The sequence below is a fragment of the Pseudomonadales bacterium genome (genome assembly GCA_041395945.1).
In the GTDB taxonomy this organism is placed as follows: Bacteria; Pseudomonadota; Gammaproteobacteria; order Pseudomonadales; family Azotimanducaceae; genus SZUA-309.
In genome coordinates this window covers 230,687-288,357 of record JAWKZN010000001.1, presented here as the reverse complement: position 1 = coordinate 288,357, position 57,671 = coordinate 230,687, and the positions used below count along the sequence as shown (strand labels likewise).

Annotated in this window: 53 protein-coding genes and 1 pseudogene (2 of these 54 running past the window's edge); 28 read left to right on the top strand and 26 right to left on the bottom strand. The window is 61.8% G+C overall.

Going from position 1 to position 57,671, the window contains the following annotated elements; translation table 11 throughout:
• On the bottom strand, positions 1–307 hold the start of the coding sequence (locus R3E82_01370) for an amidohydrolase family protein (protein MEZ5549517.1). 1,385 nt of this gene lie to the left of the window's left edge; the window shows 307 of its 1,692 coding nt (coding positions 1–307); it begins with the start codon at positions 305–307; the stop codon falls past the left edge of the window.
• A gap of 27 nt (positions 308–334) precedes the next feature.
• A complete protein-coding gene (locus R3E82_01365) occupies positions 335–820 on the bottom strand; it encodes an asparaginase domain-containing protein (protein MEZ5549516.1) in 486 nt (161 codons plus the stop codon).
• A gap of 167 nt (positions 821–987) precedes the next feature.
• Between R3E82_01365 and R3E82_01360 the strand changes: the two genes are divergently transcribed.
• Genes R3E82_01360 through R3E82_01350 form a run of 3 tightly spaced genes read left to right on the top strand, consistent with a single transcriptional unit; the run spans position 988 to position 3,498 of the window.
• Positions 988–1,800 (top strand): dienelactone hydrolase family protein, encoded by an 813-nt coding sequence (locus R3E82_01360; GenBank protein MEZ5549515.1) that lies wholly within the window; start codon positions 988–990, stop codon positions 1,798–1,800.
• Between the two features lie 46 nt (positions 1,801–1,846).
• Positions 1,847–2,647, top strand: a complete 801-nt coding sequence (locus R3E82_01355; GenBank protein ID MEZ5549514.1) for an alpha/beta hydrolase — start codon at positions 1,847–1,849, stop codon at positions 2,645–2,647.
• Positions 2,623–3,498, top strand: coding sequence for a 1-acyl-sn-glycerol-3-phosphate acyltransferase (locus R3E82_01350; GenBank protein MEZ5549513.1), 876 nt, complete (start codon positions 2,623–2,625; stop codon positions 3,496–3,498). Before R3E82_01355 ends, R3E82_01350 begins: the two co-directional genes overlap by 25 nt.
• A gap of 28 nt (positions 3,499–3,526) precedes the next feature.
• Here the strand turns inward: R3E82_01350 and R3E82_01345 are convergent, their stop codons facing one another.
• Positions 3,527–4,435, bottom strand: coding sequence for a sucrase ferredoxin (locus R3E82_01345; GenBank protein MEZ5549512.1), 909 nt, complete (start codon positions 4,433–4,435; stop codon positions 3,527–3,529).
• 35 nt (positions 4,436–4,470) lie between these two features.
• On the opposite strand from R3E82_01345, the gene R3E82_01340 reads away from it, so the two are divergent.
• From R3E82_01340 to R3E82_01315, 6 genes are all read left to right on the top strand, one after another.
• On the top strand, positions 4,471–4,968 hold the full coding sequence (locus R3E82_01340; protein MEZ5549511.1) for a MaoC family dehydratase: 498 nt from the start codon (positions 4,471–4,473) through the stop codon (positions 4,966–4,968).
• 2 nt (positions 4,969–4,970) lie between these two features.
• A complete protein-coding gene (locus R3E82_01335) occupies positions 4,971–5,468 on the top strand; it encodes a MaoC family dehydratase (GenBank protein MEZ5549510.1) in 498 nt (165 codons plus the stop codon).
• An 11-nt stretch (positions 5,469–5,479) separates the two neighbouring features.
• Positions 5,480–6,391 (top strand): CoA ester lyase, encoded by a 912-nt coding sequence (locus R3E82_01330; protein MEZ5549509.1) that lies wholly within the window; start codon positions 5,480–5,482, stop codon positions 6,389–6,391.
• Positions 6,392–6,417: 26 nt separating this feature from the next.
• Positions 6,418–7,605, top strand: a complete 1,188-nt coding sequence (locus R3E82_01325; protein MEZ5549508.1) for an acyl-CoA dehydrogenase family protein — start codon at positions 6,418–6,420, stop codon at positions 7,603–7,605.
• A 122-nt stretch (positions 7,606–7,727) separates the two neighbouring features.
• The gene (locus tag R3E82_01320; GenBank protein MEZ5549507.1) at positions 7,728–9,122 is read left to right on the top strand and encodes a sigma 54-interacting transcriptional regulator; all 1,395 of its coding nucleotides are present in this window, start codon (positions 7,728–7,730) and stop codon (positions 9,120–9,122) included.
• 5 nt (positions 9,123–9,127) lie between these two features.
• On the top strand, positions 9,128–11,128 hold the full coding sequence (locus tag R3E82_01315; protein MEZ5549506.1) for a hypothetical protein: 2,001 nt from the start codon (positions 9,128–9,130) through the stop codon (positions 11,126–11,128).
• An 89-nt stretch (positions 11,129–11,217) separates the two neighbouring features.
• On the opposite strand, the gene R3E82_01310 is transcribed toward R3E82_01315, so the two are convergent.
• Entirely contained in the window at positions 11,218–12,807 is a 1,590-nt protein-coding gene (locus R3E82_01310; protein ID MEZ5549505.1) for a DUF3300 domain-containing protein, read from the bottom strand.
• A gap of 80 nt (positions 12,808–12,887) precedes the next feature.
• Positions 12,888–14,054: an acyl-CoA dehydrogenase family protein gene (locus tag R3E82_01305; GenBank protein MEZ5549504.1), complete on the bottom strand. Its 1,167-nt coding sequence runs from the start codon at positions 14,052–14,054 to the stop codon at positions 12,888–12,890.
• Between the two features lie 121 nt (positions 14,055–14,175).
• Between R3E82_01305 and R3E82_01300 the strand changes: the two genes are divergently transcribed.
• Complete coding sequence (locus R3E82_01300) at positions 14,176–14,985, top strand: enoyl-CoA hydratase (GenBank protein ID MEZ5549503.1); 810 nt, start codon at positions 14,176–14,178, stop codon at positions 14,983–14,985.
• 43 nt (positions 14,986–15,028) lie between these two features.
• On the opposite strand, the gene R3E82_01295 is transcribed toward R3E82_01300, so the two are convergent.
• The 3 genes from R3E82_01295 to R3E82_01285 form a co-directional block, all read right to left on the bottom strand.
• Complete coding sequence (locus R3E82_01295; protein MEZ5549502.1) at positions 15,029–15,340, bottom strand: DUF6316 family protein; 312 nt, start codon at positions 15,338–15,340, stop codon at positions 15,029–15,031.
• A gap of 204 nt (positions 15,341–15,544) precedes the next feature.
• On the bottom strand, positions 15,545–18,226 hold the full coding sequence (locus R3E82_01290; protein ID MEZ5549501.1) for a hypothetical protein: 2,682 nt from the start codon (positions 18,224–18,226) through the stop codon (positions 15,545–15,547).
• Between the two features lie 263 nt (positions 18,227–18,489).
• Positions 18,490–19,350 carry a hypothetical protein gene (locus R3E82_01285; GenBank protein ID MEZ5549500.1) on the bottom strand — a complete coding sequence of 287 codons (861 nt, stop codon included), beginning with the start codon at positions 19,348–19,350 and terminating at the stop codon, positions 18,490–18,492.
• A 362-nt stretch (positions 19,351–19,712) separates the two neighbouring features.
• Between R3E82_01285 and R3E82_01280 the strand changes: the two genes are divergently transcribed.
• From R3E82_01280 to R3E82_01260, 5 genes are read left to right on the top strand one after another with little or no spacing between them, the layout of a single operon-like run.
• Positions 19,713–20,477 (top strand): molybdopterin-binding protein, encoded by a 765-nt coding sequence (locus R3E82_01280; GenBank protein ID MEZ5549499.1) that lies wholly within the window; start codon positions 19,713–19,715, stop codon positions 20,475–20,477.
• A gap of 38 nt (positions 20,478–20,515) precedes the next feature.
• Positions 20,516–21,673: a TraB/GumN family protein gene (locus tag R3E82_01275; protein MEZ5549498.1), complete on the top strand. Its 1,158-nt coding sequence runs from the start codon at positions 20,516–20,518 to the stop codon at positions 21,671–21,673.
• Between the two features lie 29 nt (positions 21,674–21,702).
• Complete coding sequence (locus R3E82_01270; protein ID MEZ5549497.1) at positions 21,703–22,425, top strand: SDR family oxidoreductase; 723 nt, start codon at positions 21,703–21,705, stop codon at positions 22,423–22,425.
• Positions 22,422–23,393 carry an alpha/beta fold hydrolase gene (locus tag R3E82_01265; GenBank protein MEZ5549496.1) on the top strand — a complete coding sequence of 324 codons (972 nt, stop codon included), beginning with the start codon at positions 22,422–22,424 and terminating at the stop codon, positions 23,391–23,393. The genes R3E82_01270 and R3E82_01265 overlap by 4 nt, the downstream gene beginning before the upstream one ends.
• A 50-nt stretch (positions 23,394–23,443) precedes the next feature.
• A complete protein-coding gene (locus tag R3E82_01260; GenBank protein ID MEZ5549495.1) occupies positions 23,444–24,451 on the top strand; it encodes a glutathione S-transferase family protein in 1,008 nt (335 codons plus the stop codon).
• An 8-nt stretch (positions 24,452–24,459) separates the two neighbouring features.
• Here the strand turns inward: R3E82_01260 and R3E82_01255 are convergent, their stop codons facing one another.
• The 3 genes from R3E82_01255 to R3E82_01245 are packed head-to-tail and all read right to left on the bottom strand — an operon-like array spanning position 24,460 to position 27,980.
• The gene (locus R3E82_01255) at positions 24,460–25,413 is read right to left on the bottom strand and encodes a pyridoxal-phosphate dependent enzyme (GenBank protein MEZ5549494.1); all 954 of its coding nucleotides are present in this window, start codon (positions 25,411–25,413) and stop codon (positions 24,460–24,462) included.
• Positions 25,410–26,333 (bottom strand): hydroxymethylglutaryl-CoA lyase, encoded by a 924-nt coding sequence (locus tag R3E82_01250; protein MEZ5549493.1) that lies wholly within the window; start codon positions 26,331–26,333, stop codon positions 25,410–25,412. Before R3E82_01250 ends, R3E82_01255 begins: the two co-directional genes overlap by 4 nt.
• Positions 26,334–26,351: 18 nt before the next feature.
• A complete protein-coding gene (locus R3E82_01245; protein ID MEZ5549492.1) occupies positions 26,352–27,980 on the bottom strand; it encodes a glutamine--tRNA ligase/YqeY domain fusion protein in 1,629 nt (542 codons plus the stop codon).
• 177 nt (positions 27,981–28,157) lie between these two features.
• On the opposite strand from R3E82_01245, the gene R3E82_01240 reads away from it, so the two are divergent.
• The gene (locus R3E82_01240; GenBank protein ID MEZ5549491.1) at positions 28,158–28,721 is read left to right on the top strand and encodes a hypothetical protein; all 564 of its coding nucleotides are present in this window, start codon (positions 28,158–28,160) and stop codon (positions 28,719–28,721) included.
• A gap of 203 nt (positions 28,722–28,924) precedes the next feature.
• On the top strand, positions 28,925–30,316 hold the full coding sequence (locus R3E82_01235) for a transglutaminase-like domain-containing protein (GenBank protein MEZ5549490.1): 1,392 nt from the start codon (positions 28,925–28,927) through the stop codon (positions 30,314–30,316).
• On the opposite strand, the gene R3E82_01230 is transcribed toward R3E82_01235, so the two are convergent.
• Entirely contained in the window at positions 30,304–31,248 is a 945-nt protein-coding gene (locus R3E82_01230; protein MEZ5549489.1) for an acyl-CoA thioesterase II, read from the bottom strand. The two genes, R3E82_01235 and R3E82_01230, sit on opposite strands and share 13 nt — an antisense overlap.
• Before the next feature lie 36 nt (positions 31,249–31,284).
• Here R3E82_01230 and R3E82_01225 point away from each other — a divergent pair, with 36 nt between their 5' ends.
• Complete coding sequence (locus tag R3E82_01225) at positions 31,285–32,061, top strand: methyltransferase domain-containing protein (protein MEZ5549488.1); 777 nt, start codon at positions 31,285–31,287, stop codon at positions 32,059–32,061.
• Between the two features lie 108 nt (positions 32,062–32,169).
• On the opposite strand, the gene R3E82_01220 is transcribed toward R3E82_01225, so the two are convergent.
• Entirely contained in the window at positions 32,170–32,334 is a 165-nt protein-coding gene (locus tag R3E82_01220) for a hypothetical protein (GenBank protein ID MEZ5549487.1), read from the bottom strand.
• Positions 32,335–32,387: 53 nt separating this feature from the next.
• On the opposite strand from R3E82_01220, the gene R3E82_01215 reads away from it, so the two are divergent.
• Entirely contained in the window at positions 32,388–34,229 is a 1,842-nt protein-coding gene (locus R3E82_01215) for an ABC transporter ATP-binding protein (protein MEZ5549486.1), read from the top strand.
• A gap of 3 nt (positions 34,230–34,232) precedes the next feature.
• The gene (locus tag R3E82_01210; protein ID MEZ5549485.1) at positions 34,233–36,113 is read left to right on the top strand and encodes an ABC transporter ATP-binding protein; all 1,881 of its coding nucleotides are present in this window, start codon (positions 34,233–34,235) and stop codon (positions 36,111–36,113) included.
• A gap of 10 nt (positions 36,114–36,123) precedes the next feature.
• Here R3E82_01210 and R3E82_01205 read toward each other — a convergent pair whose 3' ends face one another.
• Genes R3E82_01205 through R3E82_01195 form a run of 3 tightly spaced genes read right to left on the bottom strand, consistent with a single transcriptional unit; the run spans position 36,124 to position 39,239 of the window.
• The gene (locus tag R3E82_01205; protein ID MEZ5549484.1) at positions 36,124–37,113 is read right to left on the bottom strand and encodes a DUF1722 domain-containing protein; all 990 of its coding nucleotides are present in this window, start codon (positions 37,111–37,113) and stop codon (positions 36,124–36,126) included.
• Positions 37,097–38,056, bottom strand: coding sequence for an acyl-CoA dehydrogenase family protein (locus R3E82_01200; protein ID MEZ5549483.1), 960 nt, complete (start codon positions 38,054–38,056; stop codon positions 37,097–37,099). The genes R3E82_01205 and R3E82_01200 overlap by 17 nt, the downstream gene beginning before the upstream one ends.
• A gap of 40 nt (positions 38,057–38,096) precedes the next feature.
• Positions 38,097–39,239 carry an acyl-CoA dehydrogenase family protein gene (locus tag R3E82_01195; protein ID MEZ5549482.1) on the bottom strand — a complete coding sequence of 381 codons (1,143 nt, stop codon included), beginning with the start codon at positions 39,237–39,239 and terminating at the stop codon, positions 38,097–38,099.
• Between the two features lie 161 nt (positions 39,240–39,400).
• On the opposite strand from R3E82_01195, the gene R3E82_01190 reads away from it, so the two are divergent.
• Positions 39,401–40,003, top strand: coding sequence for a hypothetical protein (locus R3E82_01190; protein ID MEZ5549481.1), 603 nt, complete (start codon positions 39,401–39,403; stop codon positions 40,001–40,003).
• A complete protein-coding gene (locus R3E82_01185) occupies positions 40,000–40,404 on the top strand; it encodes a hypothetical protein (protein MEZ5549480.1) in 405 nt (134 codons plus the stop codon). Before R3E82_01190 ends, R3E82_01185 begins: the two co-directional genes overlap by 4 nt.
• Positions 40,405–40,782: 378 nt before the next feature.
• Here the strand turns inward: R3E82_01185 and R3E82_01180 are convergent, their stop codons facing one another.
• Entirely contained in the window at positions 40,783–41,193 is a 411-nt protein-coding gene (locus R3E82_01180; GenBank protein MEZ5549479.1) for a secondary thiamine-phosphate synthase enzyme YjbQ, read from the bottom strand.
• Between the two features lie 63 nt (positions 41,194–41,256).
• Between R3E82_01180 and R3E82_01175 the strand changes: the two genes are divergently transcribed.
• Positions 41,257–44,685: an EAL domain-containing protein gene (locus R3E82_01175; GenBank protein ID MEZ5549478.1), complete on the top strand. Its 3,429-nt coding sequence runs from the start codon at positions 41,257–41,259 to the stop codon at positions 44,683–44,685.
• Between the two features lie 44 nt (positions 44,686–44,729).
• On the opposite strand, the gene R3E82_01170 is transcribed toward R3E82_01175, so the two are convergent.
• From R3E82_01170 to R3E82_01140, 7 genes and pseudogenes are all read right to left on the bottom strand, one after another.
• A complete protein-coding gene (locus R3E82_01170) occupies positions 44,730–46,013 on the bottom strand; it encodes a TRAP transporter large permease subunit (GenBank protein ID MEZ5549477.1) in 1,284 nt (427 codons plus the stop codon).
• Positions 46,010–46,471, bottom strand: a complete 462-nt coding sequence (locus tag R3E82_01165) for a TRAP transporter small permease (protein ID MEZ5549476.1) — start codon at positions 46,469–46,471, stop codon at positions 46,010–46,012. The genes R3E82_01170 and R3E82_01165 overlap by 4 nt, the downstream gene beginning before the upstream one ends.
• Positions 46,464–47,525: a TRAP transporter substrate-binding protein DctP gene (gene dctP, locus R3E82_01160; GenBank protein ID MEZ5549475.1), complete on the bottom strand. Its 1,062-nt coding sequence runs from the start codon at positions 47,523–47,525 to the stop codon at positions 46,464–46,466. Before dctP ends, R3E82_01165 begins: the two co-directional genes overlap by 8 nt.
• A complete protein-coding gene (locus R3E82_01155) occupies positions 47,512–48,336 on the bottom strand; it encodes a TRAP transporter TatT component family protein (GenBank protein ID MEZ5549474.1) in 825 nt (274 codons plus the stop codon). Before R3E82_01155 ends, dctP begins: the two co-directional genes overlap by 14 nt.
• A 109-nt stretch (positions 48,337–48,445) precedes the next feature.
• Positions 48,446–48,796: pseudogene (locus R3E82_01150) on the bottom strand (redoxin domain-containing protein).
• Positions 48,797–48,808: 12 nt separating this feature from the next.
• Positions 48,809–49,051: a hypothetical protein gene (locus tag R3E82_01145; GenBank protein MEZ5549473.1), complete on the bottom strand. Its 243-nt coding sequence runs from the start codon at positions 49,049–49,051 to the stop codon at positions 48,809–48,811.
• Positions 49,052–49,146: 95 nt separating this feature from the next.
• Positions 49,147–50,094: a hypothetical protein gene (locus tag R3E82_01140; GenBank protein ID MEZ5549472.1), complete on the bottom strand. Its 948-nt coding sequence runs from the start codon at positions 50,092–50,094 to the stop codon at positions 49,147–49,149.
• A 288-nt stretch (positions 50,095–50,382) separates the two neighbouring features.
• On the opposite strand from R3E82_01140, the gene R3E82_01135 reads away from it, so the two are divergent.
• Positions 50,383–51,159 (top strand): enoyl-CoA hydratase, encoded by a 777-nt coding sequence (locus tag R3E82_01135; protein MEZ5549471.1) that lies wholly within the window; start codon positions 50,383–50,385, stop codon positions 51,157–51,159.
• 57 nt (positions 51,160–51,216) lie between these two features.
• Here R3E82_01135 and R3E82_01130 read toward each other — a convergent pair whose 3' ends face one another.
• A complete protein-coding gene (locus R3E82_01130; protein MEZ5549470.1) occupies positions 51,217–52,263 on the bottom strand; it encodes an LLM class flavin-dependent oxidoreductase in 1,047 nt (348 codons plus the stop codon).
• Between the two features lie 114 nt (positions 52,264–52,377).
• Between R3E82_01130 and R3E82_01125 the strand changes: the two genes are divergently transcribed.
• Complete coding sequence (locus tag R3E82_01125; GenBank protein ID MEZ5549469.1) at positions 52,378–53,763, top strand: serine hydrolase; 1,386 nt, start codon at positions 52,378–52,380, stop codon at positions 53,761–53,763.
• Between the two features lie 5 nt (positions 53,764–53,768).
• Here R3E82_01125 and R3E82_01120 read toward each other — a convergent pair whose 3' ends face one another.
• The gene (locus R3E82_01120) at positions 53,769–54,764 is read right to left on the bottom strand and encodes a glucokinase (protein MEZ5549468.1); all 996 of its coding nucleotides are present in this window, start codon (positions 54,762–54,764) and stop codon (positions 53,769–53,771) included.
• A gap of 104 nt (positions 54,765–54,868) precedes the next feature.
• On the opposite strand from R3E82_01120, the gene R3E82_01115 reads away from it, so the two are divergent.
• The 3 genes in view from R3E82_01115 to R3E82_01105 are tightly spaced (each overlapping or abutting the next) and all read left to right on the top strand, a layout consistent with a single transcriptional unit that may run on beyond the window.
• Entirely contained in the window at positions 54,869–56,443 is a 1,575-nt protein-coding gene (locus R3E82_01115; GenBank protein ID MEZ5549467.1) for a peptide ABC transporter substrate-binding protein, read from the top strand.
• Entirely contained in the window at positions 56,440–57,360 is a 921-nt protein-coding gene (locus tag R3E82_01110; GenBank protein MEZ5549466.1) for an ABC transporter permease subunit, read from the top strand. Before R3E82_01115 ends, R3E82_01110 begins: the two co-directional genes overlap by 4 nt.
• A protein-coding gene (locus R3E82_01105) for an ABC transporter permease (protein ID MEZ5549465.1) crosses the window boundary here: on the top strand, positions 57,357–57,671 show its start. It continues 570 nt past the right edge of the window; the window shows 315 of its 885 coding nt (coding positions 1–315); its start codon is at positions 57,357–57,359; the stop codon falls past the right edge of the window. The genes R3E82_01110 and R3E82_01105 overlap by 4 nt, the downstream gene beginning before the upstream one ends.

The window sequence follows — 57,671 nt, the reverse complement described above, 5'->3', positions numbered from 1 at the left end:
CCGCCTGGGCTTCCGCGCAGGGCGCCAGGGTAAAGCCACAGTTACCCATCACTGCGGTGGTCACCCCATGGTAGCTCGAGCAGGAGCCGATTGGATCCCAGAACACCTGGGCATCCATGTGGGTGTGTCCGTCCACGAAACCGGGCGCCACCACCCGGCCGTCTGCGTCGATCACCTTGTCTGCCTGCTCCCGTATCCGGCCAATCGCCGCAATACGACCATCCTGTACAGCGACATCTGCCGAATAGCGGGCGCCGCCGGAACCATCCACCACAACGGCGTTTCGGATCAACAGCTCATAGGTCATGTCGGCTTCTCCTGATTTCTCCCGGACTCAGACAGGTACGAAGGCATTCTGATCCCGGTCTTTGCGCACCCGATCCGCCGGGAACACCTGGCCGTTCATCACCACATATACGCCTGCCGGCAACGTCTGGACAGCCCCGAAAGCCATGCCGACATTGAAGACAGCGTCACTCTCAGCAAATCGCGCCGGGGCGAGAGAACCCGTCAGCACGATGGTTTTACCGGTAATACCGGAAAGTGCAGCAGCCGTGGTGGTCATGGTGTCGGTGCCGTGGGTGATCACCACCCGGTCTTCGTCTCTTGCCAGCACGGTGGCCCGCACCAGCTGCCGGTCCGCGTCCGTCATCTCCAGACTGTCTTTGCGGAGCAGGTTGACCACGTCGAAAGGTTGCCGCACGTGGGCCTGGGCTAGCAGGCGGGCAATCACACTGTCGCCCACCTCGTAGTCACTTTTCGCATCGAAATACACCTTATCGATGGTGCCCCCGGTTGTGATGATGAGTATCGAATCCACTGGTGATGCATGCTCCGCAGAATTCCATCGACCGGGTGGATGATAACCGCAGTGCCGGGTGAGCGTCCGAATGCGCTGTTTATTCCGCAGCCGGAGGTTGTTTCCCGGCCAACCCAGTACGGTATGCTCAGCACACGCCGATCATCGACACACTCAAGGATTCCGCCATGAAAAACCTTCTGATCTGGCTGCTGAGCCTCACAGGCAGTCTGGCCCTGGCAGAAGTCCCTTTTGCACCCACCGCCGACGATGCGCTGCCGCCTGCCATCCTCGGCCAGGCACCTGCGCTGGCCGGAAGTGACGCGGTCTATCATGAGGCCGATCCCGCCGCAGTCGGCTACCTTGCCGTACCGGATGCGCCCGGTCCGCACGGGGCGGTCATCCTGATTCACGAATGGAATGGTCTGGTGCAACGGGTCAAGGAGACGGCGGACGCGCTGGCCGCGGAAGGCTATGTAGCCCTGGCCGCGGATCTGTACAGCGGTCGAACGGGCAGCAATCCTCAGGAAAATATGGCGCTGGTGCGGGAAACCCTCGCAAATCCCCAGGCCCTCATCGACAACCTGGAGTCTGCCGTGAAGTTTCTGCAGGCACGGGAAGACACGACCGGCAAGGTGGCCACGGTGGGCTGGTGTTATGGCGGTGGCGTGGCGCTGACCTTCGCACTGGGCAGCGACAGCCACGATGCAACTGCTATTTTTTACGGCCGGCTGCTGAATGATCCGGAGCAGATGCAGCACATCCATCACGAGATATACGGAACCTTTGCCCGCAATGACCAGGGCATACCGGTGGAGGATGTCGATGCCTTCGTAGCCGCCCTGCGCGCGGCCGGGGTCGAAAACGACGTGCACATCTACGATGGTGTGAACCACGGTTTCTGGCTGCACGTCGATCGGGATCCGGATACCAACAGGTCGGCGGCGCTGGATGCGTGGCAGCGCCTCAAAGCCTATTTCAAACGGACCCTGGGCAGCTGAGTAGCACAATCCACCGCTCGCACGAATAGACCCCGCGAATAAGACCATGGCGATGATACTTCCGCACTGGCAGGTACACGAAGGTCAGGGACCGCACCTTCTACTCGTGCACGGCTTCCTGAGCAGCCGCGCTCAGTGGATGCTCAACATCGAAGCGCTTGGCAAGGTGTGCACACCTGTGACGGTGGAACTCTTCGGGCACGCAAACTCGCCGAGCCCCGCAGACCCAGCCTGCTACGAACCCGGCTATTACGTCGCCTGCTTCGAAGCCATCCGCACCGCACTCGGCGTCGAGCGCTGGTTCCTCCTGGGGTACTCGCTGGGTGCCGGACTGACCCTGCGCTATGCCTTTGAACATCCCCAGCGGGTGACCGGTCATCTGTTCACCAATTCCACCTCGGGACTGGCAGATGCCGCTCAGCGGCAAGCCTGGCGCGCCGGATCGAAGGAGGCTGCGGCAGGAATCCGTTCGGGCGGACACAGCGCCATGGTGCGAATTCCCGTGCATCCCCGCCACGCCCGCAGTCTGCCGGAAGCGGTGCAGGGCGCTCTGCTCGCAGACGCGAAGCTGCACAATCCGCTCGGCATAGCGATGACCCTGGAAGTCACCAATCCTGCGGTCTCCATGCGGGAACGGCTGGCTGAGAACACCAGGCCCGCCTGTCTTATCTGGGGCACGAAAGAGCGACGTTTCACACCTCACGCCGAGCATGCGCGCAGCGCCATGGCCGACCTGCGCATCGTGGAGCTCGACGCGGGGCACGGCATGAACATGGAAGCACCGGCTGCTTTCAATCTGGCTGTCGCCGAATTTATCGACCAATGCCGCACATCGTCGACACACTGATCGAAGAGCGCGCCGGCCGGCTGATGCGCAATCGGCTCGTGTGGCGATTCGTGCAGTCTTCGCTGTACCCCCTGCTCGGTTATCAGCAGGCGGTGGATCTCGTGGAAACGGTGAAGTCGATGTCCGCTCTGGAAATCTTCCACCACCTCACCGCGATGCTCGAGATGCAGGTGGAGGTAGAGGGGTTGGCGAACCTTCCAGCTGCCGGGGCTGCGATTCTGATGCCCAACCATCCCGCCGGTATCGCCGATGGTGTCGCCGTATTCGATGCAATTCGTTCGGTGCGCGAAGACATCACCTTTTTTGCGAACAGAGACGCCATCCGCGCAGCGCCGGAGCTCGAACAGATGATTGTTCCCGTGGAATGGGTGAACGAGCGCCGCACACGGCAGCGCAGCAGGGAAACCGTTAAAGGTATGGCGCGCGCTTTCCGGGAAGAGCGCCTGATTGTGATATTTCCTTCCGGAAGGCTCGCACAACCGACACTCAAGGGTCTGATTGAAAGGCCATGGCAGGCCACCGCGATCAACCTCGCGAATCGCTATGACTGCCCGGTGATTCCCATGCACATCAGCGGCCGCAACTCATGGGTTTACTACCTGTTCTACCTGCTGCACGACGAACTGCGGGATATGACCCTGTTCCGGGAACTGCTCAATAAAAAACAGCAGCGCTACCAGCTCACCCTGGCACACCCCTTCAGCACCCGTGCTGCCATGGCCGCGGAAAATCTGGATGCAGAAACCCTCACCCGGCGGCTGCGGGACTTCGTGGCTGAAGGCATTCCAAAGGGCGAACGTCGATTCGGACCGGGAATCGATCCCGAGCAGGTCCAGAACAGCTGCAGCTGAGAGAATGACAGACCGGCTGGGCTTACGGTCAGCTTGAAATCGACTGAATCCTCGAAGTGACATAGGGATACACCGACCCGGCACCCTCGTCGCCACAGCTCATCAGCACCGGCAGTGCTTCGTCACTGCGCTTGACCCCGACTTTCACCAGTTCAACATCGTCTGCAAACGTTACCACCGCTTCCCGTTCATCGCCTTCGACCTGCAGGAGCCGCAGTCCGTTTCTGGCGACACTCGCCTCGGCAGCCTGGACCAGCGGCGGGTAGCGGGTTCTACCCCGCAGTCGCTGAAAGTCCACCGCGCCAGGCTCGGTATGGCTGAGGAAATCATCCAGTTTTTCCGGGGTCACCCGGCCGTAAAGACAGGCATTCGGAAGCGTGAGCACATTGGGTGCAAACCGATGTCCACCCAGATGATTAATCTGCCAGACCCGGTCAGCCACCCGCGCCCGCAGCGCAGCATAGAGAGGCAATCCGAATCGGGCACAACACAGATCCCGCTGTCCGTTGGTACAGACGAAGTACAGGGGCTGGGATTGCGTTGCCGCACCACCCGGCCTGCGGATCGCCGCAACGGCTTCAACATCCTCGAGGAATCCGTAGCCGACTCCGGAATATTCGACCAGCGCATCGTTGCCCGCAATCAGCAGACGGGTGCGATCGTCATCGATCTCAGGACGGCGAATGAACTGGGGTCGTGCACGATAGCCGGCGGAGGCCAGCGCTTCGAGCGTGGTGTCCAGCCAGTGCCGAACCGGAGCCGCGAGGTCGTTGTCCTGCAGTGCCCTGGCCTTCCACGCCGGCCGGTACTCGAGCAGCAGCCACACGTCCACGCAGTCTGCCGTACCCCACACCGGTTCCAGGACGCTCTGCTCCGAGCAGTACACCCGGGCGGTCTGGCCTTCGGTCCGGCTTTGGCCTTCGGTCTGATTGTGCAATGATCCTCCTCTCGCGCAGAGATACTCAGACAGCCATGAATGATAGCGAAGATTTCCGCCTCCGGGCCGTGGTGCGGCGCAAAGGCAATCGATTCGAAGACATGACCCCGGGCAGGGTATTCGAGCACCACTGGGGCAGAACCATCACAGACGGCGACAATGCCGCCTTCACCACCCAGACGCTGTCCTTCTGCCCCCTCTATTTCAACGAACCCTATGCCCGCTCCCTCGGACATCCGGGCACCGTGGTCAATCCGCTGCTGGTCTTCAATACGGTCTTCGGCCTCTCAGTGGAAGACCTCAGTGAAGGCGGCGGACCCTTTCTGGGGGTGGATGACTGTAATTTCCACCAGCCGGTCTATGCAGGCGACACCCTGACCGCCCGCAGCACGGTCACCGCGAGCCGTGACTCCAAAGGCCAGAAGAACTTCGGCATCGTCACCTGGCACACAGAGGGCTTCAACCAGTCCGGAGAACGGGTCGTCGATTTTCATCGCACCAACCTGGTACGCAGACACAGGCAGGCGGAATGACCATGGCGCTCACCGGTAATGACAACTATTTCGAAGATTTCCAGCCCGGCCAGCTCATGCGCCATGCGCGGGGCAAGACCATGTGCGAACAGGACAATGTCGGTATCACACTGATGGTGCTCAACACCGCTGAAGGTCACTTCAATGAACACGCCATGCAGCAGAACGCCATGGGCAGAGAGGGCTGGAACAGCCGACTGCAGTTCGGCGGGGTGACCATTTCCATGATCATCGGCCTGGCCATGCAGGATACCGGGGAGAACGCGCTTGCCGAACTGAAGCTCGACAGAATCCGACTGAAATCGCCGGTATTCCACGGTGACACGCTGTACGCCTACACCGAAGTTCTCGAGACCGCCGACGCAGACCGGGAAGACGGCGGTATGGTCCGCTTTCGTCACTACGGTGTGAACCAGCGGGACGAAGTGGTGTTTGAAGGCGAACGCACAACTCTGATCAAACGCCGCAGCCACTATGCACAGGACAACCAAACCGTCTGAGGGACTCTTTCATGGAAATGCAACCCAAGCGCGCCAGACGCTGTCAGCTGTCGGTGCCCGGCAGCTCCGAAAAAATGCTCGCCAAAGCAGCCGGTCTCGAACTCGATCATGTCTTTCTCGATCTGGAGGACGCCGTTGCTCCGAGCGCCAAGCCGGCAGCGCGAGGCAAGATCGTCAGTGCACTGAATGAACTCGACTGGAAACCACGGACTCTGTGTGTGCGCATCAACGACGTGGAAACCCAGTGGTGTCACGACGACATCATCGAGGTGGTGACAGGCGCCGGGGACAAGCTCGACACCATCATGCTCACCAAAGCCAAGTCAGCCGCAGACGTGCTCTTCGTGCACCTTCTGCTGGATCAGCTCGAAGCCAAACTCGGCCTGTCCAACCGCATCGGCATCGAGTGCCTCATCGAAGAGGTCGAAGGCATGATGAATGTGGAAGACATCGCCAGCTGCTCTGACCGGCTCGAGTGTCTCATCTTCGGCATGGGCGACTACTCCGCCAGCCAGCAGATGCAGCTGGGCCACGTCGGCGAAACCGGCGGTTACCCGCCCGACCTCTGGCACTACCCGCGCTATAAAATGACCATCGCCTGCCGGGCCAATGGGATCGATCCGGTAGATGGTCCCTACGCCAATTTCCGCAACCCCGAGGGCTACACCAGAGAGGCGGAACGATCCTATGTCCTCGGCATGGTCGGCAAGTGGGCCATCCATCCCAGCCAGGTGGAGGTTGCCCAGCGGGTGTTTTCCCCGCAGGAAGAGGCGATTGCGGACGCCCGCAAACAGAAAGCCGCCTACGAACAGGCGCTTAAGGAAGGACTCGGTGCGATCAATGTGGATGGCGTGATGGTGGACGCTGCCAGCATCCGCATCGTGCAGAATCTGCTGGATCGAGCCGACCTTTATGGCATGTAGCCGCCTGCGACAGGACAGAGATCGACATGACACAACACTATCTCACTGAAGAACGCCGCATGATTCAGGACGTGGCCAGGGAATTCACCCTGCGTGAAGTCCTCCCGGTTGCAAACGAACTGGACCCGATCAAAGGTGACATGCCCGAGTCCCTGCGCAGGAAGATGGGCGAGATGGGCTACTTCGGCATCCGCATGCCCGAGGAGTTCGGCGGCATGGGACTGGGGGTCTTCGAATACAGCATGATCGCCGAAGAACTCGCGCGCGGCTGGATGAGCGTGGCCAGCATCATCGCCCGGGCCAGCTCCCTGATGAACGTCGGCGGCTGGCCGCTGGAGAAGCGCGAAATGCTGACACGCAAAGCGGCCCAGGGTGAGTATCTGGCAGCGGTGGCGCTGTCCGAGCCGAACGTGGGCTCTGATCTCAAGGCAGTCAGCTGCAGAGCCGTGCTGCAGGGCGATGAATGGGTAATTTCAGGTAACAAGTACTGGTGCACTTTTGCCGATGGCGCCGACTACATTCAGCTCCTCGGTCGTTTCGATGGCGCTGAGGCAGAAACCGCCGGCTTCAAAGGCACCGGCAGTTTCATCATCGAAAAACCGCGAGGCGAGTTACCACAGGGCTGCCTGGGATCCGCCATACCGAAGATCGGCTACTACGGCTGGAAAACCTGGGAGCTCGCCTTCGATGGCTGTCGGATCCCGAAGGAGAACATCATCACCGGAGGCAGCGGCGGTGGCGAGGGATTCAAGAACGCAGTCAACTGGTTGAACTCGGCTCGTGTACACACCGCCGCACGCTCCATCGGTCTGGCCCGCGGCGCCCTCGAAGACGCCACAGCCTATGCGCACGAGCGGGTCCAGTTCGGCGTACCGATCGCCGACTTCCAGGAAACCCGATTCAAGCTCGCGCGCATGGCGAGCGAGGTCGAGGCTGCACGGCAGCTCATGTATCACGCAGCCACCCTCATGGACAACGGCGATAAGGCAGACAAGGAAGCCTCGATGTCCAAATGGTACGCAAGTGAAATGGCGGAACGGGTGACCTCGGATGCACTGCAGATTCTCGGCGGCGCCGGCTACACCACCCTGCATGCAGTGGAACGTCACTGGCGTGATGCACGCCTTACCAAAATCTTCGAAGGCACCAGTGAAATCCAGTTGCGCATCATCTCCGATCGCATGCTGGGGAAACCGACCACAAGGGCCTCCTGACGCCGCACCAGCGGGGTGTCCCCGGTCGGGTGCGGCTGAAATACGCTGAGGTGCTGGCAGGCGAGTTGCACCGGCAGGGGGTGCCTGAGAGACTAACCGGCAACCCAGCATGGAGTACCGGCATGGCAGACCCGCAGGCAAGGACTTTCGGCGAACTGAAGGCCAGCGGTTATCGGGTACTGCCGGTCAAGGCAGAGGTCCGCAAAAACCTCATTCAGCGTCTGCGTGACCGGCTGCCCCTGTTTCCCGGCATCATCGGCTACGACGACACCGTCATTCCCCAGCTCACCAACGCCATTCTGGGCAACCAGGACATCATCTTCTTAGGCGAACGCGGCCAGGCAAAGTCGCGGCTGGTGCGTGGTCTGACCGGGCTGCTGGACGAATACACGCCGGTGATCGAAGGCACGGAAATTCCTGAAGACCCGTTCGAGCCCATCTCCGCCGAAGGCCGGGCGGTGATGGCGGAACAGGGTGATCGGGCACCGATACGCTGGATGCACCGCGACGAGCGCTATGCGGAGAAACTTGCCACACCGGACATCACCATCGCGGATCTGATCGGTGAGATCGACCCCATCAAGGTCGCTGAGGGACGCTATCTGTCCGATGAACTCGCCCTGCACTACGGACTGGTACCCCGGGTGAATCGGGGTATTTTCGCGATCAACGAACTGCCCGACCTCGCCGAGCGCATCCAGGTGGGCCTGCTCAACCTGCTCGAAGAGCGGGACATCCAGATCCGCGGGCACAAGGTGCGCCTGCCTCTGGACGTTTTCCTCGTCGCCACCGCGAACCCGGAGGACTACACCAATCGCGGCCGCATCATCACTCCTCTGAAAGACCGCTACGGCGCCCAGATCCGCACCCACTACCCCACCGACGTTCAGCAGGAAATCGACATCGTGGATCAGGAAGCGGCCATACACGATCTGGGCGAGCACCCGATGCACGTGCCGGATTTCATGAAAGAGATCATCGTGGAGGTCACTCATCACGCACGACGTTCCCCTGATGTGAATCAGCGCTCGGGGGTCTCGGTCCGCACCTCCATCGCCTGCTTCGAGACCCTGGTGGCAAACGCATTCCGCCGCGCTTTGCGACTGGATGAGACCGAGGTGGTACCCCGCATTTCGGATCTCGAATTCATCACCCCGGCGCTGCAGGGCAAGATCGAGTTCGAAGCCATGGAAGACGGACAGGAAGACAAGATCACCCGCCGGATTCTCCAGGGCGCCATAAAATCAGTGTTCGACCGGCGCTACGATGTCAAGGATCTCGAGTCGGTGGCCGCAGCATTCAACGCCGGGGTGAGTGTCGAAACGGGCGAGGCAGCGCCTTCCGCCGACTACCGCCGAATCGTCGAGAAAGTGCCCGCACTCGGTGACGTATTCCCGGACCGGGATACGAGTGACGCAATGCGCGCCTCCACAATTGAATTCGTCCTCGAAGGTCTGCATCTGCACAAACTGCTGAACAAGTTCGACCACTCCGGGATCGCAACCTACACAGGCTGAAAAGCATGCCCAAGCCCTTCACCAGACATACCTTCACCCTCTGGGACGGCACTCAGCAACTGCCGCTGGATCCGGACAGGATCCTCGAAGCCCTTGCCGACGATCTCATGGAATACGGCGACCTGCGCTGGGCCATGCGCAATCTGATGTCCAAAGGTATGCAGATGCCCCAGGGCGGCGCCATGCAGGGTCTGCGCGACATGCTCAAGCAACTGCGGGACAAAAAGCGGGCGCGGCTCGAACAGTATGACCTCTCCAGCATTTTTGATGCCTTCCGCGAGCGTCTGGACGAGATCCTGGCGATGGAGCGTAACCGCATCGAAGAGTGGCTGAACAAGGACAGTGGCGATTTCTCCGGCGATGTGTTGAAAAACATCGCCGAGCGCAATCAGACCCAGCTCGACGAGCTGCCGAAAGACGTCGCAGGTCAGATCAGGACACTCGAAAAATACGAATTTCTCAACCCGGACGCCCAGCGAAAATTCCTCGAACTGCTGAACGAGCTGCGCAGATCCATGGCCAGCACCTTCTTCAAAGACATCGAAAACATGGTCAAAAACATGTCCGATGGCGACATAGATCGCATGAAGGACATGCTCAAGGCGCTCAATGACATGCTGGTGAAGAAGATCGCCGGCGAAGACACCGGATTCGACGACTTCATGAAGGAGTTCGGAGACATGTTCGGCGACAATCCGCCAGGCAGTCTCGACGAGCTGCTCGAACAGATGCGTCAGCAGATGGCCGCCGCCCAGTCTCTGCTCAACTCCCTGTCTCCGGGGCAGCAGCAGCAGCTGCAATCACTGTTGTCTGATCGATTCGGGGATCCGGAGCTGAACTCGGAACTGGCCAGGCTCGCCAAGGAGATGGCGTTCCTCAATCCAGACGGCGCTCAGTACCGGTTCGGTGGCGACGAACGCATCGATCTCGATGCCGCCATGCAGCTCATGAACGAGATGCAGCAGCTCGACGAGCTCATCAACCAGGTGCAGGGGGCCGAACGCGGTGGCGATCTCGATCGGATCGACAGGGACCTGCTGCGCGACATGATGGGTGAAGACGCGGCCGAAGACCTCGACAAACTCAACGAACTGCTGAAGGCGCTCGAAGAGGCCGGTTATATCCGCCCGACAGACGACAATCGCTGGGAGCTCACCCCGCGCGGCTCGCGCCTTATCGGCCAGAAGGCGCTCGGTGAGATATACGAGCGGCTGAAACGTCAGAGCATGGGCAATCACGCAGTACCCGAAGAGGGCCGCTTCGGCGAGCGGCTCGAACAGACCAAACCTTACGAGTTCGGCGACCCGTTCCACCTGCACCTGCCCCGTACGATCCGCAACGCTCTGGATCGCAATGGACCACAGACGCCGGTGCAGCTGCAGCCGGAAGATTTCGAGATCTACCGCAGTGAGATGATCACCTCCACGGCGACCGCCATGCTGGTGGATCTGTCCTGGTCAATGGCCTTACGGGGTTCTTTCCAGGCAGCGAAAAAAGTGGCACTGGCGCTGCACAACCTCATCACGTCCCAGTATCCGAAAGACAGCTTCTACATCATCGGCTTCGCGGCTTATGCCAAGGAGCTCAAGGCCCACGACCTGCCCTATCTGCAGTGGGACGAGTATGTGCTGGGTACCAACATGCAGCATGCACTGCTGCTCGCAGAGAAACTGCTGGCGAAACACACCGGTGGCACCAAGCAGATCATCATGATCTCCGATGGCGAGCCTACCGCTCACCTCGAAAACGGTCAGGCACAGTTCGCCTATCCACCGACACCGGAGACGATCCGGGCAACCTTCCGTGCGGTGAAGCACTGCACCACCCGGGGTATCGCGATCAACACCTTCATGCTGGATGCGTCGTACTATCTGAAGGCGTTCATGGATGAGATCGCGAAGATCAATGGCGGGCGGGTTTTTTACACGACACCGGAGAAGCTCGGCGAATACATCCTCGTCGACTATGTCCAGCACAAGCGCAAGCGGCTGGCGCGCCGCGCCTGAGTTTTTGAAAAAAGCGTATCAGGCATAAACAGGGCGGCTGAGTACCGTCAGGCCCGGGCCCTGGAGGCCGCCCTTGCGGATTTCGGGCGCTAGCGCAGAAAGCGGCCGCGCAGTTTGTCGTTTTCATGGCGGGACGCCATGGACTTCTGCTGACTCCGGCTGCTGCCCCGCGGCTCCCGCGCATCACCGGGTGATTCGCGGCCGGCATTGCGCGCTTCGCGGGGTTCAGACCGGGGTACCGCGACTTCGGCCTGTGAATGCCGTGGTCGCTGTGTTCGTGCAGACTGTTCCGCTGCCGGCGCCTGAGGTGCGACGGCTGTTTCATGAGGACGCCTCTGCCCGGTAGACGCGCGCGCATCTGCACGGCGGCCGCTGTCTGCGGCAACCCGTTCCGCGCCATCACTCCGGCTTTGGACGCTGATCTGTTGCCGATTTCGCGGTTGCCCGCCGCCACGCGGTTGTCCGCGAACCTGCGGTTGTCCGCGGACCTGCGGTTGTTCGTGGACCAGTGCTGGTTCCTGAACCGGCGACGCTTCTCGATGACGTGGCTGTTCGCGCGCGGTGACGTCACCGCGCCTGGCTGCTGACTGGCGCTGCCGACTTCCGCCTTCTCTGCGTACCTGCTGATCAGGCTGCAGCGCATGGCGCTGTTCCCTGTCATGACGGACACGGCCAGACGCGATGTTCCGGCGATTCTCCGGTGCCTGCCACGCCTGTTGATCGCGATTCGCACGCTGTTCACCTGCTCCGCGTCGATCTTCCAAGCCGAGGCCTCCGGCGCGTCGTTCCCGCTCGGTTCTGTGCTGCGGCCGCGCACCCGCCTGGTAGTGTCGGCGCTGCCAGTAGCTGCCTTCGTGGTATCGCCTGGAATGACCCGGGTAGACGTAATTGTTGTATACGACGACCGACGGACGTCGATAGTAGTAGCGGTCCAGATAGCGATAGCCGTAATAGGGATGACTGTCCCAGCTGCTGTAGAAGTAGTGCAGGTGGTGAGTGCTCCAGCCGATACTGAAGGCGGAGGTCACGCCCCAGAACCAGTTGTCGTAAAACACATGACCCGCCGGATAGGGGTAGTAGTAGACCGGGTAAGGGCGCGGGTAATAGTGCACCACCCGGGCGGGCTGATAGACGACCACCCGCTCGGGCTCGTAGTAGGGCACATAGATTACTTCCGGGTCCGCCGGACGGATTTCGATGGCCTGGTCCACCATTTCAACGACCTGTTTGTCATCAGAATGCAGATTGCCGGCAACCTGCGCCCGTTCGCGGAAAGCGGCCACCGCCGCCAGCACTTCTGCTTCCCGGTCGATCACCGCCTCGCCCAGAGCCCAGGTCCAGTCGAGGTCCTCGTTCATGGTCTCGAGGACTTCGGGATAATTGAGCAGCGCGATGATCGAGTCATCCCAGTCCGGGTCTGGCTGCAGTGTTCTGTCGGACTCCGAGTCATCAAGGAAGCGGGCTGCCTGAACCACCTGCAGGGGGTAGGTCGACGCAGGCAGGACCACGGCCAGGAGATCGTCCGGGTACAGGGCAATGGGGGCCACCAGCGCCTCGAGGTCGGTGGATTCTGAAGCCTGCTCTGCAGACACACCGGCGCCGAACAGAACCGTGCTCAGCAGCAGCACAATACCGGCACCGGCCCCCCTGAGATCGCGCTTTCGGGTCATATTCGACATCTGACACCTCCTGTGTGGAGATCCTGAATACTGGTGACCACCACAATGAACCCGCCAACCTGAACCCCAGCTTAAGGCTCTCAGTAGGATCGGGGCAGGCCGAGCACGTGTTCCGTCACATAGTTGAGGATCATTTCCTGGGAGATCGGCGCGATCCGCATGAGCCGGGCTTCACGCCAGTACCGCTCGACGTGATACGCCTTCGCGTAACCAAAGCCACCGTGGGTCTGCATGGCCTGATCCGCAGCCTGGAACGCCGCGTCTGCCGCCAGCCACTTGGCCATATTGGCCTCCGCACCGCAGGGTTCGCCGCGATCGAGCTTCCAGGCTGCCTTGCGGATCATGAGTTCAGCCGCATCGAGCCGCATCTGCGCTTCCCCCAGGGGGAACGCCACGCCCTGGTTCTGACCGATCGGGCGATTGAAGACTACCCGCTCATTGGCATAGTTCACCGCCCGCCGGATGGCAGCGCGCCCGATGCCCAGCGCTTCCGCCGCGATCAGCACCCGCTCGGCGTTCAGTCCATCGAGCAGATAGCGGAAGCCTTTGCCCTCCTCCCCGACACGATCCGTCAGGGCAACCGGCAGATCGTCGTATACGACCTCACAGGTGGCGACCGCATTGCGACCCACCTTCTCGATCGGTGAGATCGTCACTTCGGGTCGCTGCAGCTCGGCAACGAGCAGCGTCAGTCCGTCTGTGCGCCGGGCAACCTTATCCTTGGGCGTGGTGCGCACCAGCAGCAGTACCCGCTCCGCGATCTGCGCCTTGGTTGTCCAGACCTTGCGGCCGCGTACCAGATAGTGGTCGCCTTCACGACGAGCAAAGGTGTCTATGGCCGATGTGTCAGTGCCGGCATCCGGTTCTGTGACCCCGAAGGCGACATGCAGCTCACCACTGGCCACTCTGGGCAGGAAGCGCTGCTTGAGTGCTTCATCACCATGGTTCACCACCGGGTGCATGCCGAAGATCGACAGATGCAGGGCGGTGGCACCATTCATGGCCGCCCCGCTGGCGGCGACCTCTTCCAGCACGATGCTGGCTTCGGTGATACCCCGCCCGCTGCCGCCGTAGGCCTCGGGAATCGCGATACCAATCCAGCCGGCTGCTGCCATGGCGTCATAAAATTCCCAGGGAAACGCTTCCTTCCTGTCCTTCTCGGCCCAGTACTCATCGGGATAACCGGCGCAGACTTTACGCACCGCATCCCGGATCAGCTCGTGTTCTTCGGTGGCAAGGAAATCCATGTGCTCTCCTTATCGTGTAGCCGGAGAGTTTCCGCCAATGGCGGGGGCAAGGCAAAGGCGCCTCGCAGCCGGCGCGAACCGGGTTGGCAAGCGGACCCGGCCGGAGTAACGTGCCGCCCTTATGAGCAAAAACCTGCAACTGAAGACGACAAAGATCGTCGCTCGAGCGGACGACGACGGCCTCGGCTGGCTGATCTTCAATCAGCCGGAACGTCACAACGCGCTGTCGCTCGATATGTGGCAGGGCATCGGTGATGTACTCGAGGCCTATGCTCAAGACGATCGTGTGCGGGTCGTGATCCTGCGGGGTGCTGGCGGTAAGGCGTTCGTGTCCGGCGCCGACATCTCCGAGTTCGATAAGAACCGCTCTTCCGCTTCCCAGGAAGATCAGTACGGCGCCATTGCGGGACGCGCCAATCGATGGCTGGCCCAGATCGAGAAACCGATGATCGCCCTGATCGAGGGCTACTGTATCGGTGGCGGTCTGGCGACGGCCCTCCAGGCCGACATCCGCTTCGCCACACCGGATTCCAGATTCGGCATTCCGGCAGCCAGACTCGGGCTGGGCTATCAGTATCCGGGTCTCGCCAAACTCGCACGTATCGTTGGCCCGGCCCGGGCCCGGGATATTCTTTTTTCCGCGCGGTTCATGGAAGCGGACGAGGCGCTGCGCATGGGTCTGGTGAACTTCGTCTGCGACCGTGCGGATATTGAAGCCGAGGCCGTTGCCTATGCCAAACGTATCGCCGCCAATGCACCACTGACCGTGAAGGCGGCCAAGGCTGCACTGAATGCCTGGGAACGCGGTGGCAGGGAAGCTGAAGTCGCTGCTGTGGAGAAGCTGGTGAACGCCTGCTTCGATTCAGCAGACTACAAAGAGGGGCGACGTGCTTTCGGGGAGAAAAGAACCCCAGATTTCAAAGGCAGCTGATCAGCCACCCATCCCGTCCACACGCCGCCCCATAAACTGTCTGTCACACCACCGGATGCCGGAAAGCGTTGACGCCCTCATCCACCAGGTAGTCCGTAAAAGCACTGTCGTTCAGTCCACCCATGGTCTTGCCGCTTTCGAGCATGAATTCCTTGATGATCTGGCGCGCCTGCCCAGGCTCAGCGCCTTTGAGTGACGACTTCAGCATCTCGGCATCCACTTCAGCTGAAAATTTGTCCTGATAGGGCCCGACCGCAATGCCTTCCCGGGTATGAAAGAACCACTGAGCATTGGAGCGAAACAGACGCTCAGAGCGGAACCAGGTCCGGGAAGCCTCATTCTTTCGGTGTGCCACGATTGCGTGTCCCTGTTCTCCAGCAGCCACGACCATTGTCCGCCCCGAACGCTCACAGGGTCTGTCGGAGCGTTGTAGGCCCCTGTCCCCGCCATGTACCGTTTGTAAACGCCTCGTGAATCCCCCCGGCGACCGGCCCTGAAGTCAAATTCAGGGCCCGCCGACTCAGAGCCTGGAACCGGCCGCCCGAACCCGGGCGGTTTCTCACTGAGCCGTCTTGCGCACCTCATTCGAATAGGCGCTCTCGTTGCCGTCGCCATCGAGGGCCGTCATCGCGAAATAGTAGTCACCCTGCACCTGCTGCAGCACAAAACTGGTCGCATTGGGATTGCTGATATCCACGACATCCGTGTAGGCACGACTCGATATGCCGTAGTAGATCCGGAAACCGGCCAGATCATTGAGGGGAGAACCATCGACATTCTGGGCCGGAGCGACCCAGTTGAGACTCACCTGACCCAGCATCGAAACGGTGAGCATGCGTACCACATTGCCACCAGGTCCGCTGCAGGACAGCGAGTAGGTCGTGGTCGCACTCAGCGGTCCTACCATCTGATTCCCGGACAGGGATCTTGAACCGGACCATCCCCCACTCGCGGTGCAGCTCGTGGTATTCGTCGACGTCCAGCTCAGCTGGGTGGTGCCACCCGACGACACCGTCGAGTCGGCGCTGGTGAAGGTTATCTGGGGCGCGGGGGCCGGAGTCACAGTCACTGCAACCGTTGCGCTGCGACTGCCGCCCGATCCGCTGCAGGTCAACGTGTAGCTGGTGCTCGAAGTCGGTGAGACGTTTGCCGAACCACTTGTGGATCGCACACCGCTCCAACCGCCACCTGCGGTACAAGTGGTTGCATTGGTCGACGACCAGTTCAGGGTCGTGGCATTACCCGCAACAATCGACGGATTCGACACCCCGAGCGTCACCGTCGGCTGCGGTGCAGGTGGGGGTGGTGGCGGTGCTGCCGTCACGTTGACCGTTACACTTCCGGCGCGACTGCCGCCAGTTCCGCTGCAGGTCAGCGTGTATGCGGTTGTCGCAGCAGGAGATACTGTCAGCGATCCGGAAGTCGAGCGGGTGCCACTCCAGCCACCACTCGCCGCGCAGCTCGACGCATTCGTCGAGGCCCAGCTCAGCGTTGTACTCTGACCGGCCGTAATCGAACCATTGCTTGCACTTATCGATACCGACGGCGTGGGCGGTGGTGGTGCAGGGGTAACCGTCACGCTGACAGAGTCAGACACGGTCCCGCCCGCACCGGTGCAGCTCAGATTGAAGGTGGCGTTCGAGGTGAGTGGTCCCACCGTGCTGGTACCGTTGCGGTTCCTGTTACCCGACCAGGCGCCACTCGCGCTGCAGCCTGTGGTATTGGTGGAAACCCAGGACAGCGTCGTGGAGGATCCACTGACCACCGACTGGGCCGCAGCCTGCAACGACAGGGTCGGTTGCGCTGGCGGTGGTACGGGTGTCGGCTCCGGCACCGGAGGCGGTGGCGCTGGCGTCGGCTCCGGTACAGGGATGGGCGTGGTGCCGGTCACATTGACCACCACCGTTGCAGACACGCTGCCGCCCGGCCCGAAGCAATCGAGACCGAAGGTCGTGCCGGTTGTCAGCGCTGCCGTCTGGAAAACGCCCTCTGCCGCGCGCTCACCCGTCCAGCCCTGTGTGGCCACACAGTATTCGGTATTGCTGGATGCCCAGCTCAACCGCGCCGTCTGACCACTGGTCAGCTGTACTCGATCGGCGGAGAAGGACAACACCGGAGCAGCCGTCTGCACCACCTCTACCTGACGTTCAATCAGCGCATCGATGTCCTGTTCGGATGCCAGTGCCGTCTGCTCAGGCAGCTGTGTCAGTGCCATGCGTGTCTGGGTGCTCAGGGCACTCCGGGATCTTGCTCTCGCGTTCTCCCGGGTCAGTCCGCTGAGATCCTGTTGCAGACGCCGGAACTCGCCACGCGGAGACACGCCCTCCATCACGGAGATGCCGGCACGCAGCGACTGCAGTTGTGTATCCACTATGGGGGCGTCCTGCACACTGAGCTGACTCTGTGGCGCGACGGTGCGCAGCGCATCGTCGAGCAGCGGTGTTGAATCCTGGCCGTCCACATAAAGTTCGCCAGCCAGCACTTCGAGTTGCACACCGATGGCTGCACCCAGAGCCGTCATGGCCACCCGGGGCTGGACCTGAGGACCTGCTCCGTCGAGCTGACCATCCGCAACATCGCAGGCGAGACTGCGCATCACTTCATCCGCATTCATTGCCGTAGCGCTCGCGGCAAGGGCAGCTGTCGTACGTCGAATCAGTTCACCCAGAGCCTCATTGCTCAGCAGTACCATGGCCACGTTGTCTGCCGTGATCTCATCCACAATCGGGTCCGACTGCTGTGCGCGGTCCCAGCCGAAATTGAGCGCCCTGTGGATGTTGTTCAGAGACGCGGCGAGTGCCGCCGTCCGGGTTTCTCCACTCTGATCGAGACGACAGTCAGCCGCCTGATTTGCCAGGGTGGTATAGGGAGAAAGGTTGAGCTCACGGGCGTGGGACTCGAGGGCCTTGGCACTTAACTCAAAATCCAGGGCTCGACCCGTGACCAGATCCGTGCCGCCGCTGGCAATCACGGTCACCGGCAGCGGTGTGCCATCCGGAATCGCCAGCTGATAGCGGGCACCGGTATCGCTGATCGCACCCGCAACGATGGAACCCCTGGCGTCCAGCACCCGGATATCGGCGCCGACCACAGGTCCGTCGCCGACACTGCCGCTGAGGATCAGCCCTTCGCTGAGAATCTCGGATTCTTTCTGGCTGCTGCTTCCGCTGCACGCCGCCAGGATCAGGAAAGTGCCGCACAGGCACACTCTGCCGAAGCCACGGGTCCCTCCGCGGCTCACGCTCTCTCTTATTCCCACTTTTACTCTCCGCTCGCTTGCCAAATGCTGCGTACATGGCGGACGGTGGGTTGCCGCCTTTACGCATAGCTCTCGAACGGTTCCCATTGTAGGGAGCAGGGGAAAGTTTCCCGTGAAGAGATCGACAAAGTTGAGTGAAATGTAAGCGTGCGTGCAAAAGGTGACAGAGCGCACAGGGTGGGCCGCAAACGAAACCGCCGCGACAATGCGCGGCGGTCCCTGTGGTTCAGCAACGGCAGTGCGGATCAGTCGGGGATGGTTTTCAGGACCTCGTTGGAGTAATCACTCTCATTGTTCTGACTGTCGAAGGCCGTCATCGCGAAGTAGTAATCGCCCGCAGCCATCGTGGCCTCCCACTCGGTGACGGCGGGTGAATTGATCGTGAAACTGTCCGTGTAGGCCCGGCTGTTCCGACCCCAGTAAATCACGTACCCGGCCAGATCGTTCAGCGGCGTGCCATCCACATTCAGAGAGGGCGCCTGCCAGCGCAGGGTCTTGTCCACGACCTGCACCGTGACCATACCTACACCGTTGCCTGCCGCGCCGGTACAGTTGAGCTGATAGGTCGTTCGCGCATTGATAGGACCGACCGTAAAGCTGCCACTGGCAGCACGGCTGCCTGACCAGCCGCCGCTGGCGGTGCAGCTGCTGGCCCCGCTGCTGCTCCAGGTCAGGGTCGAGTTGTTGCCTGCGGCGACTGCGCTCGGCGAGGCACTCAGATTCACCGTGACGCCATTCCCATTGCCAACCTGTACAGTCACCTGACGCACTGCGCCGCCACCCTCACCCGAGCAGCTCAGCGTATAGGTCGAGGTCTGGTTGATCGGCCCGACCGTCTGGCTGCCGGAGATTGCGCGGCTGCCGCTCCAGCCGCCGGAGGCGGTACAGGAGGAGGTGCCGCTCGACGACCAGGTGAGTACCACTGAACCACCGGCCGCCACAGATCCGGCGGACGCGCTGAGCGTGACACTCGCACCACCACTGCCAGCGGGGCTGCTGTTGCCGCCGCCACTGCTGCTGCCGCTGCAGGCAGCCAACAGCAGTGCCGGCAGGATCAGGAATACGGATCGGAGAAGGTTCGGAGACTGGGCGGTAGAGTACGTCATGATCTGCTACGGCTTTCGTTTTTTGAGAATGTTCAATACAGGTGTCACTCCGTTCGACGATCGCTGTATCGACAAGGAATCTGCTTGAATCCTGGGGCTCCTACCGCCTTTTTCCGGACGGGGGTGCTTGACGACGGCGCGACTCTAACAGTGTAGTTCGATTTGTAAAGGAAAAGTAAAACCCCGTTCACACACCCTGGCGGAACTGGTAGACGCTCCTTCTTACTCATCAAACGCTTACGCGATTGTTCGTCTATCACGCGGAGGTTCTGCGTTCCGACACTGTCACGTGACGCTGTCACGCCTCATCGCCGCTATACTTGGCCCCCGCATTGGATGCCGCAATAAAAAGGGAAACGTAAATGACTTCCGAGGCCTCAGACGCCGTCACCGCCTGTGTGCTCATCATCGGCAATGAAATCCTCTCCGGCCGCACCCAGGACATCAATCTCAACCACATCGCCCTGACGCTCGGTGGCTGGGGCATTCAGGTCCGGGAAGCCCGGGTGGTCCCGGATGTGGAGGGGGATATCGTGGACGCCGTGAACGCCGCCCGACAGCGTTACGACTATGTCTTCACCACCGGCGGTATCGGACCCACCCACGACGACATCACCGCGGCCTGTATCGCCCGCGCCTTCGGTGTGCCTCTGGTCGAACACCCGGAAATCGCCGCCCTGATCCGTACGCGGCCGGCCCCACCTCCGGTGATGGCCGCCCGCCTGCGCATGGCTCAGGTCCCGGAGGGTGCACAGCTGGTGGCCAACACGACGGGCGGTCCCCCTGGATTCAGCATGGACAACGTCTTTGTCATGGCCGGCATCCCGTCTGTCATGCAGGCCATGCTGGGCAGCCTCGAAGGCAAACTGCGTTCCGGGCCCATGGTGCGCAGCCGTTCGGTTACCGCCTATCTCGGCGAAAGCCAGATCGCCACCGCACTCGCCGAGATTCAGCAGCAGTTTCCCCAGGTGGATCTGGGCAGCTATCCATTCTTCCGCAAGGAGCGCTACGGCACGTCTCTGGTGATGCGCGGCACGAATCCCGAGGCGCTCGACGCCATGCTGGCCGCCGTGCAGCAGGCCATCATCGATGCCGGTGAAACACCCGCAGATGTGCGACACGAATGATGCACTTCCCACTGCACCGGATTCTGGGATCCTGGGTTTTGGCTCTGGTACTGCCTGCAGCGGCGGCCACGGCCGCTACGGCCGCCCCGGCGGCGGCACCGGGTGTCGATGTTCAGGCCTACGAGCAGCTGCCCGGACCCAAAGCACTGGCCGTCGCCGTCGACCGCCCCCAGATCCGCGGCATCGCCCACTCCCAGCCGAACGATCTGGCCGCCGCTCTCGCCGCACTGCAGGCCTGTGAAGCCGAGCGCCGCGGCATCGGCGAAAGCTGTGAGATCAAGCGTCTCAACACCGAAGCGGTCACCACCGGTGCGGAAATTCGTGCGGATCTGCCACCCGGTCCCCACGCTCTCTACTTGTGGCGCTACCAGGGAGAGCGGGCAGTCGTTTACCTCGCCGGTTCCATTCACGTGCTCAAGCCCAGCCTCTATCCTCTCCCCGCTCAGTACGATGCCGCTTTTGCCGGTTCCGATCAGCTCGTGGTGGAAGTGGATGTCAGCCGCTACGCTCCGGCCGAACTGCAGCAGCGCGCCGCCCGCTATATCCAGCTCAATCCCCAGGGAACGACCCTGCAGAGCGTTCTGCCGGCGCCGCTCTATCGACGGCTGGTCAGCCGTCTGTCGAGCTATGGCATGTCCGAGGCAAGCGTCACCGGCATGAAGCCCGGCTTTCTGATGAATCAACTGGTCATTGCCCGTCTCTTCAGTCTCGGCTATCTGCAGGAATACGGCGTTGAACAGCACTTCCTGCAGCAGCGTGGCCAGCGCAAGGTGCTGGAACTGGAGACTCTGGATACCCAGCTCAGGCTGCTCTATGACCAGCCCATGCCGACCCAGATTCAGCTGCTCGCCGATACCCTCGATCAGGAACCCGAAGTCGAAGCCATCATCGCCGACATGCTGCGTGCCTGGCTCAGCGGGGATGATGCCCGGCTGCTGGCTCTGTTCGAAGAGCAGTCCGGCACCTCGGAGCTCTCCCGTGCCTTCACACGCCAGCTTCTCGACGATCGCAATATCGGGATGGCGCAGACCATACGCGGCTACCTCCAGGGCAGCGGCACCTACTTCGTGCTGATCGGCGCAGCACACTTTGTGGGCGAGAAGGGCATCATCTCCCTCCTCGACCGCCAGGGCATTCGCGGGCGGCGTATCACTACCGATACGCCGCTTTCAATTCTCAACCCAGGCGCCAACTGAGCGAACTGATCAACATAAGGCAACGGACAATGAATCCAAACGGAAAGCGCGCACTGGTACTTGGCGGGACTTCAGGGATCGGCCTCGCGGTTGTGCAACTGCTGGCCAAGGCCGGCGCCCAGGTCCATGCAATGGGTCGCAGCAGCAGCAATATCGAAACTGCGCGGGCCACAATCGGCACCGGCAGACAGGTCAGCTTCCACAGCCTGGACGTGCTCGATCGGAATGCCATGTCGGAACTGTTCACCGAACTCGCCCCTTTCGACATCCTGGTAAACGCCGCCACGGGTGGTGAGCGGGCAACTGGTCCCTTCATGCAGATGGACCTCGATGGATTCACCGGCTCCTTCCGGAAACTGTGGGGCTATGTGAACTCGGTACGGCTTGCCGGCGAACACCTGACGCCGGAAGGCTGCATTACCCTGGTAAGTGGTTCCCCCGCGCGCAAGTGCCGACCGGGTATGTCAGCGATTTCAACCGTGGGCAATGCGGTGGAAGGATTCGTGCGGGCGGTGGCGGGTGAGATTGCGCCACAGCGGATCAACGTTGTCTCACCCGGCATGATCGACACCCCGATGTTTCCGGCCAGTGGAGAGCAGCGGGAGAAGTTCCTCGCCCAGGCAACCAGCGGCAATCTGATCAAGCGTGCCGGCACCGCGGAGGAAGTCGCCCGGGGCATTCTGTTCACCATCGAAAACGACTTTGTCACCGGCACCACGGTCGATGTGGACGGTGGTGCGCTGCTGCCTTGACGGACTTCGATCCACCGCGACTGTTGCGCTCACCTCATCTGCAGACCCTCATCGGCAGCCGTGGTCGCCGCCACTGGGTAAAGGCCCGCGCCCGCGATCTGCTGGTGGCCACAGAACGGCATTCGCTCACCACAGAAGATGGCGTCACCCTGGAGGTCTGGCTTTCCCGCCAGCACCTGGACGCACCAACGGTGATTCTCCTGCACGGCTGGCTCGGTCACGCGGATTCCAGCTATCTGCTCTCCGCCGCAGCACAGCTCTGGCATGCCGGCTTCTCAGTGGCACGACTGAACCTGCGGGATCATGGCGATACGGCCCATCTCAATCGGGAAATGTTCCATTCCGCACGCATTCAGGAAGTCGTAGAAGCCGTTCGACAGATCGAATCCGTTCATGCGACGGGTCCCTGCGGACTCGCCGGGTTTTCTCTCGGTGGCAATTTCGCCCTGCGTGTGGCCCGTGCACATCCGCTGCCCACGATCGCCGTCTGCCCCGCGATGGATCCGGCGGTCACCATGCGGCAGATCGACAGCGGCTGGGCCGGCTACCGGCTGTTTTTCGTGCGCAAGTGGCATAGGGCATTACGCGCGAAGCAGCAGGCATTTCCCGGGGACTATTCTTTCGATCAGGCCCTGCGCCTGCGCACGGTTTCGGAACTGACCGATCTGTTTGTATCCCAGCAGACCGACTACCCGTCCACCCAGGCCTATTTCGACGCTTACTCACTCACCGGAAACACTCTGCAGGGCATCCGGGCAACCATCGTCTATGCAGAAGATGACCCTGTCATTCCCTGCAGCGGATTTCTCAATCTGCCTGACACACTGCACCTCACCCGCGTCGCCCGGGGCGGACACTGCGCCTTTGTCGAACGTCTGAATCAGCCCGCATGGATCGATCGCCTATTGACGGAAAACTTTTCCGCGGCATTACTGCCCGAAGCAGAGACGGGTCAGCCAGCGCATTGACTTTATCTGTTTCGACCTCGACAGTTGCAGTCCAGACCGGAGGTCAACGCGTGTCTGCCAGCCAGGACAACAGTCCCTTTCGCCTGATCGGTGCCGAGGAATCGCCCTACTCCGTGAAAGTGCGATCCTATCTGCGCTACAAGCAGCTTCCCCATGCGTGGCTGAGCCGCGGCGAGGCGGGATCGCTGTTTCACGACTACGCAAAACTGCCCCTGGTGCCCCTGCTTGTCACCCCGGACGGTCGGGGGCTGCAGGATTCCACGCCGATCATCGAGACCGTCGAATCCGAACACCCGGATCCCTCGATCCATCCGGGCGAACCCACCGCCCGCTTCATCTCCTGTCTGCTCGAAGAGTTCGCCGATGAGTGGGGCAACAAGTGGATGTTCCATTACCGCTGGGCGCGTGAAGCGGATCAGCTCGCCTGCTCCCGACGGCTCGCCCGGATGATGTCACCTGCTGCGGACGAGGAAACCCTCTCTGCCACTGCCGCATCGATCAGAGAGCGCATGGTGGACCGGGTCTGGTTCGTCGGCTCTTCGCCCCAGACCGCCAGACAGATCGAGGACTCCTTCAAAGACACGCTTACCCTGCTCGAGCCCCATTTCGCGGAACGACCCTATCTTTTCGGGCAACGTCCCGCTTTTGCCGACTTCGCACTGTGGGGACAGATCTACAACGCGCACCGGGATCCGACACCGCGCGCCATCATCGCCCTGCAGGCACCGAACACCCTCGCCTGGATCGAGCGGATGAACGAACCTCGAGCAGAGGGTGATTTCGAACGCTGGTCGTCTCTGGCGCGGACACTGATGCCCCTGCTCGAAGATCAGGTCGCCGGTCTGTTTCTGCCCTGGTCCAGCGCCAATGCACAGGCAATCGAAGAGGACGCCGAAACCTTCACGGTTCGGCTGAGAGGCAGGGACTGGGAACAGCGCCCTCAGAAATACCATGCCCGTTCACTGGCCAGTCTGAAGCGACGCTATGCCGACTACCAGACTGACGGCACCCTGACCCGCGCCCTGGAAGTATCCGGCGCTCGGCAATATCTCCTGTGAAATAGCGCTCAGCCGTCTGGAAACTGTACGTTTCCGCCGGAAAGCAGTATTCCGACACGTCGGCCTCTATAGGTGTCACCGGCTGCAGCCACTGTCTTTATCAGCGCAGCGAAAGGCACCGCGGAGGAAGCCTCCACCACCAGCTTGAGACGCGACCAGATCAGACGCTGCGCCGCAAGAATCTCATCCTCACCGACCCGCACGATGTTCAGCCCATAGCGGCTGAGAATGGCGAAAGTCAGGGTGCCGAGCGCCGTGCGCAGTCCGTCCGCCACTGTGAGCGGTGGCTTCGGTGGTTGTATCTCACCCTTGCGCAGCGACCAGTAGGCATCATCGGCAAGTTCCGGCTCCGTGCCGATAACCCGCACGCCCCTTTCCTGCATCGCCAGTACGGTACCGCTGGCCAGGCCACCACCGCCTACCGGCACCCAGACCTCATCGAGATCGGGTTGCGCATCATGAAGCTCCAGTGCGGCGGTCGCCTGCCCGGCAATGACGGACGCATGATTGTAGGGTGGTATGAAGTGCGCGCCGGTTTCTTCGAGCACGCCTGCGAGAACCACCTCCCGCTCCAGGAGGGTGGGACCACTCTCAACCAGTCGGCCTCCGTAGATTTCGATCGCCTGACGTTTCATCGCCGGAGCGCTGTCCGGTACCACGATGTAAGCCGGAATCCCCCGCTCCCGGGCTGCCAGTGCCAGCGCCGCGCCGTGATTGCCGGAGCTGTGTGTGGCAACCCCCTGTTCGACATTCTCTGCCAGCAGCAGCACAGCGTTGCTCGCGCCCCGGTACTTGAAGGAGCCGGTGCGCTGCAGGTTTTCGCACTTGAAGTAGATCTCGCAGCCGAGCTCTGCGTTCAGACTGCGACCGCCGAATACGGGTGTCTGCAGAACAAGGCCCTCGAGCCGTTCGCGGGCTGCGCGAACGTCCTCGAAGTCCGGCAGCGACGCCGCCGGGATCATTCAGCCATGCTGGGTTTGAACGGCCCCGCGCGCAGCAGGCTCGAAGGCACGGGCTTGTCGAGCACCGAGGCCAGCCAGCCGGCACTGTCGATCAGCGCATCGAGATCCAGATCGTGCGCGATGCGCATCCGGTCGAGCATATAAACCAGGTCTTCGGTGGCGATGTTGCCGGTCGCACTGGGTGCGAATGGACAGCCGCCAATCCCCCCGATGCTGGCATCGAGTGTGGCGACACCCGCCTCGAGCGCCGCGTAGGCATTGGCTATGCCCGTGTTGCGCGTGTCGTGAAAGTGCGCGCGCAGTGGCAGATCGCCGAGGCGCTGCGCCAGGGCGGCGAACAGATCGGTAACCTGACGCGGCACTCCGACACCGATGGTATCCGCCAGCGCAATTTCAACGGGACCGGCCGCGGCCAGTTCCGTCGCAATCTCCAGAATGCGGTCCCCAGGCACATCGCCTTCGAAGGGACAGCCGAATGCCACCGCGATGGTCACCTGGGCCCGCAAGCCGCGGCGCCGTGCATCTTCGAGGATGGCCTTCGCCATACGCAGGTTGGCTTTCACATCCATGCCCTGGTTGCGTTCGCCGAAGGTGTCCGTCGCCGGTACCACGACACCCACTTCGTCGAGTCGCCCGGTTGCCCGCAGGCGGTCGTAGCCACGCTGATTGAGGACCAGACCGGTATAGGTCACATCCCCGCGCTGAGGGAGATCCCGACAGACGGCTTCCGCATCGGCCATCTGCGGCACCCGAGAGGGGTGCACGAAGCTCGCCACCTCTATCCGTTTCGCACCGGCGGCCAGCGCCCGATCGATCAGTTCAAGTTTGACAGGTGTAGACAGCCGGGCAGACTCATTCTGCAGACCGTCCCTCGGGCTCACTTCCATCACGGTGACCGAATTCGCTGCAGGCTCTGTCATTTCTTACTCTCCCGCCGTTCAGGGCTTGTAGCCATCGCGCAGGGACACGGTGCGATTGAAGGTACCCGGCAGTTCGGGATCCTTACAGAAATAGCCCTGCCGTTCGAACTGAAAGCGTACCTGATCACTGTCGGCAACCGCAGCTTCCACAACGCCCCGTGATTCCACCAGAGAGTCCGGGTTGAGCGCCGCCGCGAGCGAGCCCGTGTCCGGCTGCGCAGCACTGAACAGATGGTCATACAGGCGGAACGTCGCCGGCGCAGCAGTGCCCGCATCCACCCAGTGAATGACACCTCTGGGTTTGAGTCCACTGGTATCGCTGCCGCTCTTCGACGTCGGTTCATAGCTGCAGCGCAGCGCTTCTATCTCGCCGTCTGACCCGCGCACGACTTCATCACAGCGGATAATGTAGCCGTAACGCAGCCGCACCATCTCCCCCGGCGAGAGCCGCTTGTACTTCGGCGGCGGCTCCTCGCTGAAATCGTCCCGCTCAATGTAGAGCTCGGGACCGAAGGTCAGGGTCCTCTCGCCCAGTTCGGGGTGCTGGGGATGCCAGGGCGCTGAGAGCCGCTCAGCCTCACCGGGAAAGTTGGTCAGGATGACCTTGAGCGGATCCATCACACCCATTCCGCGAGGAGCCGAACTCTCCAGGTCCTGGCGCACACAGAAATCCAGCAGACCGACTTCGATCATGTTGTCCTGCTTGGTGACTCCGATGCGCCGGCAGAACTCCCTGATGGCGGCCGGAGTCACTCCTCGACGCCGCAGACCGGCGATGGTCGGCATGCGCGGGTCGTCCCAGCCGCTGACCGCCCCATCGAGAACCAGCTGATTGAGCAGACGCTTGCTCATCACCGTGTGTTCGAGCCCCAGACGGGAAAACTCGATCTGTGGCGGATGGAAGTTGATGTTGATGTTGTCCAGTACCCAGTCGTAGAGCGGCCGGTGATCCTGAAATTCCAATGTGCACAAGGAATGGGTGATGCCTTCCAGCGCATCACAGATGCAATGGGTGAAGTCATACATCGGGTAGATCACCCAGCGATCCCCCGTACGCTGATGGTGTGCGTGGCGGATCCGATACAGCACCGGGTCCCGCAGATTCAGATTCGGCGAGGCCATGTCGATCTTCGCGCGCAGCACCTGCTCACCATCGCCGAAATCGCCGGCCCGCATGCGCTCGAACAGCTCGAGATTCTCTGCAACGCTGCGGCTGCGATAGGGGCTGTCGGTCCCGGGTTCTGTGAGGGTGCCTCGCGAGGCGCGGATCTCCTCGCCACTCAGACTGCAGACGAAAGCCTTCTCCTTGCGGATCAGTTCGACGGCGAATTCATACAGCTGCCCGAAGTAGTCCGAGGCATAGCTCAAGCGATCGCCCCAGTGAAAGCCCAGCCAGGTCACATCCTGTTTAATGGCCTGCACGTATTCATCACTCTCTTTCAGCGGGTTCGTGTCATCGAAACGCAGATACGTGTGGCCCCCGAACTCCTGTGCGACCCCGAAGTTCAGGCAGATCGATTTCGCATGTCCGATATGCAGATACCCGTTCGGCTCCGGCGGAAACCGGGTCACGACCCCGCCAGTGAGCCCTTCCTCGATGTCCCGCCGGATCCGCTGACGAATGAAGTCTGTGACTTCGTCGCTCATAACCACACTCAATACTGGAAGCCGGCCATTCTACTTGATATCGACTTTCCGGGACGCGGAGTGGAGTTGTCTTCCAGGGAAGGCGTGCAGGGGGGTGCTTCGGGACCTCGCTCCGGCGCTCCGCGCTGCCCTTCTCGGCCGGCTCGCGAAGCGCTATCCATTGACTACACTTCGGGCATGGAAGACGAATCCTCCGAAGGCAGCATTCGCGACTGGATCGATCGCGCGCGTCGCGCGCACGATCTCGTGGAGCGCGTCGATCTTCGTGGTGTGGCCGCGCATGACCCGCAAGCTGTTGAAAAACTGAAGAAAGTGGGCAGTGCCCTGGATGAATTGAGTGCCGGGCGCGACGTCCAGTACATCGATGGGGTCGATGAAGATGAGGCTCCCACACTGGACGAAGAGCAGATGCGCCGGTCCGAGCTGATGATAGTGCTCAGTCAGGCTGGATTGTCAGACAGACTGGGAAGGGTATACGTCGAGGGCACGACAAACGGCACTGTGGCGCTGGACATCGTTCCCCATCGGGAGGGTCTGCCGGAGTTCGATGTCTGTGTGGCTCCCGATCACTCCCCGGCGGATGGCGCCCACGGTATCTTTGTCTCCCAGCTGGGTGTCTTTTCGGCACTGATCCCGGCCCCGCCCACCCGCCATCGCTGGCGCATTCTGCGCAGCCGGCCTTTCGACGACCAGCGTGAGATGCTCGATATCATCCGCCACTTCATGGATTCTGGACTGTAACAGGCTGCTCGATAAGGCGATCGAAAGGACAGTTGCAGTCCACCAGAAACATCCCACAGCCTTCCCGGACTACACTGGCCGCCCTGCTGCGTTGCGACCCTCACCAATACAACCAGTATTGCTTTCGGATCGCGCCCTGCGGGAACGGCTGCGAGAAGCTCTGAGGCGTTGATAATTAATCAGAGGTTCCCTAGGCTCGCGGCGTGTCCAAACCTCTCCTTTTCATCAGCCTGCTCTGTGCCTCTGCAGGTCTCGGACTCTGGCTGTTCTATCTTCCTTCCAGCCCCGCGGAGCAGCGTGCGGCTGCGCTGGCCGGTGAGCGATGGTATCGGCTCATGCTCGAAGATCAGCAGATCGGCTACTGGCATACGCGCACCTACCGGGATTATCGCGGCAACTGGCACTTCGCCAGCGAACAGCGTTTCGCCCTGAAGCGTAATGATCCGGTCACCCTGCGCACCCATCGCACCTTCGCCCGGGCACACCCGCAACCCCTTGTCCAGGCAGAGTACGTCCAGGAGCGCCGGGACGGCGTCGAGCGCACACATATCGCAGGCGCAGGCAGTCGGTACCAGGCGACAATCGATCACGCGGGCGGCAGCACCCCCGAACGGCAGACGCTGGACTGGTCCTACACGCTGGACGACTATCTGAGCTTCGAAGTCTGGCTCGCCGAGCACCATCCCGCACCAGGCACATCCCGAACCATCGCCAGCCTCGACTTCGATCGTCTGGACGTGGTTACCCGGGTATTCGATGTGGTGGAGCAGAACACCACCGGCTACCGCATCGAGCGCGGATCCCCCCTGGCGGATACCAGCATCCAGCTGGACGATCGTTTCGCACCCTGGGCGATGACGGTCGCCGGGCTGTTTGATCTCATCCGCAGCGACCGGGAGACGGCGCTGGCACCCCGCAGCGCGCTGCAGTCCGCCAGCTACTTCGTGCCCGCCGATCGCCGGGTGCCGGACCACACCCGGGCATCGCGACTGGTGATCGGCATCCACGGACACCCCACACCGGACAGGCTCTGGTCCCAGGCCCGGGCAAGGAATGGCGTCTGGCAGCTGACCCTGCTGGCCAACCCGCTGACCTCAGAATCTGTCGAAGACCACACCACGGCCTACGCGCTGCCGGTCGCAGATCCCCGCATCATCGGCCTCGCCGCGGACATCACCCGACATGCGAGCGGTGACCGCACTCGCGCCGAAGCGCTGCTGGCCTTCGTCCACAATCATCTCCACTACCTCCCCGGCTCTCCCCCACGCCCGGTACTGAGCCTGCTCGATGATCCTGTCGGAGACTGCACGGATTTCGCCGACATGCTCACCACCCTGGCCCGGGCGCGCGGGCTGGAGAGCAGAACTGTTTTCGGGCTTGCCTATACGGACGCAGCCACCCCCGCATTCGCGTTTCACGCCTGGAACGAGATCCGTATAGACGGACGCTGGCAGGCCTTTGATCCGACCTGGAACCAGCAACGGGTGGACGCCACCCATATTCCCCTGCCCGAGAATGAAACCGCCGCACTCCAGCTGCTTACCGGCGCGCTCGACCTCAGTTTTTCCATCGAAGAAATTGATTACTTCGACTGATCTCCCGCCGCGCGGATCTCTCTGAGCAGGCCTTCCTGGGAGACCGACGCGATCAGCTGGCCGGTCTGGGAGTAGAACTCCGCATGGACCATGCCCCGGGCGCCGGCAACACTGGTGGTACGTTTGTGCAGCAGCAGCCATTCACCCGTCGTGGGTGGACGGTGAATCCACAGAGAATGATCGAGACTCGCCATCTGTATCGAGTCCCGCTTCAGTTCGTCACCGAAGGGTAACAGGGCGGTGGACACCAGGCCCATATCGGAGGCATAGGCGAGCAGACACCAGGGCAGACTGACATCCTGTTCCGGCAGCGGCTGACAGAAACGGATCCACACCGGATTCCACGAACGGCTGTCCGCCGCGACCGCTGACCCCGGCGCGAATACCGAACGGGTTTCGAAAGGGCGGGCGCGGCCGGCCATGGGGCTGGCACCTGGTTGAGCCCCTTCCCGCACAAACACGTCGATATCGTCCTCGAGTTCATCCGGAAGGGGCACATTCGGCATCGAGGCTGCATGGGTGAGCCCTTCTTCCTGCACCTGAAAGGATGCGCTCATGCTGAATATGGCCTCACCGTCCTGTATCGCCACCACCCGCCGGGTCGTGAAGCTGCGGCCATCCCGAATTCGATCCACCTCATAGAGCACGGGCCTGGAGGCGTCTCCTGCACGCATGAAGTAGGCGTGCAGTGAATGGGGCATACGCGCCTCCACTGTATGACAGGCTGCCCGCAGTGCCTGTGCCAGAACCTGTCCGCCAAACAGACGGAACTGACCCCGCTCCTCGTTGTGGCCGCGATACAGATTCTGCTCGATCGTCTCGAGCCGGAGAATCTCCAGCAGCCGGGCTGCCCGTTCACCCCGTCGCTCTTTCTCGGAATCCGCGCTCGGACCTGAGTCAGCCGGTTGCCCTGTGTCCCGCTTATCCCGCAAGATTCAATGTCCCTCGATCTGCCCTGGAGAACCGCCATGATAGTGCGCGTCGATTCCAACACGCAAAAGCTCACCACCACAGTACTGCTCCTGATCGCCCTCTGCAGCATCGGATTCACACCCGATCAGGCCCGCGCAGACGCGATCGATGACGCCGTCGCCGATCCTGCCCGTCCGGACGCGGACAGAGAGCGCGACACCACCAGCCTGCCCGCAGAAACCCTGCGGTTCTTCGGCGTGCCCAAGGATGGCGTGGTACTGGATCTGTTTGCCGGGGGTGGTTATTTCAGCGAGATCGTCTCCCGGGCGATTGGTGCCGATGGAACGGTCTATCTGCACAACAACCAGGCCTATCTCGGATTTGCCGGGGATGCGCTCAATGAACGCCTGCGCGGAAATCGTCTGCCCAACGTGATCCGCTACGACCGGGAGATCGACGCGATCGACCTGCCCGACGACTCCGTAGACCTGGTGCTGATGGTGATGACCTACCATGATTTCTACTACCGGACCGACGGCTGGCAGATCGATCCGGAGCAGGCTTTCGCGATGCTCCACCGGGTTCTCAAGCCTGGCGGGGTGCTGGCAATCATCGATCATGTTGCGAAAGCGGGCAGCGGCTCCGCCGCCGCCCAGGAACTTCATCGCATCGATCCCGAGTTTGCGCGCCGCGACATCGAAGCACACGGCTTTGTTTTCGATGGGGCCAGTACCCTGCTGGAGAACAGCGCCGATCCCCTCGATGTCGGAGTATTCGATCCCGCGATCCGCTCGCATACCTCCCGATTCATGTATCGGTTCATTGAACCCTAGGGCGGAAATCGAGTAAGATCCGCCCCCTCATTTCAAACGACGCCATTTCAATGCGTCCACAGGACGCACTTTCAGCGCTTATCGGGAGGTCGACATGTTCTGGAATCATTACCCGACAGATACGACCCGACGCGGACAGACGTCCGCACCGGTGAGCGCCACATTGAGATAACGTCCGCTTAGCGTTGCATGTGGAAAGCCCGGGAGCAGTCGCGGGCTCTCCACACCCACCCAGGCGTTGCTGAGGTCCTTCACCCAGAACCTCAGCGCCATCCTCGAGAACCCGCTTCACCATTCGGCGAATGACAGGTTTTTTGGATAGCACGATGACGCAGACAGCACATAAATACTCCACCGAGAACCTCTGGCAGGTTACCCGAGGGCAGCGCTCGCACTACACTTTCGCGGTCATTTCCACCGCGGTGATGAGTGTCCTGCTGTTCGGAGCACCGCTGGTGGCGAAGTACGCCATCGATGTGGTCGTGGAACAGGACTTCTCCTTTGCCCAGCCCCAGCTGCTGACACTGGCGGGCTGGCTGGCCGGTTCCGATCCCTATGTCACTTATCTGGTGCTCTCCGCAGTTGCTGCAATTCTGATGACGGCGGTTGCCGGCATGTTTCTGTTCAGCCGTGGCCGGCTGGCAGCTGTGGCTTCCGAAGCGGTGGTGAAGCGCCTGCGCGAACACCTCTATCACCACATGCATCATCTCCAGGCCCGCTACTACGACGACGCGGATACCGGAGATCTGGTGCAGCGCGCGAGTTCCGATGTGGAAACACTGCGGGTATTCCTGGCCAGCGACGTGGTGGAGATCGGTCGCGCTGTGATGCTGCTGCTGTGTGTGCTGCCCTTTCTTTTCTCTCTCAACCCGACACTGGCCTGGATGTCTGTCTGTCTGATGCCGCTGCTGGTCATCGGCGCCTACCTGTTTTTCACCAGAGTCAAAGACGTCTTTCAGATCACCGACGAAGCGGAAGCCGAGATGACCGCCGCCCTGCAGGAAAACCTCACCGGCATCCGGGTGGTGCGGGCGTTTGCGCGCCAGGCCCATGAAATCGAGAAATTTGCGGAAAAAAACCGCAATTTCCGCAATCACAACCACCGGCTCATCCGCCTCATGGGTCTGTACTGGAGCCTGAGCGATCTGATCGCCATGACCCAGATCGGTATTGTCCTGTTCGTGGGCGCCCGCTTCATCATGCAGGGCACCCTTACGGTGGGTGAACTGTTTGCCTTTACCACCTATGTATCGATCGTGATGTGGCCGATCCGCCAGCTCGGCAGAGTGCTCACGGACTCGGGTAAAGCAGTGGTGTCCCTGCAGCGCATTCACGAAGTTCTGACAGAGCCGGAGGAAAGTGCGGAGCTCGCACCTGCCAGCGGTCGCGCCCGGGGTGATATCTCGATCCGTCATCTCACCTTCGCCTACCGCAGCGACGAGCCGGTGCTCAAGGATCTGAGCATCCATATCGAGCCCGGCGAAACCCTGGCCATCGTCGGCCCGCCCGGCGCCGGCAAGACCAGTCTGATCCGCGTGCTGCTGCGCATGTATCCGATTACCGCGGGTGAGGTCCTCTTCGACGGTGTCAACGTCGACCAGCTCAATCGTCAGTGGCTGCGGCAGCAGATCGGCGTGGTGCTGCAGGATCCCTTCCTGTATTCCCGGTCCATCCGCGCCAATCTGGCCGTGGGTCGACCCAGCGCTCCGGAGCCGGATGTGCTGGCGGCCTGCGAGGAAGCCGCAATCCGCACCTCCATCGAGCGCTTCCCGGAGGGCTTCGAAGCCCAGGTCGGGGAGCGGGGCGTGACCCTGTCCGGTGGCCAGCGTCAGCGCCTGGCCCTGGCTCGCGCGCTGCTGAAGGATCCTCCGGTGCTGGTGCTGGACGACGCCCTGTCTGCCGTGGACACCGGTACTGAACGGCACATCCTCGAAGCACTGCGCCGCCGCAAGGGGCGGCAGACGACCCTCATCATCGCGCATCGCCTGAGTTCTGTGGTGCACGCTGATCGGATCATGGTGCTCGAAGGCGGCCGCATGGTGCAGCTCGGCACCCACCGGGAGCTTGCCGCCGTGGCAGGACCCTACCGGCGCCTGTGCCGGATACAGGGTGCACTGGATGAATCCATCCGTGCGGATCTGTCCGCCTCGGAAACACGTCAGGGATAACCCATGGATACCTACGACGACGAAAATTACGACGACGGCTTTGATGACGACGCGCTCGCGGCGCGCATGAACCTGGACCTGTGGGGAAAGCTGTTTGTCTACGCGAAACAATATCCCCGGGAGCTTTTCTGGCTGGGACTGTTCGCCTTCATCACCGCATCACTGGATGTGTCCTTCCCGCTGCTCACCCGGGGAGTGGTCGATGCGGTAGCTGTGTCCGGCCTGGAGGCCGAGCTGTGGCCCTGGATGCTCGGCTATCTGCTCTGCACCCTGGGCATCTCGGCTTCCATCGGCGGCTTCATCTGGATGGGTGGCAAGCTGCGTACCCACATCAGCCACGACATCCGCCGGGACGGGTTCGAGAATCTGCAGCGGCTGTCCTTCAGCTTTTACGACTACCGTCCGGTCGGCTGGCTGATGGCACGCATGACGTCCGACTGCGAACGCCTTTCAAACATCCTGGCATGGGGATTCCTCGATCTCGTCTGGGGTGCGACGATGATGCTGGGCATCGCAATCGCCATGCTGGTGATGAATGCGAAACTCGCTGTGGCCGTGCTGCTGATCCTGCCGATGCTTGCCTGGGTATCGAGTCGTTTTCAGCGACGCATACTGCGCAGTGCACGCCGGGTGCGCGCGACCAATTCCCGGATCACGGCGTCCTACAACGAAGCCATCATGGGTGTGCTGACCAGCAAGGCGTTTGTCCGCGAGCGGGAAAACCTGAAGGAATTCCAGGATCTCACGGGCAGCATGTACTCAGCCTCGGTCCTCAATCAGACCCAGGCCGCCATCTATGTGCCCATCGTGCTGACCCTCGCCAGTCTCGCCACGGGTCTGGCACTGGCCATCGGTGGATTCGATCTGATCGGTGGTGTCCTCAGTGCCGGCACCCTGGTCGCCTTCATGGCCTACACCCGGCACTTTTTCGATCCCGTCGAACAGCTGGGCCGATGGTTCGCCGAGATGCAGATGGCCCAGGCGTCTGCGGAGAGAATTCTCAGCCTGATCCACGCGGAAGCCGATATCCGGGACGCGGATTCGGTGCGTGAAGCCATGCGCACACACGCGCATCAGAAGACGGCACGCTACGCGGAGGACGGCGGCGAATCACGCATCGGCACAATCGAACTGAAAAACCTGTGCTTCGCCTACGATCCCCAGCAGCCGGTGCTCGAAGACATCAACCTGCGGGTTCGACGCGGTGAAACCATCGCCATCGTGGGGCCCACCGGTGGTGGTAAGAGCACCCTGGTGAATGTGATCTGCCGCTTCTACGAACCTACCCGGGGTTCGGTGCTCATCGACGGTCTCGATTATCGGAATCGCAGCCTGCACTGGCTGCAATCGAATCTGGGCATGGTGCTGCAGAACGCCCATGTGTTCAGCGACAGCATTCTCGAAAATATCCGCTACGGACGTCTCGAGGCCACCGACGAGGAGGTCATCGCTGCCGCACAGCTTGCCGGTGCCCACGATTTCATCCTCAAGCTCGAGCAGGGCTACCAGACCTCCGCCGGTGAGGGTGGCAGTCGCCTCTCAGCAGGGCAGAAGCAGCTGGTGTCTTTCGCCCGGGCAATTCTGGCAGACCCTCAGATACTGGTGATGGATGAGGCCACGTCCTCCGTCGACACGGAAACCGAGCAGCACATCCAGCGGGGCTTGAGCCAGCTGCTCGAAGGGCGGATCGCCTTCGTGATCGCCCACCGGCTGTCCACCATCCGTAACGCTACCCGGATTCTGGTGATCGAAGACGGGCGCATTACCGAAAGCGGCAGCCACGCTGAGCTGATGGCGGCGGGTGGACACTATTTCGAGCTGTACCGGCAACAGAGTCTGCAGGAGGCGAGCGCACAGCTGGCCACACAGCCGGTTGCGGGGTGACCGCGCTGTTTCAGAGCGGGCGCCGCAGCGCCGCCGCCTGGGGATGTGGATCCAGATACACCTGATAGTCGATGTATTCGTCCGGGTGCAGGCGGAAGTAATGTTTCAGCATCGTGATCGGTGCGAGCAGCGGCAGTTCGCCGGTTCGATAGCGGGCGACCAGACCGTCCAGCTCCTGCCGGGACGGCCCATCGAGTGCGCGCTTGAGATAGCCCTGCAGATGTGAGAGCACGTTGGCGTGGCTCTTCCGGGTGGCGGGTATGGTCAGCCCCGCCATGAGAATCCCGACGTAGCGCTGCGCAACCCCGGGCAGATCCACACTCAGATCGCCGAGCAGCCTGCCGGCATCCCGGTAGTGCACCGTGCTGTGCGCCATCAGCAGATATTTGTATCTGCTGTGGAAGGCGATCAGGCCATGCGCGGTGAGACCTGCCGCGAGGAAACGCTGCCAGTGTGCATAAGCATAAACACGGGTCACGAAATTCTCGCGCAGCACCACATCATTGAGCCTGCCGCTCTCCTCCACGGGCAGTTCCGGTAAACCGGCCACGACGGCCTCTGCGTAGATGCCTCTCCCCCGATGCTCGGGAGCGCCCGTCACGCCGCTGCCGTCGTGGGGATATACCTTCACCCGGAACAGGCCGCAACTCGGCGAGTTCTTCATGAAAACATAGCCGGAGACATCCCTCAGACCAGGCACCATCCGCGCTCCGAAGTCCTGGAGACGATCGGTGAAATCAGCCGCAGGGTCCTGCACGCCCACTGCCCTGGCCCCGGCCGCGCCCTCGATGAGACGGATCGGCGCCCGGGGTACGCCCATCCCGATGCCCATCTCCGGGCAGATACCACGGTATTCGAACAGTCCAGCCAGTGCTGCATGCGGAAACGAGGATTTCGCGCCGCTGCCGTCGTAGCGCACTTCCTCACCCAGCAGACACTGGCTGATACCCAGAGTCAGGGGTGCTTCGGGACGCGGCGGAAGTTCAGCCGCGGCTGGCAAGGAAACTCCAGAGGTTGTCCGCACCCCGGGCGGCGACCCGCTCACCGAGCAGCGCCTGCCAGTAACGCTCGTTACCGTACTCCTCCCGCCAGCACCAGAGCCGGCGGGTAAAATGGTGCAGCCGGTGTTCGTGGGTGTAGCCCATGGCGCCGTGAATCTGATGGGCGGTTTCGACCACGAAGCCTACCGCCTCTCCGACTCTGGATTTGGCCGCCGCCACTTCGAGCAGAAAACGCTCATCGGCCAGGTCACCGTCCGCCGCCATCGCTGCCGCCCGGGCGGCACGACCTGCAGCCGCCACCTCGGCCGCCATCAGGGCCAGGTAGTGCTGTATGGCCTGAAATCCCGAAATCGGGCGGCCGAACTGCTCCCGCTCGCCCGCGTAGCTCAGCGACAGGTCGAGCACCTGGCGCAGTGCGCCCGCCATCAGCGCCACCCGGGAAAGGGCCAGCAACGCAAAGGCGGGTTCTTCGCAGAGCAGTTCCCGGCGCTCGACAGCACTCACGCTGTCCCGTGCTTCTCCTGCAAGACTCACACCCGGCTCCACGGTGACCGGCCGCATGAGCTGCAACCCGCCACCTGCCGGGGAGAGAGCGATCACCTCATCGACACGACGCCCCCAGGGCACCTGGGCTGCACCATCCGCTGTCGCCACACCGATGGAAACCATCGACTCACTCTGCTGCAGCCAGCGGCGGGCAAAAACAAGTTCGGCGAGGGGGATCGGCAGCGCGAACCGACCTGCAGTCTCAAGTACTGCAAACACGGCACTGAGTTCGACACCACTGTCCTGCACCGCAATCTCATACAGACCGTTGGCCTGCAGAAGATCAAAGAGTGCTTCCGGAAAGGTGCCCGCCTCAGCTGAATCGTGGAGCACCTTGTCACAGTGATCGGCAAGGATCCGGGTGACGGTATCGACGAGCATGTCACTGGTATTCACAGGCAGTCTCCAGCCGCGGATGGTTTACTGTGCGGATTCATCAGCGCAAACCCAGTCCACGCGCTATTACACCGCGGAGAATTTCCCGGGTGCCGCCGCGGATAGTGAAGGAGGGCGACAGCAGCAGCGTGTCCGTGAAGGTCTCACGGAAGGTACGCCACTCGGGCTGGTCGGTCAGCAGTGCGGGGGCCGCCTGCCGCAGCATTTCCGGCAGCAGTTTTTCGAAGTCATTGCCGAGTGCCTTGACCAGCGCCGCTTCGACATCCGGACTCTTGCCCTCTTCCAGCATTCCAGCGACCGAGATCGACATCCGTCGCAGTGCCAGCAGGTGGGAAACCGCTCGGCCAATGGCGGCGGCCTGCGCCGCATCGGGTGCCGGGCCGACCGCGCGAACGAATTCCACGAGCACCCGCAGCGCCGACAGAAAGCGTTCCGGACCGCTGCGCTCATAGGCCAGTTCACTGGTCACCTGCCGCCAGCCATTCCCCGGTTCGCCGACTATCCGATCTTCCGGCACCAGGACATCGTCGAACTGAATCTCATTGAAGTCCTCACCACCGGCCATGTTACGGATCGGCCGCACCACGGCACCGTCGCGCTTCAGGTCGACAATGATCTGCGACAGACCCGCGTGCCGGTTTTCCGAAGGCGGTTCGGTTCTCACCAGCGCGATCAGATAGTGATTACGCTGTGCATCCGTCGACCAGAGTTTGGTGCCGTTGATGAGCCAGCCATCGCCGCTGCGTCGCGCCGTGGTGCGCACCGAAGCCAGATCAGATCCGGTGTTCGGCTCGCTCATACCGATGGAAAAGTAGGATTCACCTCGCGTGATGCCGGGGAGATAGGTGCACCGCTGGGCTTCGGTACCGAAGCGCAACAGCAGGGGACCGCTCTGCCGGTCAGCAATCCAGTGCGCACTGACCGGCGCGCCCGCGGCGAGCAGTTCTTCGGTGACCACGTAACGATCAAAAAAGGAACGCCCGCCGCCACCGTATTCTGTCGGCCAGGTCATGCCGATCCAGCCCCGCTCACCCAGCCTGGCCGAAAATTCCGGATCGTGGCCGGTACTGAAGTCCGAGTTCGGGTGGGAGAGATGATGGGCGTGCAGCGCCAGAAAGGCGCGAACTTCTTCCCGCAGCGCAATCGAGGACTCGGGCAAGGCTATCGGATCGAACTGCAGCACAGTGCCCTCCTGGCAGACCGTTTGGCAAACAGTCGGCTACGTTAACCGAGGCACTCACCGGGGATCAAACCATGACTGACCCACTCACCGCCCGGGGTTCGCCATTGAGGCTGACAACCGGGTTCTCTACACTGGTCGTCCGTGCCAGGAAAATTCCAGCCATGAGTGAGAAACCCAGCTATCTCGGCCTGCTGAACGCGATCGCTGTGGGTGAGGCGCGCGGCCATCAGGTACTCGATGCCTGGGCCCGGTCGACTCCCTGCGCCGAACTGGCTGGTGAACTGAGGATGATCGCCATCCGGGAAGCCGAGCATGCGGCCGCCTTCCGCAAGCGGCTGAGCGAACTCGGCTTTCAGGTACGCCAGACACCGCCGGACAGATTCGCGGACGATCTCGCCTGCGCCGGATCATCGGCGTCGGATCAGGAAAAATTCCAGCGTCTGATCACTTCGGACAGCGCTGGACGCCGGAACGATGCGCTGACCAGTCTTTTTCAGGATCCCACTATCGATGCCGAGACCGGCGCCCTGCTGGGCAGGTTTATCGCCGAAGAGCGGGATACACAACGCCGGCTCGAGGCCGCCTGCCAGCGCCTGGCTGCCAGAGACACCCGGAAGTCAGGCACCGCAGAACGCACCGACGGCCCCGCCCTGAGCGCAGATCGTGACAATCCTCAGGAAGACGCTCTCCTGGGCGAGATCCTGGCCAGACTGGACCGACTCGGAAACACGCTGGAAACCCTCAAAACGCTCCGCCCCCGATGACCGAAGAAGAACTCCGCTGGGCGTTCGCACCCATCCTCGACGATCTCGCAGAGCGCTCGACCGTCGCGGAGCGATTCATCGACAAGAATGTGTATCGACTCTACATCGCGACCCTGTGGGCCAACGTGGTGCTCAATCCCGAAGACGCCGGCATTCAGGAGTCGGATCTCGAATTACTCCACAACGTGCTGAACGAACGCCTTGCCGAAGTGATCGGCAAACAGGCGGACATCGCCGATTGCTTCCGCTTCATCTCCAGCAAGGCGGGTGAAGCCGCGATGGCGGAGTCCCGTCTGAGCAGCACCCACCGGGATCTGCTCACCTATTTCTCCTCGATGATTCTCGATCCGGACGGACACCGCCGCTGGATGCGCAGGCTGGGCGAAGATTCAGACGCCTGAGTTCGTTGACCGGGATCGGCTCTCGATGCAGGGATCTGGACTCGTGCAGACGGTTAGATTTTCGGAAGCGGGAGGGTGGCAGGCGTGCACCGAGACCTCGCGCAGCCCCTCCGGGGTGCCACTGCTCTGCGGAGTTGCCTCGTGAGGAACACGAGTCAATCCGCTGCCGCAGTGCTGCGCTACACGGTCCCGGTGCACGCCTGCCACCCTCCTGCCGCCACAGTCTTCCGTTGCTCGTGATCAATCCTCCACGGGAGCCCGCGGCCTCCGCGCCAGGTCATACCCCAGCACCTCGTCCACTGATTGACTGAAGACAGTCCCCACCCCCGCATGTGGATTACCACGCCCCCAGACTCCGCCTCTCAGAGCGTCTGATCTTCAGCCCGCCATAACCGCCACCATCACCTGCCGCTCACTCGAGCGATGCCGGTGTTCCCACAGAAAAATACCCTGCCAGGTGCCCAGCACCATGCGATGCGCATCGATGGGTATGGTGAGGCTGGTGGCGGTAACCGCGGCTTTGACATGGGCCGGCATATCGTCCGGACCCTCCTGGGTGTGGGTGTACAGCGCATCTCCCTCCGGCACCAGTCGGTTCAGCCAGCGCTCGAGATCGCGCCGCGCACTGGGATCCGCATTCTCCTGAATGACAAGACTGGCCGACGTGTGTCTCAGAAACACTGTGACCAGCCCCTCACGAACACCGCTACGCTCTACACAGCCTGCAACTCTGTGCGTGATGTCATAGAGGCCCTGGCCTTCTACGGATACGGTAAGCGGGTAATTCATGGATGAAGATGCCCGATGCCTGTGCTGTCTGGCCTGAGGATACAGGTCGGTTGTTGACTGGTCATGCAGCTCAACCGCGCCTCTGACATTTACCTGCTGGCCTGTGTCCCCGTCGCTGTCGCGGCGGGGATTCTGGCCGGGCTGGCACCATCGGATGGTCAGGCGACCGCCCTCGCCGCAATCGCTGTTGCCGTCATAGGACTCGCCGCCTTTGTGCTCCTGAAGCGACGCGCCAGTTTCATATCGCGCTTCGATCAGGTTTTCTACGATGCTCCGGCCGGCATGATGCTCCTGGATCTTGCCGGGGAGGTGACCTGGTCGAATCGGGCGCTGCAATCACTCTTCGGAGATCCAGACCAGCCGCTGACAGGTCAGCCCTTTCGTGACCTCCTCACCGGGGAAGGCTGGACCCGCCTGCAGGCAGACCGTGAACGGCTGCTCAGTGGCGGCCGACTGGATCTCGAAGGCAAGCTGCGTACGCGCGCCGGACAGACATTCTGGACCCGTGGCTACGCCACTCTGGTTCGCAATGATCAGGGTCGTCCCGAACACATTCTGGTGCAGATTCTCGATCAGTCCGCCGCCCACGACGCCAGCACGGCTGCGATCAGAACAGAAGAGCAGTTTCTCGCCACCCTGGATCTCACCTCCGATCTGATTCTGGATCTGGATGCCCGCGGCCGAATCCGCTACGCGAATCGTCAGGCGAGAAACGTCCTCGCTGCAGAAGGCGCAAGCTTGAGTGGCACCAGCATCCTCAACTACGTGCAGGCCGATCAGCGCACCGAATTCACCCGGCTGTTCAAGGATTCATACTCCACCAGTGACAGGATCAGCGAGCTGAAATCACTGCTGGTGCTTGGCTCCGCCACCGTGTCGAACACGGGTACGGATTCCGGCTCGACAGCAGCCGGCGCGACCGCTTCCCCGCCACGTTCAGGAACCGCGGCCCGCACTCTGGACGCCCGCCTGGTGCATCCCGCGAGTCACGATGGCGTGATGCTGGTCGCCCAGGATCTCAGTGAACACAACGCCTCTCTGGATCAGCTGCGGGCCTCGGAAGCAAGGTTTTCCCGGATATTCCACACGAGTCCGGACGCGATTCTCATTCTGCGCCACAAAGATTCCCTGGTGCTCGACTTCAACGCCGGATTCACCCGGCTGCTTGGCTATACCCGCGAAGACGCCATCGGCTATCTGGAGATGGATCTGCGTCTGTTCTTCGACCCCCTGGTCAGGCAGCAGACCGTGCAGCACCTGCTTGACGCAGGCGAACACAACGATCTCGAAGTCCGGCTCAGACGAAAGGACGGCGAACCGGTCACGGTCGAAATATCCATCCGCTACATCGAAATCGACGGGGAGCTCTGTGTCCTGTGTATCGGACGCGATATCTCCAAGCGAACCCTCGCGGAGGCCGCGCTGCGCGAAAGCGAAGAAAAATTCGAACAGGTCTTTCTGCGCAGCCCCGACGGCATCATCATCCTCAAACAGCAGGATCTCTCCATCTACGACATCAATACCGCCTTCGTGGACGCTTCCGGTTACTCCCGGGAAGCCCTGCTCGGGAAATCGATACTTGAGCTCGATGCCTTTTTCGACCCCAATGAACTCAAGGAAGCCTCCAGAGAACTCGCGGAGCAGGGTACGTTTTCAAACCGGGAGATGCGGCTGAAAACCCGTGACGGCAGCAGCATCCGGGCACTGGTCTCCGCCACGCTCGTCGATATCAACGATTCACCCTGCGTGCTCTGCGTCACCAAGGACATCAACGAACTCCGATCTGCAGAAGAGAAACTCCGCCAGAGCGAGCAGCGCTTCCGCGGCGCCTTCGAAAACGCCCCTATCGGCATCCTGCTGGTGGACAACGAAGGCCGGATATTTCAGGCAAACAACTTCGCTGCAGAAATGCTCGGATTCGAAGATCTCAGCCTCGACAACATGCACATCTCCCGGTTGATCCCATCCGAGGATCGCAGTCAGTTCAAGGAAACACTGCAACGCCTGATGACGGGTAAAGACGACACGCTTCGCGTCGAACGCCGTCTGCTGAGAAACGACAGCCTCGAGATCTGGACGAACCTGCACGTGGTCGTGCAGCGCGACAACGATGGGACACCTCAGTATCTGATCGTGCAGCTCGCTGACATCAGTGAGATGAAGCTGAGCCAGCGGCGCATGGAGCGCATGGCTTTCTACGACACCCTCACCGATCTTGCGAATCGACGCCTGTTCTTCGATCGACTCAGTCAGGTGATCGAACACACCCAGCGCGGTAACCATCTCGCCGGACTGCTCTACCTCGATCTCGATCAGTTCAAACGGGTGAACGATACCCTGGGACACGAGATCGGCGATGTGCTTCTCCAGGAAGTCGCCAGTCGCCTCTCCCGCTGTGTGCGCAAGGAGGACACCGTAGGTCGTCCTGGCGGCGATGAATTCACGGTGCTTCTCAGCGACATTCGGACGCCCTCAGACGCGAGCCTGGTCGCCGAAAAAATACTCAAGGCTCTGCGCCAGCCGCTCAACATCTCGGGGCACCAGCTGGTCATAACCCCGAGCATCGGAATCGCCATCATCCCGGATGACGGTCGCGACCCGAACGCGCTGATGAAGAACGCAGACCTCGCCATGTACCGTGCGAAGGAACACGGCAGAAACAACTTCCAGTTCTACAGCGAAGAAATGAATACCAATGCGGTGAAACGTCTGCGTACCGAATACGAACTGCGGCGTGCACTGGATCGGCAGGAATTTGAACTCTTTTACCAGCCCAAGGTCCGTCTCAGCGATCAGCGTATCGTCGGAGTGGAATGCCTGATCAGATGGCATCATCCGGATCGCGGCCTCCTCTCCCCGGTGGAATTTATCGATATCGCGGAAGAGACGGGTGCGATCGTTGACATGGGCAACTGGATCATCACGGAAGCGTGCAGAACGGGGAAACTGCTCAGCGACCAGCAGGGCGCCGAGCTCGAGATCGCGATCAACATGTCGCCCCGTCAGTTCAAGGATCCGAATCTGGTTGCCAACATCCGCCGCGCCCTCCGGGAGTCCGGTCTGAACCCGGCCTGTCTCGAAATCGAGATCACCGAAACCATGCTCATGAGCGAGGTCGAAGCTGCCAACCAGACGGTCCGGAAGCTCCACGGGCTCGGCTTGAAACTGGCGATCGACGACTTCGGTACCGGTTATTCTTCACTCAACTATCTGAAGAAATTTCCCATTGACACAGTGAAGGTCGATCGCAGTTTCATCATGGATATTCCCGGCAGCGCGGACGACATGGCCATCACCTCAGCGGTGATCGCCATGGCCCATAGACTGAACATGAGCGTGGTCGCGGAAGGGGTGGAAACCCGGGCGCAGCTCGAGTTCCTGCAGAGCAACGAATGCGAATTCGCCCAGGGCTATCTGTTCAGCAAACCGGTCCCCCTGGCCAGCATCCGTCCCATGCTGGCGCCAAACGTCCGGGTTCTGCACGGAAAATAGCAGCAGGCCCTGCGCCACACCTCGACCGCATCCTCCCGGATCCGTCAGTCTCTGATCAGTACCATGCTGAACCAGGGTACATAGGTGATGAGCGCCAGCGCGATCAGCAGCACCAGCATGAATGGCAGACTGGCCATATACAGTTCCACCAGCGGCTTCTTGAATCGATAGCTCGCGATAAACAGATTCATGCCGACAGGGGGCGTGAAGTAGCCGATCTGCATATTGGCGAGAAAGATGATGCCGAGATGCACCGGATGTATGCCGTACCCCGCGGCCACCGGCAGTATCAGCGGCACCACAATCACCAGCGCTGAAAAAATATCCAGCATCGCACCAAGCATGAGCAGAAAGACATTGAGCAGCAGCAGGAAGCCCAGCGTGCTCTCGACATGTGTCTGCATGAAGTGAAACAGCGCCTGGGGTACCTCCGCGTCGACCAGGAAGTTTGTGAACGCCAGAGCAACGCCCAGTACCAGCATGATGCCGCCGACCATCACCATCGAGTCGATCATGACCTTCGGCAGTTTGGTCCAGGAGACTTCCCGATACAGCACGACTTCCGCCAGTGTGACATAGAGCGCGGTCACTGCTGCCGCCTCGGAGATGGCGAAATAACCGGAATAGATGCCGCCCAGAACGATGACGGGCAGTGGCAGTTCCCAGCGTGCATCAGTAAGCGCCTGCAGCAGCACTCTGCCGGAGAAGGGAATCTGTTCGATACGACCGTCCCGATGCCGCCAGAGGGTGAATGCGATGAGCAGTGCCAGCATGAGCAGCATGGGCACTACCCCCGCGAGAAAAAGCTCGGAGATCGTGAAGCTCTCGCCCACATCCAGCTGCTGGGCAATGATTCCGTAGAGTATCAGCGGCACGGAGGGGACCAGCAGCAGTCCGAGACTGCCGGAGGTGGTTACCAGTCCCAGTGCGAAGCGCTCGTCGTAACCGGATCTGACCAGCGCCGGCAGCAGCAGAGCACCCAGCGCAACGATGGTCACTCCGGATGCGCCGGTCAGCGCAGTGAACAGTGCGCAGGCGACGAAACCCACCAGGGCGAGACCACTGGGCAATCCGCCGAAAATACTCTGCACCAGATTCACCAGGCGCTCGGATGTTTTCGCCTCCGCAAGCACGTAACCGGCGTAGGTGAACAGTGGCAGTGCGACGAGCAGTGGCGTGTCGACGATCCGATAGACCTCAATGGCGACGATGGCCAGATCGATGTCTGCGGAAACGAATCCCAGCATCGCGCAGGCCATAAGCACTGCGAACAGAGGAGCGCCTGCCAGAGCGGCTGCAAGGATGACCAGGATTCCCAGCCAGATCATGTCGATCGAACCGTGTGCAGCAGATAGCGCAGACTGATCAGTGCCCCGCCGAATGGCATTACCGACTCGCACACCCAGGCCGGGATTCCGGCAAAAGCGATGACGCCGTCTTCATAGTCGAGCAGCACGAACTGCAGGCTGTACCAGGCAAACACGGCTGCAATGATGCTGGTGAAGAGACTGCGGAATCTGCGCAATACTTCTTCGAATCCGGGCTTGATGAAGCGGGACAGCAGATCCATGCGGATGTGCTCGTCGTTCCGGGAGGCGATGGTCGCCCCCACGAAGGTGACCCAGAGCACCAGCACACGCACCATTGAGTCGCCCCAGAGTACGCCGGAGTCGAAAAAATTCCGGGCAATGACCTGATAGGCGGCGACGAGGATCATCGCACACAGCAGCACTACCATCAGCCCGCTTTCGATAAAGCGGAGCCGGACGATCAGCCTGTCAATCAAGACCTTCTCGGTATGCGGATCGAATCAGCAGAAGCTGCTCGTAGAGGGCCTCCGACACGATTCCACCTTCCACCAGTTCACGGGATGCGGTATCCGCCATCCTCTGCCAGCGCGCAGCCTCTGTCGGATCCGGTACTGCCCAGACCAGTCCCTGGTCTTTCAGAACCTCCACCGCGCGTTCATGATCAACCCGGTTCTGGTCGTTGACGCGTCGCACGACCTCGCTCATGACTTCGAGCACCACCTCCTGATCAGCCGCGTCCACCTTGTCGAACTGTTTGTCGTTGATGGCAAGCAGACCATAGACATACATCAGCGGCAGGTCATAGACATGCTTGAGTTGTGTGTGCCACTGCAGCGCTATCGCGCCGACGGGCGGTACAGCCACACTGTTGATCAGGCCGGTCTGCAATCCGCTCAGCACATCGGCGATGGACAGCGGAATCGGTGTGATGTCAAAGCTCGCCACGGTCTGCTCTGCGCCCTGATCGCCATCCGGAATCCACACCTTCTGTGCCTTCACGTCCTCATAGGTGGCAACCGGTGTCTTGGACATGGCATAGGCGAAACCCACTTCAGAAATCCCGAAGCCGACATACCCTGCCTCGCGCAGGCCCTTCATCAGCACCGGGTCCATCTGCGCGCGCACGGCATCAACCTCCTCGAGGTCGCGAAACAGCATGGGCAGTGTATAAAGCTGCAGGTCGGTGTAGGCCTGATTGAGTCCACCCGCCGTGAGCACCGCGCCATGCAGCTGGCCGACCCGGATTTTCCGCAGTACCGCCTTGTCGTCTCCCATCACCCCGCCGGGATAGAACTTGAAGGTCACCCGTTCGGACGTGCGCTGTGCTACCTCCTTCGCCCCTTCCCGCAGCACCTTCATCCAGATGGAGCCATCCGGTGACAGGGTGGCGACCTTGAAGACCACGGCGTGAGAAACGGATGCCAGTCCCAGCAGCGCAACAATCACTGCCAGTTTCAGTACGCGGTGTGTCCGCCAGCCGCCGGTGAACAGGGGGTGAATGTCGATCAGGCGCTCTCTAAAAATAGTCATCAGCACTGTCCAGTAGTTGCTTCGCGCGGCGCTGGGCCACGGTGTTGATCAGGGTAAGTCCGGGGCCTGCAGGATCGGCGGCGACCACCTCATTGAGCAGCTCGTCATGCAGGGCACGATCGAAGACCAGACGGGCATACTGATCCGCAAACATGACCTTGGTCATCAGAAGCTCGCCGTGTGAAATCTCGATGGCGGTCTCGAAGTGGCGCCGTCCCACCTCGGGCCGGCCACCCATGGCGGGTGGCAGCAGCGTCTCGAAGACCCCGAGATACAGATGGGGGCCGCCATGATCGTAGGTTTCATCGATTTCTGCGATTCGCAGCATGAGGGCCTTCACTCTGCCGAGTTCTGCTATCGCGGCGAAATCATCACTGTTGGCCTGAATCCAGCCTGCCCAGCTGCCACCGAGCTGATAGAGCAGGTCCACCTCATTGGCTTTCCGCTGTGCGAGCCAGGTTTCGTACTCAGCATAGTCCCGATTGCGCAATCCGCAGGCGTTTTTCAGTGACACGCATACTGCCCGTTCTGCATCCCGGAACGCCTGACCGGCCAGCAGTACGGCCCGCTCCGGATCGCTGACGAATGCTGCGGTGTAGGCAGACTTGAGACGGGAGCTCTGCAGCAGAAGGCTGGCGTTGTCCGGATTCTGCGCCAGCAGTCCGTCCATCAGGAGGAGATAGGCCGGCGCGCCGTCCTGCACCATCTGCAGATCGGGATTATCCAGGATCGCTTTGCCAAGCCCCTCGGTGAAACCGGAAGTCAGGTTCGAGACCACAGAAACACAGCCTGCCAGAGGCACGATGGCCATCACCAGCAATCGGTGCAGCCACCGTGGCCGCCGTAATCTCACCATATTCATCGCAAGGCTTAACTGGTGTGGTCAATAAGTTCGAGGCGCAAATCAACCATTCACAGGATCAGTCCGCTCCTCCTGCGGTTGCAGCGACAGCGGCGTAAATGTCCTCCATTTGTGGTCTTTCGCGATAGCCGGTCTCCGCAAATTTGGCCAGAATGGTACCTTCGGCGTTCACATACAGAACACCAGGGTGCGGGATGCCGTAGCCGGCGTCTCCCTCCACATAGGCCTCATTGCGGATTCCGTAGGCATTCACATGCTTCAGGCCTTCATCCTGCAGCAGCGGAAAGCCCAGCGACTGCTCGCTGTGAAACGCACTGAGAATGGCACGATCGTCATAGGTCATCGCCGCAACCCGCACACCCAGCTTCCCGTACCGCTCCTGCCACTGTGCCAGTTGGACCAACTGGCGTTTGCAGAAGGGTCACCAGTCCACCGAGCGGCTCATGAAGAGCAGCAGGCCACGCTCCCCTGTGAGCTCCGCCAGGGTCTGCACCCGACCGGACTGATCATGGGCTTCCAGCACCGGCAGCTGACTGCCGACCGCGGGACCCCAGGCGTCTGAATAGGAATCGGCAGCGGCGCACACCGCCATCATTCCCAGGACACCCAGTGCCGATGCGAACAGTCGCCGTATCAGTCGCCGTATCAATAATCGGTCATTCATCAAGCCTTCCTTTCTCATTTTATTCTGGTGCAGTTCCGGGTGCGTTTTCTCTGCTGAGTTTTCTTTCGGGGCACGCACTTTCTGGACTCGCCCCGCTAAAACGACTGGGGCCCACCCGTATCCACGACCCCTCCTCGCGCTTCCAGTGGCAGCAGTACGATCTCCTTCAGTCCCAGCTGCTCTACCGCCGCCGCGATTTCCTCCCGGTAAGACTGCGTTGCTCCGACGAAGGCACCCGCCACCAGCTTTCCACGCTGTTTGGCAAGATGACGGCGCTCCCGTCGCAGCACTTTTTCCAGCCGTGCAGCCACCTTCCCCTTGATACCCGACCTGCGCAGCGTACGGGCAAAGGCCTCCAGTTCCAGCTGATCCTCAACCTTCACAGCCAGCCTCGTGAGATGCCAGCGTCGCGTTCTGCCAGCTTCAGACAGTGCGGGTCGAAGAAGTTCCAGATGGTGAGTACAGTGTCGCAGCCATCGCGCGGCACGCAGCAGCCGCTTCTGCGAAGCACTCTGCCCTTCGGCTGCAATGAGATCGAGGCGTTTGACCAGCTTCTCCGCCCGTTCGAACGCACGCAGCATGCCATGTTCGATCAGCGCCTCCTCGGCAACCTGACGCAGGGGCTGATACTCGCGCCAGCGGGCAGACTCATCCTGCAACAGACAACTCAGACGGTCGCACAGGGTGTGAGAAATACCCCCGGAATCCACAGCCGGGGCGCCTGCGATGAAGTCAGCAAGACCGGCTGCTTCCTCAGAGTCGGCCCCGGCTGACTGCAGCAATCGACGCGCACCCCGAATCTCAGGAGCCTCTTCACGGGTGCAGATCGCGACGATCTCACGCAAATCCCGGCGGGCCGCATCGTGTTGCAGCTTGCCCACGGACCATTGCATCATCTGCCAGAGCGACAACAGCTCCTCCGCCTGACCTGCAAGCAGCCGTGCCTCCGAGTCTGGAAGACCCGCATCCGGGTCCCGCAATCTGAGCAGACTGCGGGTCAGCGATTGCAGCGCAACGCTAACGATATAGTCTGCAAACTGCATTCGGCCGTACACCTGCACGAATCTCCACAATCACGAATCTCCAGCAATAGAGGCACTGCCACCGGACTGAGCCTCTTTTCAATCCTAGCTCACTGAATCACGCGAGCATAGGCTGGGGGAACCCCTGACTGATCCGGGACGCCTGAGGCGGCTGACCGCGTTGTGTCCTCTGACCGTGGGGCCTACCATGGCCGCCGGAACACGCCTCGGCACCAGCTGCGAGGGATGCGCCCAGACCCCGCATCTGCCAGGCACTCCGCCAGACGAGCCTTCCAGAGTAGGAATCCCATGAGCCAGCCACTGATTCTCGTCGACAGAGATCTCGGGATAACCCGGGTCACCCTGAATCGACCCGAAGCGCTCAACGCGCTGTCCACACCCCTGCGCAACGCCATCACTGAGACCTTCTTCGAACTGGCCGATGACCCGGCCACCGAGGTGATCATTCTCACCGGTGCCGGACGCGCCTTTACGGTCGGACTCGATCTCAAGGAACTCGGCGGCGAACGGGATCCGGGCACTACGATCAGCTCACGCAATCTCAGCGACGCCCTCGCTGCGGTGCGCAAGCCCGTCATCGGTGCAATCAACGGCTTCGCAATCACGGGGGGCTTCGAGCTGGCGCTGATGTGCGATTTCCTGATCGCATCCACCGAAGCCCGTTTCGCCGACACACACGCACGGGTAGGGGTGGTGCCGGGCTGGGGGCTTTCTCAGCGGCTGCCGCGTCTGATCGGAATCAACCGCGCCAAGGAGCTCTCGCTTACCGGAAACTTCCTCGATGCGCAGACGGCCTGCGCCTGGGGTCTGGTGAATCGAGTCGTTACACCGGAAGACCTGCTGCCCACCTGCGAGTCACTGGCCAGGGACATTATCAGTACCGAACCTGTCACCCGAGCCGAAATCCTGCGCATCATGGATGCAGGATGGGACACTACTCTCGCCGAGGGACTCGACATGGAGCTGAAAGCCAGCACCGCGCACGGCCGCGCGGAGGTCACTGCGGACAAGGTCGCGGCGCGGCGCGCGGATATCCAGTCCCGCGGGCGGGACCAGAGCCGCTGAACCCCGGGGTTTCGCTCCGCAGCTGCCCTGTGAGTCGATTTCGGTTGCAGAGGTTTCCTAGAGCGAGCGCGCGAAGTCCACCACCCGGCCGAGTGTTTCGAGACGCTCAGCCAGGGTGCGACCGACGGGTTGCACACGCAGCGTGTTCACCCCCGCCCTGTGGTAGGCGCGGATACGCTCGTGCACCGTGGCTTCGTCGCCGAGCAGATTGGCTTCCACGATCATGCCATCCGGTACCCGGGCGGCAGCCTCTTCCCGTTTTCCCGCAACCCACAGCGCCTGCACTTCCTGAGCCGCTTTTTCCCACCCGCCGCGCTGGTAAGCCTCGTTGTAGAAGTTGGTCTTGGCAGAGCCCATTGCCCCCAGGGTGAAGGCCATCCCCGGCTTCAGAGCCTTGATCACCGGTGCCACATCGTCCGTGAATGCGACAGTGCCGCCTACCTGGATGTCCACATCCGCCAGCGTCCGGCCTTTCGACTTCGCACCCTTTTCGATGAAGTCGAGGTGCGCGCCGGCATGTTCGGGTGTGAATGAGGTGCCGAGCCAGCCGTCTGCGGCGGCACCCGTGTACTCGAGACTCTTCGGGCCGAGGGTGGCGAGATAGATGGGAATGTTCTGATTGCCCGGCTGCGACAGCCGCAGCGCCTTGCCTTCGCCACCCGGCAGCGGGAGCTCGTGATACCTGCCGTGATACTCGAGTTTCTCTCCCGCAAAAGCCAGGCGAATGATGTCCACCGTCTCCTGCATGCGGGTCAGCGGCGCCTTGAAGGGGCGTCCCTGCAGTCCCTCCACTACCTGGGGTCCGCTCGCACCCAGCCCGAGGATGAAGCGGTCGTCGGAAATCGCAGCCATTGTCAGTGCCGTCATCGCGGTCATGGAGGGGGTACGGGCACTGATCTGCATGATGCCGGTGCCCAGACGGATGCGTTCTGTCTTCGCTGCCAGATAGGCCAGCGGGCTGATGGCATCCAGGCCCCAGGCTTCCGCCGTCCACACTGTGTCGACACCGAGCTTTTCGGCCTCGACCACATAGTCCACCTGATCGGCGAAGTCGCGTTTTCCTCCAGAAGCCGCGCCGCCGATTCCGATACTCACTTTCAACATGGTCTTTCCCCCGGTTCCACCAGTACAGGCGTGATCAGAAAGCATGCACCCCATGTGGGCACACAATGCTTGTCCGCAGGGCTAAGATGGTAACCATTGTGGAGGGAGAACACGATGCGATCACTGCAACGAATACTGGCAACCCTGACACTGCTGCTGTCCGGAGCACTCATGGCTTCCGGGCAGAGCGCATACCAGCTTCCCGGTGGTGCTGCGGACTATTCTGACCCGTACATCGCCGCGGGATTCAGGGCGCTGTTCACCTGCTCCGCCCACTTTCTCATGCACCGCGACCTGGCGGAAATCGAGCGGGTTGAACTTGCTGATACCCGCACCCTGGGGCTGCCGCTTCCCGAGATCGATTCCGAACGGGGACTCGTGCGGGCCGGTGATGGCCAGGGTCGGTCGGTGATCGCCGCATTCCGGGACACCATGGGCTGCACGGTGCTGCCACCGCACTGGTCCAGTGGAGATGTCCCACGTCTGCCCTACGTGCAGCGTGCACTGCCCCGGCATGATGCGAGCAGACCATACCCGTTCGGAGATGGGGCGGCACCGAACCCTGATCGACAGCAGAAGGCGCTGCTTGAGAAGGCGTTCGACAGCGAAAGTTATGGCGACGGTACTGTCACCGCCGCTGTCGTGATCATCAAAAGTGGCCGCATCGTCGCCGAACGCTACGCGCCGGGTTTCGGCATCCATCAGGGCTACCGGACCTGGTCCACGGCCAAGAGCATCAGCGCCAGTCTGATCGGTATCGCCGTTGGCCGCGGTCTCGTCGACATTCATGCACCGGCACAGATTCCTGAGTGGCAGGGACCGGGAGATCCCCGTGCCGCCATCACACCCGCGCACCTCCTGCACATGTCCAGTGGGCTGTGGAGTGAGGGCTCGAATACCAACGCGCTGTATTTCGCCGGTCAGGACGTGATCAGCGCGGCCACCACCACCCACCTCGAGGCCGAACCCGGCTCACGCTGGAAGTACGCCAACAACGACACCCTGCTGCTGTTGCGCACCCTGCGCGCGGCCCTCAACGACGACCTCAGCTATCTGCGCTTCCCTTACGATGCACTCCTGCATCCCGTCGGCATGTTCGACACCTGGATGGAAACGGATCATCGGGGCAACTTCATCGGCTCCAGCCAGGTCTATACCACCGCCCGGGACATCGGTCGACTCGCCCTCCTCTACCTCAACGATGGCATGTGGGGAGATCGACGCATCCTGCCGGAAGGATGGGCCCGCTTCGTAGCCACACCGGCGCCCGCACTGCCACCCCAGTCGGGGCGCCAGGGTTATGGCGCCCAGTTCTGGCTGTTCGACACCATCGAAGGTATCCCGCCCGGGACCTACACCACCGCGGGGAACAAGGGCCAGTTCGGCACCGTGGTGCCGGTACATGACATGGTCGTGGTGCGCACGGGCGTGGATCCCCTCGGCAGCCAGTGGAATCAGCCCCAGTTCGTGATCGATGTGATTGCCGCCTTTGCGCAGTGAGGGATTCAGCGGGCGGCCAGTCGTTTCTCCAGGCACACCCGCGCGCCGAGCAGCCCCGGGTCATCATCGAGAATGATGTACAGCGGAATCGCCGGCACGAAATCCTGGTGGCTGCAGCGCTCGTCGAACCGGCGCCGCAGGGCGCTGGTCTGTGCAAAATCCACGAGGGCAGGAACGATACCGCCACCGATGTATACCCCGCCCCGGGCGCACACGGTCAGAGCCAGGTTTCCAGCAGCGGTGCCCAGCCAGGCAAAAAACAGCTCCAGAGTCTGGTGACAGATCGGATCGCTGACCGATACGCCCAGCCGGGTGACGTCTGCCGGCGCCAGAGCGTCCGGTTGCGCGCCCCAGATTTCACAGATGCAGCGATACAGGTTCACCAGCCCGGGGCCGGAGAGGATGGCCTCCCAGCAGACTGACCCGGCTATCCGGGGCAGCAGATTCAGTACTTCGGATTCCAGCGGATTGCCGGGTGCGATGTCCGCATGACCGCCTTCCGAATCCAGCACCCGCCAGTCATCCGCAGCAGTTTTCGAGGTCCCGTTCGGAGGCACCAGCACACTCATCCCGAGCCCGCTGCCGGGACCAAGCAGTGCCCGTACCGCGCCCGGCTCGCTGACCGCACTTCCGCCCAGCTGATGGAGACGCTCCAGCCACGGCACAGCATGGGCCAGGGCGTGGAAGTCGTTGACGATCAGAACCTCGCAGCCGAGCCGGCCTGTCAGATTCACAGGATCGAATTCGATCCCGAGATTGGTGATATAACCGGAGCCTCCGGTCACGGGCCCGGCTATCGCCATGCAGGCCGCTGCTGCAGTATCCATCCCGAGTTCCGCCATCGCGGCATCCAGCAGCGCGTCCGCCCGGGTATAGCCGGTGGTGGGCAGCAGCACTTTCTTCATGCTCCCACCCCGCACCCGGGCAAACCGCGCGTTGGTCGCGCCGATATCGGCAATCAGCCAGTCGTCCTTCATTGCGGCGGAAGTATGCGCGAGCATGTTGCTATTGCAAGGCAGGCCCCTTGAGTTCAATAAGGTGGCCGGGCAGCCCCGCCCCCGAACCACCTCTTTCTTGGCCGGGTGTCATTGAGTAAGGTGCCCCCATGCACAAATTCCTGGCAAATCGACTGCTGTCGGCCCTGCTGATTACGCTGATCTGTGGACCACTGGCCGCTGCAGAGGAACTGCGCATCGGCAATCCGGGAGAACCGCAGACGCTGGATCCGCACCGCTACAACCTGCGCCTCGAAGAGACCCTGCTCACCGATCTGTTTCTCGGCCTTACCAGCTTCGATGCCCGGGGACAGATCACAGCTGGCGCCGCGGCATCCTGGTCGGTGAGTGACGATGGGCTGCGCTGGACGTTTCAGCTGCGCAGTGATCTGCGCTGGTCGGATGGCAAACCCCTCAACGCGCACGACTTCGTCTACTCGTTCCGGCGTCTGCTCGATCCAGCCACCGCGGCGAGCCTCGCTTACTTCATGTATCCCCTCAAGAACGCCGCCGCCGTCAATGGCGGGCGCCTGCCACCCGACGCCCTCGGTGTCAGCGCACCCGAACCGCACACCCTCGTTCTGGATCTGGAGCAACCCTATCCCTATCTGCCGGAGCGGCTCCTCTACCCCACGGCTTTCCCGGTACCCGGCCACGTCATCGAAAAGCGGGGAGATGACTGGGTCAAGGCCGAAAACTGGGTATCGAACGGTGCCTATGTTCTCGATGAGTGGCGCCCCCAGGCCCACGTGCGCATGAAGGCGAATCCGCACTTCCATGAGTCTGTCGCCATCCCCGCCGTCTCCTACCTGCCCTTCGCCAGTGAACAGGCGGCCTACAATCGTTATCGAAGCGGCGAGGTGCACGCAATCGGCGCCTTTCCGGCGGAAGAACTCGACTTTGCTGCACGTGAACTCGGCGATCAGCTGCGACTGTCGCCGCTGCTGTCCATCGTCTATCTGGTGTACAACACCACCCGCCCTCCCTTCGCTGACGCCCGGGTGCGGGAAGCGCTGACCCTGGTCATCGACTCGACGCTGCTCACGGACAGAGTTCAGCGATCAGGGAATCGGGCGAGTCTGAGCTTCGTCCCGGCACTGGTCGCCGACTATGAACCTGTGCCGGTACCCCATGCGACGCTGGATCCTCCGCAGCGGCTGGACCGGGCCCGCCGTCTGCTGGCTGATGCGGGCTTCGGCCCCGACCGGCCTCTGCAGGTGACGCTGCGTCACGTCAGCAATGCGGAAGCCAAACGCACCAATCTCGCCATCGCCGCATTCTGGAAGCAGCTCGGTGTGGACGCACGCCTTCACCAGTCCGAACTCAAGGTGCATTTTTCCGATCTGCGGCAGGGTGATTTCGATGTGGCCCAGGCGGGCTGGTTCGGGGAAAACAACGCCGAACACTATCTGGGTCTGCTGGTTTCCGACACCGGCAATGTCAACTATGGCCGCTATGCAAGTCCCGGCTACGACAGCATCATGTCCCGGGCGCGCGCGCTGGCCACGCTTCCGGAGCGCAATGCGGCACTTCGGGAAGCAGAATCCTTCGCGATAGCAGAATACCCGGTCGCGCCTCTGTGGACGGTCACCGTGCGCAGACTGGTTTCTCGGGATCTCGCGGGCTGGCACGAAAACGCCCGGGACGTGCATCCGGTGCGCTTCCTTTCCTGGCAACGGCATTGACGCGATTTCTGGCTGTCCGGTTCCTTGTCAGCCTTCTGACATTCTGGCTTACGGTGTCGCTCGTCTTCTTTCTGGTCCGGCTCGCCCCGGGAGGTCCCTTCGACGACGAGCGACGGCTGCCTCCGGAAGTGGAAGCCAATCTGCTTGCCGCCTACAACCTGGATCAGCCCCTGCACAGGCAGTATGTCGACTACCTCGGGATGCTGATCTGTGGTGATCTCGGCCCCTCCTTCAAGCAGAAGGATTTCAGTGTCGGCGATCTGATTCGGGCCGGCCTCCCGGTGAGTCTCACAGTGGGATTGAGCGCGCTGGGCCTGGCCCTGATCGTCGGTGTCGCACTCGGTGCTGCCGCCGGACTGCGCGCCGGATCTTTTGTCGACAGCCTTGTCATGAGCATCGCCAACTTTGGAATCGCACTGCCGTCCATCGTGCTGGCACCCCTGGCCGTCCTGGTTTTCGCCGTCTGGCTGGGGTGGCTGCCTGCCGGTGGCACGGGAACACTCCGGCACTTCGTGCTGCCTTCCCTCGCCCTGTCACTGCCCTTTGTGGCGGCGATCGCCCGCCTCACCCGGGGCAGCATCGCGGAGACCGTGCTCGAACCTCATGTGATGACCGCGCGGGCCAAGGGCATCCCCGATCATCAGATTCTGCGACGACACATTCTGCCCATCGCTCTGCTGCCGGTACTGAGTTTCCTAGGACCCGCCGCCGCCGCATTGCTGACCGGATCCGTGGTGATCGAGCAGGTGTTCGAGCTGCCCGGCATCGGACGCTATTTCGTGCAGGCAGCCTTGAATCGCGACTACACACTGGTGATGGGGGTTGTGGTGGTCTACGCCGCCTTTATCCTGCTCTTCAATCTGCTGGTGGACGTCTGCTACGCCAGACTGGATCCCCGGATCCGGCTGACCGCATGATTCGCGCCGTTGTGGTTCAGGCGTGCTTCGGATCGCTGCTGGGTCGCTGCTGCACGGCCTGGCTCGTCATCGTGGCCGCTGCCGCATTGATCGGACCCGAACTGTCTCCCTGGGATCCCACCAGCATCGACTGGGACGCACTGGTCGCAGCCCCCGATGCCAGCCACTGGTTCGGTACCGATCTGATCGGCCGGGATCTGTTCGCCCGGGTCATGCTGGGTGCCAGGGTGAGCCTCGGAGTCGCCCTGATAGCCACAGCAGTCAGCGTTTTCATTGGAGTTCCCTACGGCGCTCTCGCCGGTCTGCTCGGC

What these genes read in the sequence shown, in the direction of transcription:
- R3E82_01360 (MEZ5549515.1), top strand. Translation starts at nt 988, where the DNA reads ATGAAAAACCTTCTGATCTGGCTGCTGAGCCTCACAGGCAGTCTGGCC.
- R3E82_01355 (MEZ5549514.1), top strand. Translation starts at nt 1,847, where the DNA reads ATGGCGATGATACTTCCGCACTGGCAGGTACACGAAGGTCAGGGACCG.
- R3E82_01350 (MEZ5549513.1), top strand. Translation starts at nt 2,623, where the DNA reads ATGCCGCACATCGTCGACACACTGATCGAAGAGCGCGCCGGCCGGCTG.
- R3E82_01340 (MEZ5549511.1), top strand. Translation starts at nt 4,471, where the DNA reads ATGAATGATAGCGAAGATTTCCGCCTCCGGGCCGTGGTGCGGCGCAAA.
- R3E82_01335 (MEZ5549510.1), top strand. Translation starts at nt 4,971, where the DNA reads ATGGCGCTCACCGGTAATGACAACTATTTCGAAGATTTCCAGCCCGGC.
- R3E82_01330 (MEZ5549509.1), top strand. Translation starts at nt 5,480, where the DNA reads ATGGAAATGCAACCCAAGCGCGCCAGACGCTGTCAGCTGTCGGTGCCC.
- R3E82_01325 (MEZ5549508.1), top strand. Translation starts at nt 6,418, where the DNA reads ATGACACAACACTATCTCACTGAAGAACGCCGCATGATTCAGGACGTG.
- R3E82_01320 (MEZ5549507.1), top strand. Translation starts at nt 7,728, where the DNA reads ATGGCAGACCCGCAGGCAAGGACTTTCGGCGAACTGAAGGCCAGCGGT.
- R3E82_01315 (MEZ5549506.1), top strand. Translation starts at nt 9,128, where the DNA reads ATGCCCAAGCCCTTCACCAGACATACCTTCACCCTCTGGGACGGCACT.
- R3E82_01310 (MEZ5549505.1), bottom strand. Translation starts at nt 12,807, where the DNA reads ATGTCGAATATGACCCGAAAGCGCGATCTCAGGGGGGCCGGTGCCGGT.
- R3E82_01305 (MEZ5549504.1), bottom strand. Translation starts at nt 14,054, where the DNA reads ATGGATTTCCTTGCCACCGAAGAACACGAGCTGATCCGGGATGCGGTG.
- R3E82_01300 (MEZ5549503.1), top strand. Translation starts at nt 14,176, where the DNA reads ATGAGCAAAAACCTGCAACTGAAGACGACAAAGATCGTCGCTCGAGCG.
- R3E82_01285 (MEZ5549500.1), bottom strand. Translation starts at nt 19,350, where the DNA reads ATGACGTACTCTACCGCCCAGTCTCCGAACCTTCTCCGATCCGTATTC.
- R3E82_01280 (MEZ5549499.1), top strand. Translation starts at nt 19,713, where the DNA reads ATGACTTCCGAGGCCTCAGACGCCGTCACCGCCTGTGTGCTCATCATC.
- R3E82_01270 (MEZ5549497.1), top strand. Translation starts at nt 21,703, where the DNA reads ATGAATCCAAACGGAAAGCGCGCACTGGTACTTGGCGGGACTTCAGGG.
- R3E82_01255 (MEZ5549494.1), bottom strand. Translation starts at nt 25,413, where the DNA reads ATGATCCCGGCGGCGTCGCTGCCGGACTTCGAGGACGTTCGCGCAGCC.
- R3E82_01250 (MEZ5549493.1), bottom strand. Translation starts at nt 26,333, where the DNA reads ATGACAGAGCCTGCAGCGAATTCGGTCACCGTGATGGAAGTGAGCCCG.
- R3E82_01245 (MEZ5549492.1), bottom strand. Translation starts at nt 27,980, where the DNA reads ATGAGCGACGAAGTCACAGACTTCATTCGTCAGCGGATCCGGCGGGAC.
- R3E82_01240 (MEZ5549491.1), top strand. Translation starts at nt 28,158, where the DNA reads ATGGAAGACGAATCCTCCGAAGGCAGCATTCGCGACTGGATCGATCGC.
- R3E82_01225 (MEZ5549488.1), top strand. Translation starts at nt 31,285, where the DNA reads ATGATAGTGCGCGTCGATTCCAACACGCAAAAGCTCACCACCACAGTA.
- R3E82_01220 (MEZ5549487.1), bottom strand. Translation starts at nt 32,334, where the DNA reads ATGGCGCTGAGGTTCTGGGTGAAGGACCTCAGCAACGCCTGGGTGGGT.
- R3E82_01215 (MEZ5549486.1), top strand. Translation starts at nt 32,388, where the DNA reads ATGACGCAGACAGCACATAAATACTCCACCGAGAACCTCTGGCAGGTT.
- R3E82_01210 (MEZ5549485.1), top strand. Translation starts at nt 34,233, where the DNA reads ATGGATACCTACGACGACGAAAATTACGACGACGGCTTTGATGACGAC.
- R3E82_01190 (MEZ5549481.1), top strand. Translation starts at nt 39,401, where the DNA reads ATGAGTGAGAAACCCAGCTATCTCGGCCTGCTGAACGCGATCGCTGTG.
- R3E82_01185 (MEZ5549480.1), top strand. Translation starts at nt 40,000, where the DNA reads ATGACCGAAGAAGAACTCCGCTGGGCGTTCGCACCCATCCTCGACGAT.
- R3E82_01180 (MEZ5549479.1), bottom strand. Translation starts at nt 41,193, where the DNA reads ATGAATTACCCGCTTACCGTATCCGTAGAAGGCCAGGGCCTCTATGAC.
- R3E82_01175 (MEZ5549478.1), top strand. Translation starts at nt 41,257, where the DNA reads ATGCAGCTCAACCGCGCCTCTGACATTTACCTGCTGGCCTGTGTCCCC.
- R3E82_01170 (MEZ5549477.1), bottom strand. Translation starts at nt 46,013, where the DNA reads ATGATCTGGCTGGGAATCCTGGTCATCCTTGCAGCCGCTCTGGCAGGC.
- dctP (MEZ5549475.1), bottom strand. Translation starts at nt 47,525, where the DNA reads ATGACTATTTTTAGAGAGCGCCTGATCGACATTCACCCCCTGTTCACC.
- R3E82_01155 (MEZ5549474.1), bottom strand. Translation starts at nt 48,336, where the DNA reads ATGGCCATCGTGCCTCTGGCAGGCTGTGTTTCTGTGGTCTCGAACCTG.
- R3E82_01145 (MEZ5549473.1), bottom strand. Translation starts at nt 49,051, where the DNA reads ATGAATGACCGATTATTGATACGGCGACTGATACGGCGACTGTTCGCA.
- R3E82_01140 (MEZ5549472.1), bottom strand. Translation starts at nt 50,094, where the DNA reads ATGCAGTTTGCAGACTATATCGTTAGCGTTGCGCTGCAATCGCTGACC.
- R3E82_01135 (MEZ5549471.1), top strand. Translation starts at nt 50,383, where the DNA reads ATGAGCCAGCCACTGATTCTCGTCGACAGAGATCTCGGGATAACCCGG.
- R3E82_01130 (MEZ5549470.1), bottom strand. Translation starts at nt 52,263, where the DNA reads ATGTTGAAAGTGAGTATCGGAATCGGCGGCGCGGCTTCTGGAGGAAAA.
- R3E82_01125 (MEZ5549469.1), top strand. Translation starts at nt 52,378, where the DNA reads ATGCGATCACTGCAACGAATACTGGCAACCCTGACACTGCTGCTGTCC.
- R3E82_01120 (MEZ5549468.1), bottom strand. Translation starts at nt 54,764, where the DNA reads ATGCTCGCGCATACTTCCGCCGCAATGAAGGACGACTGGCTGATTGCC.
- R3E82_01115 (MEZ5549467.1), top strand. Translation starts at nt 54,869, where the DNA reads ATGCACAAATTCCTGGCAAATCGACTGCTGTCGGCCCTGCTGATTACG.